The sequence below is a fragment of the Shewanella sp. ALD9 genome, assembly GCF_002836315.1.
Lineage (GTDB): Bacteria > Pseudomonadota > Gammaproteobacteria > Enterobacterales > Shewanellaceae > Shewanella.
Map to the genome: position 1 here is coordinate 1 of NZ_PJCD01000044.1, position 57,671 is coordinate 57,671.

The window sequence follows — 57,671 nt, forward strand, 5'->3', positions numbered from 1 at the left end:
GATGAGAATACAGAACAGGTTTATCCCCCTCTCTATAGGATTAATAGGTGCGATTATTATTACCTATTGCGCTTAATATTATGGAACTGACGAGGTCATTTTTGCTCGATTGTTCAATGATTCGATTCTAAATTTCAGATCAGATTATCAATTGAACGTAATTGTGTTCTTGTTGTCGACTTCCATATTTGGACTATCAGTTTCTACACTTAACCATGAAATCGTAGAAATTAACCAATGTCCGAGCCATTTTATAAATGCATAATCTACTCATTAATCGATTAGATTAGCTAACTTGTTTGAAAAAACTGCAATTGAGCGCTTTATTTAAAAAAGTACTTTACCTTTGGAGGGGCTTTTAGCATAATGCCCCTCGTCAACAGGGGTGTAGTTCCAATTGGTAGAACAGCGGTCTCCAAAACCGATGGTTGCGAGTTCGAGTCTTGCCACCCCTGCCAAATTTAGAAGGCCTAGCAGAAATGCTAGGCCTTTGTCTTTTGTACTATTCACAATGTCTCTCATTTACTTTCATACAGACAATCCATATTTGTTTCTCTTCGATCAAACTAGCTACATAGTCGATTTCGTTTCTTAATGTGAAACACTCATTTTGACATCTTGTGCTAGCTAGTATTTTGTCGTCATAAGTCATATTTTATAATCGAAAATGTTTGGTCTACTATTTTTCGACAATTCAAGCATTCATTAAATTCGCTATGACTGTGATTTTGTCGTTTTAAGCCTTGCGACAAATAAGGCTTAGTTTTTTTGGTTAAATTACCTTAAACCTTATTTAGTTAACTGCTATGCTGGTTGAAGTATCCTTGTTTTTGAGAGTTCGATGGATAAATCTGCTTTTTTAGATGCGATGAATATTACTCGCTGGCTCAGTGCTGATAAACCGTTAAAGCCTTACTTAGTGTTGCATGATCTCGATGCCGATTTATCTGATCAAACGTTTATCCATGATGTATTGCGTTTATTAAACGTTGATATTGAACAGTGCGAGTTTGATTGTGAAATGATTAAAGGACCACAGGTGATATGGGATATGCGTAAGACAAAAGTTCGTCCTCGTGTTGCTTGGGTTGTAAGTGCGCCGCTAACAGACCTTCATGCACTTGTGGATGAAAAACGTCATTTATGGCAGCAAATTTCTCAACATTTAGACAAAACCCAGCAATTAAGTAAAGGCCTGACCAATGAACAACACTGATGGTCACTTAATTGTCCCCCTTGGCGTTGAGCATGTTACTGCAATGGCTAGTATTGAAAATCAAGCTCATATTCATCCTTGGTCAGAAACTGGCTTAAAGGAGTGTTTTGGGCCTTTATATCGCGTTTTGGGCATTAAGCTGCAAGATGGTTTGTTGGGTTTTGCGATAGTACAGCAAATTATAGATGAGGCGACGTTACTCGATATTTGTGTCGCACCAGATAAACAAGGCTCAGGGTTTGGCTCGTTATTAATGCAGCAATTGATTGATGATGCGAAAGATGCGGGTGCAGTTGTGCTGATGTTAGAAGTTCGTCAGTCCAATGGGGCGGCAAAATACTTATATGAGAAAGTCGGTTTTATTGAATCAGGCAGGCGTAAAAACTATTACCCTACCGATGATGGTTATGAAGATGCCATTTTAATGGATTTGGCATTGAGTTAATTTTTTGCGTGATTCAATTGAATACAAAAAAACAGCGCTAATAGAGCGCTGTTTTTTATTCGGGCGAAGTAAGATTACTTAACTTCTTTACCTTGAGCTTGTAAGTCTGCGTGGTAGCTTGAACGAACAAGTGGGCCACAGGCTGCATGAGTGAAACCAAGTTCATCAGCTAAGGCTTTCAATTCATCAAATTCGGCAGGTGGAACATAGCGTTCAACAGGTAGGTGGAATTTAGATGGTTGTAAGTATTGACCAAGCGTGAGCATTTCCACGTTGTGGGCGCGTAAATCTCGTAATACTTCGGCTATTTCTTCGTTAGTTTCACCTAGACCCATCATTAAACCAGACTTAGTCGGGATCGTTGGGTGACGCTCTTTAAAGCGTTTAAGTAGATCTAATGACCACTGATAGTTAGCGCCTGGACGTGCTTTGCGGTAATGAGCTGGAGCCGTCTCAAGGTTGTGATTAAATACATCAGGAGGCTCGGTCGCTAAAATATCTAAAGCGGCATCGATACGACCTCGGAAATCAGGAACCAGAGTTTCAATCTTGATTTCAGGGTTTAATAAACGAATTTCGCGAATACAGTCAGCGAAATGCTGTGCACCACCATCACGTAAATCATCACGGTCAACAGAAGTAATCACCACATACTTTAACTTCATGTCTTTAATCGTTTGAGCCAGTTTTTTAGGCTCGTCAGAATCCGCTTTGAGTGGGCGACCATGGGCCACATCACAAAAAGGGCAACGACGGGTACAGATTGCACCTAAGATCATAAAGGTTGCTGTGCCGTGGTTAAAACATTCTGCTAAGTTTGGGCAAGAGGCTTCTTCACAAACTGAGTGTAATCCGTTTTTACGTAATGCCGCTTTTATCTCGAGAATACGTTGATTTGACGCGGGTAATTTTACTCGTAACCAATCCGGTTTACGCAGCATAGTTTCGCGCTCTGATGGCACGACTTTTACAGGAATTCGTGCGACTTTATCGGCATCACGTAATTTGACACCTGGTTGTAATCTTTCAGGCCTATTCATTATTCTGCTAATCCTTGATGATGTACAAGTTGTTGGTAGCCCATAATTTGGCTAAAGGTTTGGATTAATTTATCGCCAGCTTCAAGCACAGTTTGTGGACCACCTAATGCTTTACATTGCACCATTTCTAAACCCGCATATCCGCAAGGATTGATACGCTGAAACGGGGCTAAGTCCATATCGACATTTAATGCTAAGCCGTGAAAAGAGCAACCTTTACGGATGCGTAATCCTAAAGAGGCAATTTTTCGTTCTGTTACATAAACACCAGGAGCGTCAGCTTTTGCGTAAGCATTAATAGCGTAACAAGCGAGCATGTCAATAATACTTTGCTCAATATTGTTCACTAATTGACGAACGCCTAGTTTATTACGTTTGATGTCGATAAGTGGATAAACCACTAATTGTCCTGGGCCGTGATAAGTAACTTGGCCACCACGATCGACTTGAATAACCGGAATATTACCAGGGTTGAGTATATGCTCGCTTTTACCTGCTTGGCCTTGGGTAAATACTGGTTGATGCTCAACAATCCAAAGTTCATCTTGGCTGTCGCTATCGCGAGTGTCAGTATATTCCTGCATTGCATGCCATGTCGATTCATAGTCTTGCATGCCAAGATGGCGGATGTGCAGTGTTTGTGCTTGCAAGGGCAACGTCTCCCCCAGATAAATTGTGTGTGTCCATCGAGTCAATGGATGAATTCTTGAGTATTATACTCAAGTTTATGAGTAAAGATGACTCTTTTGACTCTTACAGTACGCGTTTTACACCTTCAATTGCGGCAAGATCAATATACGCTTTTTCAATATGTTCTTTGCTGGTAACAGTAATACGGATGGTTACTGAATAGTAACTGCCTTTACTTGATGCCTTCACGCTTGGAACATAATCACCGGGAGCAAGTTGTTGCGCTACAGCGACAACACGATCGGCTAAGGTATCGTCAGCATCACCAATCACTTTAAAAGGGCACGAATTAGGAAATTCCATCACTTGGTCAAACGTTGTATTTAACATTAACTTACTCGATTCTGTTTTGGTGTTACTAATATGGTGGCAATTATACCCGATTCAAGCCCGGTAGATCTTAAAAAGTTAAAGCCGCTGATTAGGCGGCTTTAATTAGTTGATTCACTAATAGTTTCATTAGTGAATCATGTCAATCTGAATAATTACTCAAACCAACTGGCAAACATTTGTTTAAAGTAATCCATTAACTTACTGAACATACCGCCTTCTTGAACTTCATTCAATGTCACTAGCGGGAATTGAGCAATGTCTTTTCCATCAAGCTGGAAAAAGACGCGACCGACGGTTTCGCCTTTAGCAAGTGGGGCTGTTAGTGGCTTAGTTAATTCAAAGTTAGCTTGTAAATCTTTTGCTTTACCACGGCTAATAGTAATAGGGGTATCGGTCATCACACCGAGATCAACTGTGTCTCTGTCGCCATACCAAATTTGTTGAGTTACGAAGGTATCGCCAGCTTTGTATGGTGTAATCGTTTCGAAAAAACGGAAACCATAGTTGAGTAGTTTCTTACTCTCAGCTTTACGTGCAGATTCACTCGATGTGCCCATCACAACACTGATAAGACGCATGCCTTCGCTGGTGCCTGAAGATACTAGGTTGTAGCCTGCACCTGATGTATGACCAGTTTTAATACCATCAACGTTTAAGCTTTTATCCCATAACAAGCCATTACGGTTATATTGCTTAATGCCGTTATAGGTAAAAGACTTCTCTGAATACACTTTATATTCTTCAGGTACATCACGGATCAGCGCGGCACCTAAAATGGCCATATCATAGGCTGTCGTTTTGTGATTTTCTGAATCTAAACCATGAGAGTTTTCAAAGTAGCTGTCTTTCATGCCTAATTGCTTAGCCCATGAATTCATTAAATCAACGAATGCACCTTCTGTCCCGGCAATATGCTCAGCCATAGCAACACAGGCATCATTACCCGATTGAATAATAATACCGCGGTTTAAGTCGTGTACTTTGACGGTTTTACCCACTTCAATGAACATTTTAGATGAATCAGGGAAATTCTTTGCCCACGCGTTCTTGGTAATGGCTACATCATCATCTAATGAAATATTACCAACGCGGATTTCATGGCCAATAACATAGCTGGTCATCATTTTTGTCAGACTTGCTGGGTTTAAACTTTCGTAGGCATTTTCTTCAGCAATAACTCTGCCAGAATTATAATCCATTAGCACGTAAGCTTTAGCAGCAACACTAGGCGCGTCTGGTGTCACCATAGGTGCGCGATTGGGTGTAGGACGTATATCTGGTTGTGGCGTTGCTGCGATTGAAGAAAAACAGACAACAGATGCAAAGAGCATCGTTGTTAATTGAGCAGTTTTGGAAGTCATCATGAAGTTAGCACGTCTCTAGTTAGTCGAAGAAAAGACAAAGATCAATTGGTATATTTTTTCGATTATACATTAGTAGGCAACCATTTCGCATTAAGGTTCATTCATCCAATGTAAATGAAGCTTAATGTTACTCTGTATCACCAGTATTATGGCTTACGGTACGATAAAGCTTTGTGGATAACCATCTGTTTGCACACGATCGAGCAATTTATTGGTTAGATGAATTTGTCTGATCGGGCCCAACTGTAATCTGTGCATGCCATTTATAGATGTCACGCGAGAATTAACGGCGTATTTGGTTTCTAACTGTTTGGCTAACATATTAATACGCAGTTTATCTTGCGACGCTGCAACTTGAATAAAATGATTGTCGTCATCTTTTAAATCGCTTATTACTCGCTCTTCTGGTGAGGGAATGTAAACGGTTTCAATAGCGACTTTTGCGGTTCCTCTGGCCAGCATGCCTAAGTGGTAAGCCGCAGCATAAGATAGATCAATCACTCGACCATGATGAAATGGTCCGCGGTCATTTACCCTAACAATAATTTGTTTATTGTTGTCTAAATTGGTCACTTTGACATAACTGGGTAAGGGCAGGTTTTTATGCGCTGCAGACATAGTGTACATATCATAAGTTTCGCCATTAGAGGTTAAATGACCATGAAACTTTGAGCCATACCATGATGCATGACCTTGCTCTTTAAATCCCTTTCCGCTGTCGAGCACTTGATAGCTTTTGCCTAATACGGTGTAGTTACGATTACCTTGTCTGCTATAAGGTTCGTATTTAGGTTGGGCGTTTTTAACCAAGCTCACGTCTGGTGCGTCATCAGGATAACGATCGTTAGCCATTTGATAGCGGCTTTTTTTTCCTGAAGAAGAGTTTTTAGCATCATTTGACGAGCAGCTAATGAGAAAGACACTGCTAAAAATGATTAATAAGATGAAACGGTAATTAATGACCATGTTGATTTACCGATTTATGATGAGCGTTAAGTTGTTGGCTAAACTGATAAACCGCCATGGCATATAATGGGCTGCGATTATAGCGAGTAATCACATAAAAGTTTTTAAGCCCGAGCCAGTATTCAGTGCTTTCAGCTTGATCTAGTTTAATTAACAATGCAGCTTGTGACGCATCAATATCTTGATTATCTGCCAAGCTTAATGATGGGCTAAGAATGTCTGATACCTTATAGTGAAGCTTTTCTTTGGTCCATACCTTCGCTTTAGGCGCCGTGCTTGAGGTGTGATTTAGCAATAACGCTACAGGTTGGCCTTTTTGCCAACCGTGTTGATGAAAATAGTTAGCTACACTGCCAATTGCATCAGCTTTGCTGGTTAATAAATCTCGTCGACCGTCACCATCAAAATCCACAGCGTAATGGCGGTAGCTAGATGGAATGAATTGACCGTAACCCATTGCGCCAGCATATGAGCCTTTTAAGGTGTCATTATCGAGTTTTTCTTCTTTAATCAACGACATTAAATTGGCATATTCACTGCGAAAGAACGTTGCCCGTGGTGGGTAATGAAAGCCCAGCGTGTACAGGGCATCTTGCACACGATAATTGCCTAAGTAACCACCATAGAATGTTTCAATGCCAATGATCGCCACAATAATTTGTGGGTCAACGTTAAACTTCTTAGCTGCTTTATCGATGGTCTGCAGATTTTCTTGCCAAAACTCTAGCCCTTTTTGCAACCGTTTATCGGTTAAAAAAATAGGATAATATTGGTACCAAGGTTTCGCTTCCCAAGGCTTTGATATCGCGTCAATAATGGTTTGGTCGAAGCTTGACGATGCTAAAAACTGCTCGACTTCTTGTTGCTTAAATCCTTGTTTTACTTGTTCGGCAATAAAGGTTTTCTGTAACGCTTGAGTATCAGTTTCGGTCACTGCATTTGCCTCAAAAACAGCACTCATAAGTAATGCTAAGCTGGCGATTTGAACGGTTATTTTTGTCATGGTTAACGTTAATCCTATCTATCGACAAATCGTCTGTGGGTGTGAATGCTCATTAAAATACCAAAACCTGTCATTAAGGTCAGCATCGAGGTTCCACCATAACTTATTAGCGGTAAAGGTACACCAACCACTGGTAGGATGCCTGATACCATACCTATGTTAACAAAAACATAGACAAAAAACGTTAGGGTGATACTCCCTGCTAATAAGCGTGCAAAACTAGTCTGCGCTCGTGAAGCGATAACCAGACCTCTGCCAATGACAAATAAATACATTGCCAGTAACACTAAACTGCCAATTAATCCGAACTCTTCGCCAATTACAGCAAAGATAAAGTCGGTATGTCGCTCTGGTAAAAACTCTAATTGTGATTGCGTCCCATCAAGCCAACCTTTGCCCCAAAGCCCACCAGAACCAATGGCAATTTTAGATTGGATAATATGATAACCCGCGCCGAGAGGATCTTGTTCTGGATTAAACAAGGTTAATACTCGAGTACGCTGATAATCGTGCATCAAGAAAAACCACAATACGGGTAAAAAGATCAAAATCGCAGTAACAAAGCCGCCGACAATTAGCCAGCTCATGCCAGATAAAAACAACACAAATACTCCAGAAGCTGCGACCAAAATAGAGGTGCCTAAGTCAGGTTGTTTAGCAATGAGTAATGTTGGAATAAGTAGAATAATAACGCCACCGGCCAGATATCGCTTTTTGGGTGGCAGCGGGAACTTACTGATATACCACGCCATGGTGATGGGGAAGGCTAGTTTGATGAGTTCCGATGGTTGGAATTCCATAAATCCTAAGTTTAGCCAGCGCTGGGCACCTTTATTAATGGTGCCGAACAGTTCAACACCGATGAGTAACGCTACCCCAGCAAGATAAATAGGCAAAGCCCAACGCCTGAGTATTTCAGGATTGATTTGTGCAAAGCAAAACATGACGCCTAACGACAACGCCATACGCACAAGTTGACGCTCCATCATCGCAGGGTCTTCGCCACTGGCAGAATAAATCACAAAAAGGCCAAAGCTCATTAAGATAACGATGCCGATGAGTAATGGCACATCTAAGTGTATTTTTTGCCAAAACGATTTTTGATATGCATGATTATTCACGGTTTTACCGCCCATTCGTCTCGTAAAATATACTCATCGAGCAAGGCTCGAGCTAGCGGGCCAGCATTGGCGCCACCCCAGCCGGCGTTTTCTAATACCACAGCCAAAACAATACGAGGGTTTTCGTAAGGAGCGTAAGCAACAACTAATGCATTATCGCGTAAGTGTTCTGCGATAGTGTTGGCATTATATTTTTGATCTTTAGCTACGCTAAATACCTGTGCAGTACCCGTTTTCATTGCTGCAGTATAGGTTGCATCGGTAAAGCGAGATTTATCAGCAGTTTGGCGCATAGCTTCATTGATGATGTCCCAATTACGAGGGTCTTTAAGCTCTATTGGTACTTGCTCATCAATCGGCGAATCAATTTTAACGGTACTATTTTTAAATGATTTTAATAGATGAGGCGTAAAGCGCTTGCCTTTATTTGCCATGATAGTCACCGCATTAGCAAGCTGTAGAGGAGTAGTGGTCCAATATCCTTGGCCAATACCGACCGAAATTGTATCGCCGTTATACCAAGGTTGGTTGTAACGCATTCTTTTCCAGTCTCGAGATGGCATTACGCCATCTGATTCTTCAAAAATATCAATGCCAGTACTTTTGCCAAAACCAAAGCGATCCATAAATATGGCCATTCTATCGATGCCAACTTTATAGACGAGGTCATAAAAGAAAATATCACAAGAGTCGACAATGGCATGATAGATATCTACCCAGCCATGGCCCCATTTTTTCCAGTCGCCCCATTTGCGATCGACGCCTGGCATTTGCCAATAGCCTGGATCCCAAATCCGCGTGCGTTCGCTTATGATTTTTTCTTCTAACCCAAGTAATGCAACATGCGGTTTGATGGTTGACGCAGGAGAGTATTGCCCTTGGGTTGAACGATTTATTAATGGCCGCGACTTATCGTTTAACAGCTCATTATAAGCTTTAGAACTAATGCCGTGAACAAAGGGGTTTGGGTCATATGATGGGCTTGAAATCATGGCTAAAACACCGCCATCTCTAGGATCTATAGCCACAACGGAGCCTTTGCGGCCATCTAAAAGCTCCATGGCCTTCTGCTGTAGTTTGAGATCTAACGTGAGATAGATATCTTGTCCTGGTGTTGGCGGAGTCACTTTAAGCGTGCGGATCACTCTGCCACGATTATTGACCTCTTCTTCGAGGTGACCAGGGGTACCATGAAGTAAACTTTCATAAAATTTTTCAATACCTTGCTTACCAATATCTTTGGTTGCAGCATAGTTTTTCCACTGACTGCTTTTTTCAAGTAAGGCTTTATCTCGGCTATTAATTTTGCCGACATAACCCAATACATGAGTCATTAGCGCATTAAAGGGATAATGACGCTTAAGACCTGCTTCAACATAAATACCAGGAAATTTATATTGATTAACACTAAAGATGGCGACTTGTTCGTCGGTTAATTTACTTTTAATGGTTAACGGCTTAAACCGGCGATGAAACTTTAAGGTTTCAGTGATGCTTTCGCGCTCATCTTCTGAGAGTTCAATGAAGGTGTTAAGCTCGTCCAAAGTCGCGGTAATATCATCGACTTTTTCTGGAATAAGTTCTAAAGAATAATAAGGTTGGTTTTCGGCTAATAGTACGCCATGACGGTCATAAATTAACCCTCTGCTAGGCGGAGTCGGAACCACACGGATACGGTTATCATTTGAACGAGTTTCATAGTCTTTGTAAGAGACAACTTGAAGATGATAAAGATTCGAAAATAAGATGCAGAGTAGAAAGAATACGCAAATAAAAGTGAATAATGCACGGCGTTTAAATAGCGCGGCCTCTGCGGCGTGATCATGCATGGTAATGCGCTTATTTGGCGACACTTATGCTATCCCCGTCTTTACCAAATGGAAGGTTGAATTATAAAAGGTCACAGTATCAGCTGATGAACATGAAAAAAAGAGTTGCATGATAATCATTATCGATAAGCTTAGTTATTCATGCGACTGAGTTTATTCTCTGTGATACGGATGATTGTTATTGACGCTCCAAGCTCGATATAGGCTTTCTGCCACAATAACCCTAACCAAAGGGTGAGGTAAGGTCAGGGCAGATAAACACCAGCTTTGGTTGGCCGCCTCTTTACAAGCAGGTGAAAGTCCTTCTGGGCCACCAATAAGTAAGCTGACATCTCTACCATCGAGTTGCCACTTTGTCATTTGCTCGGCAAGTTCTGGTGTTGTCCAGTTTTTACCGGGTAAATCTAGGCTGACAATGTGGTTACCTTTTGCTACTGCCGCTAGCATTAATTCGCCTTCCTTATGTAAAATTCGGGCGATATCAGCATTTTTCCCGCGTTTCCCTGCTGGGATTTCGATGAGTTCCAAAGCCATATCTCTAGGGAAACGGCGTTGGTATTCTTCGAAGCCTCGGGTTACCCAATCGGGCATTTTGGTGCCAACGGCAATAAGCTGTAACTTCATTAGACGCTGTGTTCAGACCAAAGTTTTTCAAGCTCGTAGTAATCACGAGTTTGTTCTTGCATCACATGCAAAATCACTGAGCCTAAATCAACTAATACCCATTCACTGCTGTCACGACCTTCGACCCCAAGAGGTTGCACGCCAGCATTTTTTGCTGACACGATTACGTGCTCACCAATAGATCGAACGTGTGTTTTTGATGTACCAGTACAAATGATCATAGTGTCGGTAATGGTTGACCGCTTAGATACATCTATAACAGTAATATTTTTTGCTTTTAAATCATCGACTTTGTCGATAACGAAATCTTTTAGTTCGGTGCCTTGCACTCGAAGTACCTCATAAGTAAAAATTAACGGAGTATTATACTCAAATTCACTGTTGATGCGCAATTAAGCAAGGCTAAACAACGATAGATTTAATTTTGTGTCCAATGCAGAGTTTACCCATAATCATAAAAATTGAGTTAATAACTGTGCGGTTTATTGTGTTAGCGATAGAGCTGATGTTGGCGAATATATTCGGTTGTTGTTTGAGATAAAACTGTGCTGATATCAATGTTTTGAGCTAACTGCTGACGTATTTCAGTTGAAGAAATATCGACTAACTGGCTGTTGATAGTGAATATTCTGCCATTTTTAGCATGGGAAGGCGAGTCAAGATAGTCTGCGGTTGCTTGTCTGAATAATAATTCTTTGGTCATTTCGCTGTGGGTGTCCATTGCCCAACCAGGGCGTTGACACAATGCAATATGGCACAGATTAAACAATGATTGCCATTGATACCACAATGGTAATTGAACAAATGAATCCATGCCCATAATGAAAAAGAATTCATCATCAGGATACTGTTGGGTGAGTAATGTGAGCGTAGTGACGCTGTAAGAGGGGGTGTCGCGATTGATTTCGATATCACATAGCTTAAATTCTGGGTACTGCTGGCAAACTAACTTCACCATTTCAAGCCGGTGATGAGTACTCACTACGGTAGTATTTTTATGTGGGGGTATATGATTGGGCATTAGCCAAATCTGGTCTAAATGAAGTTGCTGTTTTACATCTAGTGCAGGATTGATATGTCCTAGATGGATAGGGTCGAAGGTGCCACCCAAAATACCGATACGCATTCGCTGTCCTTACTTTTTGTCTCAGTCAGTTAATTCAATATGAGCTAAACGGTTATGTGCTCGTGGATCAAATAAAATGCATAAATGGCTGAGACCAATCCAATCTTCAAGCCCTTTTTGTTTGAGATTTAATTCTAATTTAGACGCAAATGCGAGCATATGTTCGATATGATCTAAATCTAATCGCGTTATTGCTGCTTGATAAAGCGGTTTACGCTTATCCCAAATTCGGTGTTGGCTCCAAAGTTTGCTCAGTTGCTCGCCATTATGGACGGCCAGTTTTAAGGTGAGCAGCAAATTTATCTCTTTGAATAAAGCCCACATTAAAATGGGCATTGCAGTGCCTTCGGCCTGCAATTGAGCCAGCATGTGCTGTGCATGTTTTTGATGGTTACCTAGAATGGCATCACAGAGTTGAAACACACTGAAACGAGATTGGTCTTCGAAATATTCACTGAGTTGTTCTGGGGTAATATTTTGCTTAGGACTGAGCAGTTGTAGCAATTGCATCGCTTGTTCAGCCGCCAATAAGTTACCTTCAAATAGCGTAAATAACATGGCTTTTGCATCATGGTGAACTGTGAGTTCATAATGAGTAATACGACTGTCTAACCAGCGTTCAAACTGTTTACCTTCAGGCGTGGTGCAGGGTAGGTATATACCTTTGGCATCGAGTGATTTAAACCATTTGCTATTGGTTTGCTCTGCACTGGCTTTGGGGCCTTGGATAATCAATAACATATCTGGATTAGGGTGTTGCAACAGCGTTTGAAATGCTGCGGCTCCCTCTATGCCAGGTTTACCTTGCGGCAGGGTTAACTCAATAATCCGTCGGCTGGCAAATAAGCTCATTGCTTGCCATTCTTGGACTAAATCTCCCCAGTTAAAACCGGTTTCTTGGCTTAACTGTACCCGCTCTTCAAAGCCTTGTTTTTTAGCGGCGTTGAGGATCAATTGTTTACTGTTTTCGATTAACCATGGGTCATCACCAAACAGTAAAAAACATTGCGGTAGCGGTTTGAGATGTTGTTTGAGTTGATCAGGATAAACCCGCATTACTCTGCCCCGATTGACGCCAGAGTCTGGATAATATAATCGGCTGCCTGTACGCGCATCTCTTTAACCAACAACTCCATTTCACGGCTTTTTGCTAATGCAGTACGAGGATCATCTTGATAATCTCGACGGATTTCAGTATCAAAATCTTGTGGCTCTTGTCCTGGTAAAGTAACCGAATAATGCACTAAGTAAATCAGCTCATATTCTGCAACATTTCCTGTGGGATAAAGTGACAGTGTGGCACGTTCGAGAGAGTCGTTAATTAACCGTAACGTAGGTGTTTTTTCTGCTGCATCGACAAGGCTAATACGGTTGATCCGTAATCTGTCACGAACTAAGCGAGTTAACTCACTGTATTCATCGCTGCTGCTTAAATGCAATTCGGCCAATTCGGCAGGGATGGAGTAACTGCGTTGGAGTTTGAAGCCGCATCCTGCAGTGGTCAGTAGCACCAATGTCATTATGGCTAAACAGATTTTTTTGGCTAGCATAGTGAGGGGAGGCATCCTTGTTTATTTGCATGGTTAAATAAATAACTTACCGCGGTGTACCCGCGGTAAGTTATAACACTGAAGCGTTAACGTTATCACCCTAATTTCGGAGGCTGACGAGCCTCCTCATTAAGACAACTTAGTTAGCAACAATACTTAATAGTTTGCCGGGCACGTAAATGACTTTACGAACCGTTAACCCTTCAGTGTGTTTTTGTACGTGCTCATCACTCATGCCTAATGCTTCTACATCTTCTTTTGATGCATCAGCAGCAACAGTAATTTTTGCGCGAACCTTTCCGTTTACTTGTACCACAATGAGCTTGCTGTCTTCGACTAACGCAGACTCATCGACTTCAGGCCAACGGCTATCTTCAATATCACCTTCGTTACCTAGCTCATTCCATAACGTAAACGTCATATGCGGAACAATAGGGTAAAGCAAACGCGTTACTGCAGACAAAGCTTCAGCAAGTAATGCTCGATCTTGAGCCGTTTCTTGTGAGGCTTTCAGTAAATGGTTCATTAGTTCCATTACTGAGGCTACAGCGGTGTTAAACATTTGACGACGTGCAATGTCATCGCTGACTTTGGCAATGGTCTTATGTAATTCACGACGCAATGCTTTTTGATCGGCATTTAATTTGCTGGTATCTAATGGGTCAGTTTTACCTGCTGCAACATGATCGCTAGCCAATTTCCAGAAACGTTTAATGAAGCGATGTGCTCCTTCAACGCCAGACTCTTGCCATTCCAGGGTTAATTCTGGTGGCGAGGCAAACATCATGAATAAACGTACGGTATCAGCACCGTACTTTTCAACCATAACTTGTGGATCGATACCGTTATTTTTCGATTTAGACATCTTACTCATACCAGTGTAAACCAGTTCATGACCTTGATTGTCTATCGCTTTAATAATGCGGCCTTTGTCGTCTTTTTCTACCACAGTCACTTCTAAAGGTGATACCCAAACTCGGGCACCTTTTTCGTTGGTGTAGTAATAAGCATCTGCTAATACCATGCCTTGAGTCAGTAATTGCTTTGCGGGCTCATCACTGTTGACTAAGCCAGCATCACGTAGCAACTTATGGAAAAAGCGGAAATACAATAAATGCATACAAGCGTGTTCGATACCGCCAATATACTGATCTACTGGTAACCAGTAGTTAGCTTTAGCAGGATCTAACATTTCGTCTGCGTGAGGGCTACAGTAACGGGCGTAATACCACGATGATTCCATAAAGGTATCAAAGGTATCTGTTTCGCGCATTGCAGGCTGACCATTGACTGTGGTTTCTGCCCAAGCTTTATCAGCTTTGATCGGACTTTGAATACCGTCCATCACCACATCTTCTGGCAAAATAACTGGCAGTTGATCTTCAGGCGTTGGCACAACAGTACCATCTGCGAGGGTCACCATTGGGATAGGAGCACCCCAGTAACGCTGACGAGATACACCCCAGTCACGTAAACGGTAGTTTACTTGACGCTTGCCTTTGCCTTCTGCAGTTAATCGAGCATCAATGGCTTCAAAAGCCGCTTGAAAGTCTAAACCGTCAAGCTCTGGGAAAGTGTCTCCAGAATTAAATACGATACCTTTTTCGGTGTAGGCTTCTTTGCTGACGTCTACTTCGCCATCTACTGGCTTAATGACCGCTTCAATCGCAAGCTTATATTTAAGCGCAAATTCATAATCGCGTTGATCATGAGCAGGTACCGACATTACCGCACCCGTGCCGTAATTCATCAATACAAAGTTAGCTACCCAAATAGGTACTAACTTGCCACTAATAGGATGAATAGCTTGTAAACCGGTTGCTACGCCTTTTTTCTCCATCGAAGCCATCGCAGCTTCAGTGGTATCAGCATTTTTACATTCTTCTAAAAATGCGGCTAACTCAGGGTTATTCAATGCAGACTGTTCAGCTAAAGGATGACCTGCTGCAATAGCTACATAAGTCACGCCCATTAACGTATCTGGGCGAGTGGTGTAGATGTCAAACGAGGCATCACTGTCAGCAACGGCAAAGGTCATTTCAATACCTTCACTGCGGCCAATCCAGTTGCGTTGCATGGATTTAACCTGCTCAGGCCAGCCATCTAACGTGTCGATGTCGTTAAGTAATTCTTCTGCGTAATCGGTGATTTTAATAAACCACTGAGGAATTTCTTTCTGAATCACTTCAGTATCACAGCGCCAGCAGCAACCATCTTGTACTTGCTCGTTTGCGAGTACAGTTTCATCGTTTGGACACCAGTTTACTGATGAGGTTTTTTTGTACACTAAACCTTTGGCATACAACTGAGTGAAAAACCATTGTTCCCAACGATAGTACTCAGGGGTACAGGTAGCGATTTCACGACTCCAGTCATAACCAAAGCCTAATAGCTTAAGTTGGTTCTTCATGTAGTCGATATTTTCGTATGTCCACGGTGCCGGCGAGGTCTTATTATTGATCGCGGCATTTTCTGCAGGCAGACCAAATGAGTCCCAACCAATCGGTTGCAAAACATTTTTACCTTGCAAACGTTGATATCGTGCCACTACATCGCCTATTGTGTAGTTACGGACGTGGCCCATGTGAAGACGACCTGAAGGATACGGAAACATTGAAAGACAATAGAATTTCTCTTTGCTTTCATCTTCAGTAACTTCAAAGGTTTTATGTTCGTGCCAGTGCTTTTGCACTAAGGCTTCAATTTCTGAGGGATTATATAGCTCTTGCATCAATCTATTTCCGGCCATGCCGCCCATTGTTTGATCTAACGCTCAGCAGCGAGATTTATAACTGCATAGAATAAACCAGAAGTGATCTATTAAAAAGGTGCGTATTAAGGAGTATTACTTATGAGTGGAAAAAGTTCAGCACTATTAGCCTTATATCAGTCACTATTCGAACAGGTGAAAACCTCGTTTGAGCAAGATAACTCATTGACTGCTAAAAGTTTGTTTAAGTCAGTGACCCAGGGTAAAGAGTATTTAAAACTAAAATCTCATGCAGATGAAGAAGAGCTCGCTTTAGTAGAAGAATTTTTAAAGCGTGACATTGCAGCCTTCTTAAATGAGGAAAATGCCGATAATTTGAGTTTTAGTCCGATGGTTATTGGGATTGAGAATACATTATGGCAGTGGTTGAGCGAAATAACTGATCGTAGCCAAGTGGAGTGGCATGAACTTTTACAAGATTTTAAACATCATGGTGTTTATAAGTCTGGGGAAATTATTAACCAAGGTAAACTGACCTGCGATAAATGTGGTCATCAAATGCAAATCGATTTTCCTGGGGTCATCCCCGACTGCCCAAAATGTGATTATAATGAGTTTTCAAGGGAGCCGTTAACACCATAACCAGCTAAGTGAATACTTAAAACTCTACTCGGTAATGGTAGTGACTCGTACTGCTGTTACCGATCATTTCATCATACGCTGTCTGAATTTCTAGCATGGCATAATGAATGCCTTGTTGTTTCAATAACACTTCAGCTTGTTTGATTGAGTTGAAACTCAGCTGTTTCCCTGCTTTATTGCGAACACTGTAAAAATTTCCCAGCAGATCTTTAACACCGAGCAAATAATGATTTGAGTCGGCATAACTAATAATCGTTGGATGTTTAGTTTGTTGGGATATGGCTAATTTTATTTCAAATAGTTGCATCGTAATCTTCACCAATAGTTGTTTACCCAAGACATTACGAAGCAAGCTGAAGCTTAGTTTATATTGATAGCTTATTTTTAACATCTAAATGCATTTAAAGATGGTTGTAGATTAGCAACCACTGACTACAGTTTGATATTGGGGTGCTGTATTTGCATCTGCGGCTTGAGTGTAAGAAAAGTAACAATTGTCATTGATGACCTGGCCATTATCATCTTTATCATATCCGATATAAGTAATAGCAATTCCTTGATATTGAATGGTAAAAGCGTCATCTACAACGATCCATTTTTCGATGTCCGTGTTGTCTAAATAGCCCCATTTCAACCGAGTTTCAAATACTCCGTCGTTGTCGATATCAATATCGATTAAGTCATCGCGGTTTGTGACGGCTTGCACTCGTAAACTCGTCATTTTTGAACGGGCATACACCAGAGTATTGGCTGTTTTAATGCTGCCCATGAGGCCCGATAGGGTGCGCTGTCTTGCTTCGGTACTCAAGCCAATAAATTTAGGTGCTGCAACCAGCGCTAGAATGCCTAAAATAATGATGACCACAATCAACTCTATTAAGGTAAATCCTTTTGAGAGAACCTGTGTTTGGAGTCGAATCGATTGTGACATCAAATTGTCCTGTTATTTACGTAAGACGTTTCTGACACCAAATAACACTAATAAACCGCACAGTATGAGTAAGGGGAATTGACCTATTTTTCTAAACCAAGTTTCACCTTGATAAAGTGCAATATTGGTTACTAACACCCCAGTTTCAAACTGCGGGATAGCATCGGTAATTCGTCCATGCGGATCAACGACTGCAGTAATGCCATTATTGGTACCACGCAGAAGAGGTTTACCCATTTCAATGGCACGCATTTGGGCTATTTCCATGTGTTGTAATGGCCCGTTAGATGCGCCAAACCAAGCGTCGTTTGATACTGTGAGTAGCATATCTGTTTCATTTGTAACGCTTGCTCTTACTTGCTCTGGAAAGGCAATTTCATAACAAATCGCCGGCGCTACATGATAACCCAGTGCAATTAAATTAGGTTGAGTGTAGTCACCACGTTGGAATGATGACATTGGTAAATTAAAAAACGGTGCAATAGGGCGTAATAAATCCCCTAATGGCACGAACTCACCAATTGGCAGTAAATGATGTTTCTTAAACTCGTTGGTGCCACCGGCAATATAGTCAGCACTTTGTTGCTGTTTCTGATGGTGATTACCTAATACGATTAATGAGTTATAAAAATCATTTTGCTGGTGGCTAATAATGCCTGTAATAATCGCAATGTTATTCATATTGGCGACTTGATTGGCATTCAATAAAAAGTCTTCCACCATGGCTTCTGGTGCAGGAATGGCAGCTTCTGGCCAAATAACGATATCGACACTAGAGGCATCATCAAATTGCTCACGGGTTAGATCCATGTATTTAAGCATGGTTGGCCACAATGCATCGGGCTCCCACTTCATACTTTGGGGAATATTACCCTGCACTAATGCCACTTTAACTGTTTTACCACTGGCTGATATTGGGTTGAGTTGCGGTGCCGCCCAAGCGCTTAATGCCAAGATAGGTAATATGATTAACACTGGGAATACTCGCTTTTGTGTTAACAGCATCAGTGAGCCTGCAACTAAAGCCACCACAAAGCTCAGTCCTAACGCACCAATAAAGCTGGCAAATTCACTAAGAGGCCCTAATGTTTGGCTGTAGCCAGCCCAAATCCAAGGGAAACCTGTCAGTACCCATCCTCTTAACCATTCAGTTAGCACCCATAATGCTGGGAATAATCCTAGATAGGTAAAGTAAGGATTTAAGGAGTGCTTAGCTGTGCGTGATAACTTGCTGAGCAAGTATCCTGTTATTGCGGGATAAATTGCCAGATACAGTGCCAGTAAAGCCATTAAGGTTATCGACACAACAATGGGCATGCCACCAAAGGTATCAATACTGACATGCACCCAACTAATGCCAATGGCAAAGCAGCCAAAACCGAAACTAAGCCAGTAATACAAACTTTGTTTGGCGGTTAATGTATGACTCTGCCATAGGGCAAAACTCAATGCTAAAGGAAATATGGCCCAAATTTCATAAGGCGCAAACGAAAGTGCCGTACTGGCGCCAGCAATAAATGCCGTCACCAGACGAACAATACTCAAAGAAGAGTGTAAAGGTTGAGTTTTTAGCACGATTTAGTCGTCGAATTCTTCACTAATATTAGGGTCAGGGAGTTTAACACGAAGTTGCACCAAGCGGCGGTTATCTGCGTTAATGACTTTGAACTCGATATTGTTGATGATAATGCTTTCATTACGTTCTGGTAAATGGCCAAATGCATGCGACACCATACCACCGACAGTATCGAACTCTTCATCACTGAAGTTGGTACCACAGGCATCGTTGAAATCTTCAATTTCAGTCAGCGCTTTTACCATGAACACCGTGTTACTGAGTTTTTTGATTTCGGTATCTTCAACTGAATTATGGTCAAATTCATCTTCAATTTCCCCGACAATTTCTTCGAGAATATCTTCAATAGTGACTAGGCCTGACACTCCACCATATTCATCGACAACAATCGCCATATGGTAGCGCTGCGAGCGGAATTCTTTGAGCAGTACATCGACTCTTTTACTTTCAGGAACGACCACGGCAGGTCGAATCACTTGGGCAAGAGTAAAAGATTCATCAGATTGTTTAAATCCGTATTTGATCAAATCTTTAGCCAGTAAAATGCCTTCAATATGATCTTTGTCTTCATTAACAACAGGGAAGCGAGAGTGACCTGAATCCATGACGATTTCTAAAAACTCATCGACGGTCGAGTCTATTTGAATGGTAACAATTTGCGATCTTGGGATCATGATGTCGCGCACACGAAGGTCGGAAACCTCTAATACACCTTTAATCATTTCGCGAGTATCTTCGGTGATGAGGTCACGCATTTCTGCACCGGCGATGACATCAACTAAATCTTCGCGATTTTGAGGTTCGCCCTGAAATAATTGGTTAATTTTATCGAACCAGCTCTTCTTGTGGGCGTTTGTACTCGGGGGGATATCGTCACTCATAATATTTACCTAAACAGGGTTATCTATAAGATATACCTTGTTTATTTATGCTTCCTTATAGGGATTGTCAAAACCTAAGCCTTCAACAAGTTGGGTCTCTAATGACTCCATCTCATCGGCTTCTTCGTCGATAATATGGTCATAACCCAGCAAATGCAAGCTACCGTGTATGACCATGTGTGCCCAGTGTGCGATTAGCGGTTTATTTTGCTCAATTGCTTCTTGTTCCACCACTGGTGCACAGATAACGAGGTCACCCAATAATGGCAATTCAACTTCAGGCGGCGCTTCAAACGGAAACGACAATACGTTAGTTGGTTTGTCTTTACCGCGATAAGTTGAATTGAGCTGCTGACTCTCGGCAATATCAACAATACGAATGGTTAACTCGACTACTGGCATTGTTTGGCCAATAGCCGTTCGAACCCAAGTTTCAAACTCAGCTTGTGTCGGTAAATGTGGATTATCGACTGCAATTTGCAGGTCGAGATCTAATGATATCCCTTGCTGGCTCATTGATCACTTTCCTCTTTATCTATTAGCTGACGTTTCTGCTCACGTTCACGATAAGCTTGTTCTTTGATGGTTTTTTGGATTTGCTCTTGTTGCTCGAATGCTTCATACGCTTCAACGATACGAGCAACAACAGGGTGGCGGACCACATCTTGGGCAATAAAGAAATTAAAGCTGATCTCAGATACTTCACTGAGAACCTCAATGGCGTGACGTAGGCCTGATTTTTGGCTACGAGGTAAATCAATTTGAGTAATGTCGCCAGTGATCACCGCACGAGAATTAAACCCAATACGGGTTAAGAACATTTTCATTTGTTCAACTGTGGTGTTTTGGGCTTCATCTAAAATAATGAAAGCATCATTGAGAGTCCGGCCGCGCATGTAAGCGAGCGGGGCGACTTCAATTACGCCGCGTTCAATCAGTTTTTCAACCTTCTCAAAACCCATCATCTCAAATAAGGCATCATAAAGTGGGCGTAGATATGGATCTACTTTTTGGCTTAAATCGCCCGGTAAAAAACCGAGTTTCTCGCCGGCTTCAACCGCAGGACGAGTTAATAGAATACGACGCACTTCTTGTCGCTCATACGCATCAACCGCCGCTGCAACAGCAAGGTAAGTTTTACCTGTACCAGCAGGGCCAATACCAAAGCTGATGTCGTGACGAGTGATATTATGCATGTACACACTTTGATTTGGTGTACGAGGCTTAATCACACCACGCTTAGTTTTTATATGGATGCTACTGTCGTCGGAGTCTTGCTGTGCTTCAAGGTTAATGGCTTCTTGAATGGCTAAATGCACTACATCAGGTTCTAAGTCTGGCGTGCTGCCTTTTACGGTTTGGGTTTCAATGTATAACTGACGCAGCAAGTTATTGGCATTGAGCGCATTACGTGGCAGTCCAACAATAGTGAAGTGGTTATCTTTATGAACAATCTCAACACCTAATCGGCGCTCTAGCTGTTTGATGTTGTCATCAAATGGGCCACATAATGACACGAGGCGGCGAGTATCTGAAGGTTCTAGATACAAATTCATGGTAGTGACTTTAGTGGTCAAATAAGGCTCCAGGTTTTGGTATTGGACAACAAAATATATGCCATTTAGTAATAATGACAGTTTACGAGTCTCTGTATCGAATTACCATAATATGACTAATTTTAGGCAAAATTAAAGGCGGACAAGCCGCCTTTAATATCATCTTAAGCAACAAACATGAATTACGGCTTAAAGTGGGTCACACCTAATGCGTCATCTTGCTTGTGTTTAGCCATAATATCAGCTGGTTGTAAACTGCGACGTAAATCCATTTCATCTTCACCACGGACAAATTCGCCGCGTAATGAGTTGGTATAAACATCAACAATTTTCACATCAACGAAACTGCCGATATGAGTGTGGGCGGCTTCAAAGTTAACAACTCGACTGTTTTCAGTACGACCGCGAAGTTCCATTGGATTCTTTACCGATGGACCTTCTACTAAAATACGTTGAACCGAGCCTAACATATGACGGCTATAACGCATTGCTTGTTGCGTAATGCGCTCTTGTAAAATCGCTAAACGCTGCTTCTTTTCTTCGTCGCTAACATCATCAGGCAAATCTGCCGCAGGCGTGCCTGGGCGAGCGCTGTAGATAAAGCTAAAGCTGTGGTCAAAACCAACATCTTCAATCAGTTTCATGGTATCAGCGAAATCTTGTTTAGATTCGCCAGGGAAACCAATAATAAAGTCTGAACTGATTTGAATATCAGGACGAGCTTTACGCAAGCGACGAATAATCGACTTGTATTCAATTGCCATGTGACCGCGTTTCATTTGGGTCAAAATACGATCAGAACCCGATTGCACCGGTAAATGCAGGAAGCTCACCAATTCAGGCGTGTCTTCATACACATCGATAATGTCTTGGGTGAATTCAATTGGGTGGCTAGTGGTAAAACGTAGACGGTCGATACCGTCAATTGAGGCCACTAGGCGCAACAATTCCGCAAAGGTACATATCTCATCATCATGAGTTGCACCGCGATATGCGTTAACGTTTTGACCTAATAAATTGACTTCACGTACACCTTGGGCGGCTAATTGAGCCACTTCAAGAATAACGTCATCTAACGGACGGCTGACTTCTTCACCACGAGTATAAGGTACCACGCAGAAAGAACAGTACTTACTGCAACCTTCCATAATTGACACGAACGCGGTTGGACCATCAGCGCGAGGCTCAGGAAGACGATCGAACTTCTCAATTTCTGGGAAACTGATATCAATCACGGCTTTTTCGCCACGTTGAATTTGTTCAATCATCTCAGGTAAACGATGCAATGTTTGTGGACCAAAGATAATATCAACGCATTGAGCGCGATCTTTAATTGCTTTACCTTCTTGCGAGGCAACACAACCACCGACCCCAATAATTAAATTAGGATTTTTATCTTTTAAAGATTTCCAACGCCCTAGCTGATGGAATACCTTCTCCTGTGCTTTTTCACGAATAGAGCAAGTATTAAGCAGCAGAACATCTGCTTCGCTTGCGTCCTCGGTCAAGGTATATCCTTGATAGTCGTCTAATAAATCGGCCATCTTTGATGAGTCATACTCATTCATTTGACAGCCCCAGGTTTTAATATGAAGTTTTTTACTCATCAGTGCTCGCCAGTAAATCACAGTAAAAATAGCGCGACATTTTACCTGTTGTCAGGCGGTCTGGCTAGCACTAGTGCAAGTTTCACTCATTTGAATCTAAACTTTGTAATAGCCTTGAAAATTGTAATGATTTATCGTTGGTGTTAAACGTGATGGATTGAGCGGAGTAAAAACCAAATTTCGCGGCCATTTGGCGACTTTGTTGCTGGACTTGAACGAGATTGCTTTGGCTTAAATCGCGATTAAAGCTGAGCAACATTTCCGTGGTTTGTTGATATAGGGCATAATCGAATGCATTACGATATGTCACGGTAATGGTTTCAATGGAACCTATATTTGTTGCGTCCGGAGTGATTAAATTATTTTTGGGGTTATTGGCACTGGCTTTAGTCGACAGTATTAATGCGCAACTTATGATTGTGGTGATCAAAACTGTGGCGATTAAACCATAGCGAATGTAATGGCGTACAAATTGATGGTGACGGTTCATGATGCCCTCTCTTGATTACGTAAAGTGGATCAATTAATCAGACAGTCACAGTATATAAAATCGTTTATTGATTGATTTTTGTTCATTGTAAGCAGATGTAGGTAAAAGCCGTTATAGCAACATTTGGTCATGCTTTAGCTCTTATTAGACATATTTATACATATATTGACCTCTATTCACTGTCATATTAAACAGAAACTCATCTCACTATTTATGGATGCCAACACAATGCAAGATGCTTCATTCACATCAACGAACACCACTGGTCACACTAATCATTATGATGTTGTCGTTGTTGGCGGAGGAATGGTCGGTGCAGCAGCAGCGATTGGATTAGGTCAGTTAGGGCTCAGTGTTGCAGTGATTGAATCTCGCCAACCGCAACCTTATGAACCTGAGCAGCCTCTAGATGTACGAGTTTCGGCAATTAGTGTGGCATCTGAGCAATTGTTAGCGCGACTTGGCGTTATGGATGAGCTGCTAACCATGCGTCATGTGCCATATACTGGTTTAGAAACATGGGAACTTGATGGCTGCCTTACTGCATTTAGCGCCGAACAAGTTGGCCAGCCGCACTTAGGCTATTTTTTTGAAAACCGTTTAATTCAATTAAGCCTATGGCAACAAATTCATCAAATGGACAACATCACCTTACTGTGTCCAGCTAAAGTGATGCAGTTTTCGCGTTTAAGAGATGGTCATCAAGTCGGTGTTTTGCTGGATAATGGCGATATGCTTACTACAACATTACTTGTTGGTGCCGATGGGGCTAACTCGCAAGTGCGCCAATGGGCTGGTATTGGGGTGACAGGTTGGGATTATGCCCAATCGGCAATGTTAATCAATATAAGTACTCAAACTCCTCAGCAATCAATTACCTGGCAGCAATTTACTCCAGCAGGGCCTAGAAGCTTACTGCCGCTTCCTGGAAATAATGCTTCGTTAGTGTGGTATGACGATGCCAATCGAATTAAACAGTTATCTCAACTGAATGATCGACAACTTGCTGAACAAATCAGGCTGCATTTTCCGTCGAGATTAGACCCTAATTTTACTGTTGAAAATCGCGGTAGTTTTCCATTAACTCGGCGCCATGCACAACAATATTATCAAGATAACCTGGTTATTATTGGCGATGCAGCTCACACGATTAATCCATTAGCTGGCCAAGGCGTTAATATTGGTTTTAAAGATGTCGATGTGCTGGTGGCTCAAATTGCTAATGCTATTGGTAATGGTAAAACATGGTGGCATGCGAGTGTATTAAAGCATTATCAGCAAGCGCGATATTATGATAATCAATTGATGATGACTGCAATGGATGCTTTTTACGCTGGTTTTAGTAACAATTTATTGCCATTAAAATTACTGCGTAATGGCGCGTTAAAACTGGCCAATATCGACTCACCGCTAAAACGTAAAGTATTGAAGTACGCGCTTGGGCTGAATTAAACTATCGGTTGGCGATATGTGCCATTTGTTAGCTAGGCTTACTACGCAATAAACATGACTTCTATAAAGAGTCGTCAACCGTAAAGCATGAGTGGCTTTGAATGATTACATTATGAGTGAAATTGGTATAAAATGCCGCGTTTTGCATCATGTGTATTTTGATGTACCCCATGAAGGCATTTAGCAGCATTGTTTGCTAATAAACTGACTAGGTTGTGATGAGTAACATTAAATTGATTGTTGGGTTGGCAAATCCGGGTGCTGAATACGCACAAACTCGCCATAATGCTGGTGCATGGTACGTGCAAGAATTAGCGCGTATATGTAATGTCCCTTTGGTTGCAGAGAGTAAATATTTTGGTGTCACAGCCCGTGCAACGTTGCATGGCAGGGATGTTCGTTTACTGATCCCGACAACGTATATGAACTTAAGTGGTAAGTCGGTTGCAGCGTTAGCCAATTTTTTCCGCATTTTGCCCGAGGAAATCTTAGTCGCCCATGATGAGCTGGATATGGATCCTGGTGTGGCTAAATTCAAGTTGGGCGGTGGCCATGGTGGTCATAATGGTTTAAAAGACATTATTGCCAGTTTAGGTAACGACAAAAACTTTCATCGTTTGCGCATTGGCATTGGCCATCCAGGCGATAAAAATAAAGTCAGCGGCTACGTACTTGGCAGGGCACCAACGATAGAGCAAGAGCGAATAAACGCCGCGATTGATGAAGCGGTTCGTTCAACCGAGATTTTATTTAACCAAGACATGGCGAAAGCCATGCATAGATTACATTCGTTCAAAGCAGAATAAGCCAAGCGAGTTTTGTTTTAACACCCTTTCGACATCATTATCCAATGGGATAACTCTACATATATAAAGGTAAGCATATGGGTTTTAAATGCGGCATTGTTGGTCTGCCAAACGTGGGTAAGTCAACGTTGTTTAATGCGTTAACACAAGCGGGTATTGAAGCGGCAAACTTTCCGTTTTGCACTATTGAGCCAAACACGGGTGTGGTACCGGTACCAGATGCACGTCTTGATGCGTTAGCTGCTATTGTTAAACCTCAACGTATTTTACCTACTTCTATGGAGTTCGTTGATATCGCTGGTCTAGTCGCTGGTGCATCGAAAGGTGAAGGCTTAGGTAACAAGTTTTTAGCTAACATTCGTGAAACTGATGCAATTGGTCATGTAGTACGCTGTTTTGAAGATCCGAACATTGTTCACGTAGCGAATAAAATTGACCCAGCTGGCGATATTGAAGTCATTAATACAGAGCTAGCTCTAGCAGACTTAGACGCATGTGAGCGCGCTATTTTTCGTCAAGCTAAACGTGCTAAAGGCGGCGACGGTGATGCAAAATTTGAAGTCGCTGTACTTGAAAAAATGCGTCCATTGTTAAATGAAGGCCAAATGTTGCGTTCGTTGGAATTAACTAAAGAAGAGTTAGCAGCCGTTGCTTACCTTAACTTCTTAACGATTAAACCAACAATGTACATTGCTAACGTTGCCGATGATGGTTTCGAAAACAACCCTCATTTAGATGTTGTTCGTGCTATTGCCGCTACAGAAAATGCTATCGTTGTGCCTGTATGTGCTGCTATTGAATCTGAATTAGCAGAAATGGAAGCAGATGACCGCGCAGAGTTTATGGCTGACCTTGGTTTAGAAGAGTCTGGCTTAGACCGCGTAATTCGTGCAGGTTACGAATTACTGAATCTGCAAACGTACTTTACTGCAGGTGTAAAAGAAGTTCGCGCATGGACAGTACCTGTTGGTGCTTCTGCCCCACAAGCTGCTGGCGTAATCCATACCGACTTTGAACGTGGCTTTATTCGTGCACAGGTTATGGCATATCAAGATTTTATTACCTACAAAGGTGAAGCTGGCGCCAAAGATGCGGGTAAATTACGTGTTGAAGGTAAAACATACATCGTTAAAGATGGCGATGTAATGCATTTCTTATTTAACGTATAAGTGTCACTTACGTTAATTAGAAATTAAAATGGGCCGTAAAGGTGTTTAAGGTGTGTTAATTGGGTTTATTTTGTCGATTCGGCATTCAGTTTGGTGAAGTTATAGCCGAACAAGTCGAATTGATGAAAATAGCGAAAAAAACCAGTTGACCTAGATAACCTGAATAAGCATAATACGCCCCGTTCCTCACCAAGAGGGATAGCAAGAAATAGTGGCAATATAGCTCAGCTGGTTAGAGCACAGCACTCATAATGCTGGGGTCGCAGGTTCAAGTCCCGCTATTGCTACCATCTATTTCTTACCCATCTGCTCAAGATGTTAAACTAGAGTGTTGTGCGGGAGTGGTGGAATTGGTAGACACGCCAGATTTAGGTTCTGGTGCCGCAAGGTGTGAGAGTTCAAGTCTCTCCTTCCGTACCATTTATTAGAAATATTGGCTTAAGCGAATGTTTCAAAAAGTTTGATTGGGATATCGCCAAGCGGTAAGGCACTGGGTTTTGATCTCAGCATTCCAAGGTTCGAATCCTTGTATCCCAGCCATTTATAAAGTTAGACAAGATTATTGGGATATCGCCAAGCGGTAAGGCACTGGGTTTTGATCTCAGCATTCCAAGGTTCGAATCCTTGTATCCCAGCCATCTTTGGCAATGTAGCTCAGCTGGTTAGAGCACAGCACTCATAATGCTGGGGTCGCAGGTTCAAGTCCCGCCATTGCTACCATATTTACTGGGTAGAGTGAGTTGTACTTACGTTAGCTGGTAAAGCAAAGTTTACTCTGAAATAAAAAGAGTATACTCTAAGTTAAAATTTGATGCGGGAATGGTGGAATTGGTAGACACGCCAGATTTAGGTTCTGGTGCCGCGAGGTGTGAGAGTTCAAGTCTCTCTTTCCGTACCATCAAATTTTAGTCACAATTGTTTTTCATATCTGTTTAAAAAATACTATTGGGATATCGCCAAGCGGTAAGGCACTGGGTTTTGATCTCAGCATTCCAAGGTTCGAATCCTTGTATCCCAGCCAAATTCTAAAAAGCCCGTCTTATAGACGGGCTTTTTGCTATTCTTTTTCAGCAAAATATTTTCAGCAAAATGTTTTGAGCATATTGAAGCCTGTTGATGTTAATACTGCTCAAAGAAAATCACCCCTTAGCCTTATCCCATCTGCTATCAAGTTACTCTGAATAAGCAGATAATTAATACAATCGGTATTGTTTACCAATAGTATTTTCCTATCAACGCGATTGATTCTATCGGTTATCTATTTTACTTACTGTTGTTTAGACTTGTCTTATGCAGTGAATATTTTTAGAAAGGCTTATCATGAACGTCCTAACACCAACACCATTAACGAACCCTTATGAAGCATCACAACCCAAGATGGCACTGATTGCTGAAGGTGGTGGCCAGCGAGGGATATTCACTGCTGGTGTTTTAGATGCGTGGTTAGATAATGATTTTGATCCCTTTGATTTATTCATAGGCACATCTGCTGGTTCACAAAATCTCACGAGTTTTTTATCTCGCCAAAAAGGCTATGCCAAGCGATTAATCCGTGGGTTATCACGACATAAGCGATTTTACCAACTGGGCCGAGGGTTAGTTGGCGGAAATGTTGTCGATTTGGACTGGTACTTTGATAAAACGACTCAAGGTAGTTTTGCCTTAGACTTTACCGCAGCAGCAAAATCTTTGGGACAACGCGAGTTATTGATCACCGCAACTAATTCACGCGACCGACAAGGTTATTTCTTACGCCCAAATGGTGATAATGACCACTGGCGCGAATTGCTTAAAGCCTCAAGTGCATTACCCTTTCTATATAAACAGGGGGTTAAACTTGCGCCCTGGTTAACCGCCAGTGCAGCTAATCAAGTTCAGACCGACGATGATTACCCTCAAGCGGACTTTTATCTTGATGGTGGACTGGCTGCGCCGTTACCGGTTCGTGAAGCATATCGCCGTGGTGCGAGAAAAATAGTGGTAATTCGTACTGTTAATGCAGATTTTCATGCACAGTCTGCTTGGGTGCATAAATTAAAATCATGGATTTGTGTGTCAGGTTATTGTCCCAAAACCATAGATTACTTGGTTCAGCATGAACATGCTTACGAACAAGAGCTCGCGTTTATCGCCAATCCACCAGATGATGTCGAGATCATTCAAATTTTTGCTGATGATGATCTGCAAAGCAAATTGTTGGGTAGCACAGATATGGGCTTACGCCATGATTATCAAACCGGTATCACTGCGGGCAATACTTTTTTACACACTCAAAAGGCATTCTATTCTGCACATTCTCAGCATCCGCTAGAGTCGAATGCAGTCATGCAAAGCATGACTGCTTAGATGAGTCTGGTTTTTGGGTTTGGAAGCCGACGATGAGATGATGCTATTGATTCAATCAATAAATGCACTTATGAGTTGAATGCTTGAAGGTTGTAGAATGATTTGACGGTTAATGTTAGACATCAGCCATTCAATAATGACGAACATCTGGTAATGGTGGTTCGGCTTATTTCTCAAGTAACTTATATAAAGTATTTTTGCGAGGTTTAACCAAACAAAAACGCACTCGTAAGAGTGCGTTTAGTTGTTTCACTCACTAAAGATGATTAGTGGCGAAACATCGCAGAGATTGACTCTTCGTTGCTAACGCGACGAATCGCTTCAGCTAATACTGCAGACATCGTTAGCTGGGTCACTTTAGCCACTTTCAGCATTTCAGGGCTTAATGGCACCGTGTCTGTCACGATAACTTCATCGATAACAGAATTAGCAATATTTTCAGCAGCATTGCCTGAGAATACCGGATGAGTAGCATAAGCGAACACGCGGTTAGCGCCATGTTCTTTTAATGCTTCAGCAGCTTTACATAAGGTGCCACCCGTGTCGATCATGTCATCAACGATGATGCAATCACGGCCTTGAACATCACCAATAATATGCATTACTTGGGCAACGTTAGCTTGTGGACGACGCTTATCGATAATCGCAAGGTCAGAATCATCTAATAGCTTGGCAACTGCACGAGCACGAACTACACCGCCAATATCAGGAGACACAACAACAGGATTTTCTAATTTCTTTGCCAACATGTCTTCAAGTAACACAGGGCTACCGAACACGTTATCAACAGGGACATCAAAGAAACCTTGAATTTGCTCAGCATGTAAGTCACAAGTCAATACGCGGTCAACACCCACGCTTGACAAGAAATCTGCAACAACTTTTGCGGTAATGGGTACACGTGCACTGCGTACACGGCGGTCTTGACGAGCATAACCAAAGTACGGAATAACGGCAGTAATACGACCCGCTGATGCACGACGTAGCGCGTCAACCATTACAATAAGCTCCATGAGATTATCGTTAGTTGGTGCGCAAGTAGATTGGATGATGAACACATCCGCACCACGTACATTCTCGTTTATTTGAACACTGATTTCACCGTCGCTGAAACGGCCTACAACTGCGTCGCCAAGTTTGCAAAATAAACGGTCGGCTATCTTGGCGGCTAGATTTGGGGTAGCGTTACCAGCAAAGAGCTTGATGTCGGGCACTTTATGAACCTCAGGTGTTTGCTTTACGATTAAAGGCTAGATCAATTTTACGTGTTGTCACTCAAAACTGACCCAGAAGAAATAATGTTGTTAGAGCTGCTCAAGTCGTATTTGTAATGGCGACTTGTTCATCCCTTTTGCGACAAAACCTCGCATATCAGCCGGTAATTTGGCTAAAGCGTCAAGGGCTTGTTGCGAATGTGTAAATTCCCCGAACACGCATGCACCTGTTCCGGTCATTCTCGACGGCGCATATTCTACCAGCCAGCTTAAGGCATTGGCAACTTGAGGGTGCTTAGTTGTGACCAGTTTCTGACAATCATTGCTCCATTGTTGAGTCATTAAACTACTCATATCCAATTTTGGTGTGTTACGTGGCAAATCAGGATGTTGAAAAACATCCTGGGTTGACACATGTACATCAGGGACAATAACTAAATACCATGACTCGGGTGGTTGTACTGTGATTAACTTCTCACCTACACCTTCGGCAAACGCAGATAAACCATTAATAAAAACAGGGACATCCGCACCAAGCGTTAAGCCAATTTCAGCCAGTTTACTGGGTGAAACATTGGTTTTCCATAAGGCATTTAGCGCCACTAATGTAGTTGCCGCATCAGATGAACCGCCGCCTAAACCACCACCCATAGGTAATAATTTTTCTAACCAAATATGCGCACCGCCTTGATATTGGGCGTAACGCTTAAGTGATTTTGCGGCCTTAAGAATTAAGTTATCGCTGTTAGCGACAGAATCGGACATCGTAGAATGGAGAATTAAATCTGGTGTGTCTGTGATATGAAAATCAAGGTAGTCACAATGGTCAATAAATTGAAATAGTGTTTGTAATTCGTGATAGCCATCGGCTCGTTGGCCAGTTACATGTAAAAATAAATTCAGTTTTGCAGGAGCAGGCCAACTTTTGGATACCGCTGATTTGCGTGATTTCGTCGATGTCATGTTTTTGTTCACTACCTTGTTGATTAGCCAGCACTGAATATTTAACGTTATTTAGTTTTGGCTGCTACCGCTGTCCATTGATTAGTTTGAATTTTTATTTGTACATTTTCACGCTCAACCTTCAACAACCTAGGCACAAGCGCGCCGCTTTGTTGTTGCCAACCGAGAAAACTGACTACCCAATTGGCTTCAGAGTCGTGACTGATTAATTGGTTAATTGTGCCATCAGGATTATAGCTGACAATTTTATCATTGCTGCCAATTTGGCCGGTAATCCATAAAGGAAGGCTATCAAGCGGGATTGACCATCCGCTAATACCTGTCAGTAAATCTTGTGCATTACTGTCACGATAGGTTTTGCCGTCAACTTCAAGTGTCGCCATACCTTGATTTGTCTTAAGGGTTAATACTGTAGTGCCTAATACCGTTGTTAGGCGTAAATCATTTGCTTTAGGTTGATGTAGCCAATACAAATTGGTGCTGAATTTGTCTTGCGATGTCTTGACGGCAATTTTGCCTTGAAGTTCCCATGCTTTGGCTTGAGCTGCGTTGGTCACATCGATAGGGGTGAAATCATCAGATGGAGTGACACTACAACCGGCTAAGACAAGCAACACGGTAATGAGAGCTGTATGAAATAAAGATGCAGATAAACGCAATGGATTGCCTAGCGGTTGCTTAAGATGATCTTATGATACTGGGCTTAAGCCATTATGTAAAAATGCTTTTGCCAAAATTAATGTGATATTAATGTAATGGTTTGCACAATAGATATGTGATCAATAAATAAAAATTTAGACATTTATTCGGTTTTGTTAAGCCAATTGTGTTTTTAGTTGGTCCAATTCAGTAGAATAGCCTAATTAACGTCACCGAAAAGAACTTGATACCGTCTAATGAGCCTAGTAATAATCGGGATAAACCATAAAACCGCCACGGTAGATTTGCGTGAAAAAGTCGCTTTCTCTCCAGACCGCATTCATGATGCCATGAAAAGCTTGGCCAGTCGCACCCGCACGGGTGAGGCTGTTATTGTGTCTACCTGTAACCGAACTGAGCTATATTGCAATAATGCTGAAAAGGAAGACATTATTGAATGGTTAGAAGATTATCATGGTTTAGAACATAGCGATTTAATGCCGTGTATCTACGCCTATGAAGAACAAGTTGCTGTCAAACATTTAATGCGGGTAGCGTCAGGTTTAGATTCTCTGGTGTTAGGCGAACCGCAAATTTTGGGACAGGTCAAACAAGCGTTTGTGAAAGCCAAAGAAGCAGGCACTATTGCATTAACCATCGATCGTTTATTTCAAAATACTTTCTCAGTGGCTAAAAAAGTGCGTACTGACACTGAAATCGGTGCCGCCGCGGTTTCTGTTGCCTTTGCCGCTGTCAGCATGGCCAAACATATTTTCTCATCATTGAGCACCACTAAGGTGTTACTCATTGGTGCTGGAGAAACCATTGAATTAGTCGCTAAGCACCTTAAAGATAATGGTGTTGCTTCTATGGTGGTGGCAAATCGCACGATTGAACGTGCTCAAGCCATGTGTGAAGAGTTTAATGCGACCGCAATTACCTTAGAACAAATACCAGACTTTCTCGCTAAAGCCGATATCGTGATATCCTCTACCGCCAGCCCTTTGCCTATTTTAGGCAAAGGTATGGTCGAAAAAGCGCTAAAACAGCGTCGTCACCAACCTATGTTGTTGGTGGATATTGCAGTTCCAAGAGATATTGAAGCAGAAGTCGGTGAGTTAGACGACGCATTCCTTTATACTGTAGACGATCTGCATAGCATAATTGAACAGAACATGGCTTCACGTAAAGAAGCCGCCGAGCAAGCAGAATTAATTACTGAAGATCAATCACACTTATTTATGGAGTGGATTAGGTCTTTAGAGTCAGTCGACAGTATTCGCGAATATCGCAGCCAGAGCTTGGCTATTAAAGATGAATTAGTTGAACGTGCCTTGAATAAATTATCTCAAGGCAGTGATAGTGAACAAGTGATACTTGAGTTAGCTAACAGGCTGACCAATCGTTTGATACATTCACCTACACAAGCGCTCACTTCAGCAAGCCGCCAAGGTGATTTGAATACGTTAGGCCAATTAAGAACTGCGCTTGGTTTAGATAAAAACTAAGGTTAGCGAGCTAAATGAAAGAATCCGTTATCCGCAAGCTTGAAGGCTTGCTCGAACGTAATGAAGAAGTATTAGCGTTACTCAGTGATGCTACCGTGATTTCGGATCAAGACCGTTTTCGTGGATTATCAAAAGAATATTCTCAACTTGAAGATGTTGTGAGTAGCTTTAAGGCATTTCAACAAGCTCAAAAAGATTTCGACTACGCCAAAGAGATGCTTGAAGAAGACGATCTTGAAATGCGCGAAATGGCGCAAGATGAGTATAAGCAGTCAAAGCAAGTGCTAGAAAAGCTTGAAGATGAATTACAAGTTTTACTATTGCCAACAGACCCTAACGATGACACCAACGCGTTTCTTGAAATTCGCGCCGGTGCTGGTGGTGATGAAGCGGCTATTTTTGCTGGCGACTTATACCGTATGTATTCACGTTACTGTGAAGCCAACCGTTGGCAAATGGAAGTGATGAATGTCAACGAAGGCGAGCATGGCGGCTTTAAAGAAATCATTGTTAAAATCAGTGGTGACGGTGCTTACGGCAAATTAAAGTTTGAGTCAGGCGGACATCGCGTTCAACGTGTGCCTGAAACCGAATCTCAAGGCCGTGTGCATACTTCTGCTTGTACTGTTGTGGTATTGCATGAAGTACCAGAGGCTGAAGCGATTTCGATTAATGCAGCAGACTTAAAAGTGGATACATTCCGCGCCTCTGGTGCGGGTGGTCAGCACGTTAACAAAACCGATTCTGCTATTCGTATTACCCATATTCCATCTGGCATTATTGTTGAGTGTCAGGATCAGCGTTCACAACATAAAAACCGTGCCCAAGCGATGAGTGTATTGGCAGCGCGTATTCAAGCGGTTGAAGATGAAAAAAGACGTAGCGCTGAAGAAACAACCCGCCGTAGTTTAGTGGCCAGTGGTGATCGTTCTGAACGTATTAGAACGTACAATTACCCACAAGGTCGCGTAAGTGATCATCGTATCAACTTAACGCTATATCGCTTGAATGAAGTCATGGAAGGCGATTTAAATGTCTTGCTTGAACCTATCATGCTAGAACATCAAGCAGACATGCTTGCAGCGTTAGCTGACGATTAAGGAGTGCTCTTGACTCAGTCTTCGTATTCAACAATTGCTGAAGCCCTGCAATGGGCTTATTCACAATTAGCTGCAACCTCTGAATCTGCACATGTGGATGCAGAGGCATTGCTATTGCATTGTATGAATAAAAATCGCAGTTTTTTATACACTTGGCCTGAGCGGCAGCTGACCAGTGAGCAATTTAAAGCTTATAGTCAGATGATTACTAAGCGTCAAAGTGGCACTCCGGTTGCGCATATTATTGGTGAGCGAGAGTTTTGGTCATTACCCTTCATTGTCAACGACTCCACCCTTATTCCACGGCCTGATACTGAAATTTTAGTAGAGACTGCACTGAACTTATCTGTGCGTCACAATGCCAAAGTATTGGATTTAGGTACCGGAACGGGGGCCATTGCATTGGCTCTAGCGTCTGAGCGCCCAAAATGGCGAATTACTGCCATTGATAATGTGCCTGAGGCTGTCGAGCTTGCTAAAGCTAATCGCGGTAATCTTAATTTAACCGAAGTAGAAATTATCCAGTCGGACTGGTTTTCAGCGGTAGAGCAGCGCGATTTTGATTTAATTGTGTCTAATCCTCCTTACATTGATGAAGCCGATGAGCATCTTCATTTAGGCGATGTTCGCTTTGAACCGCAAAGTGCACTCACCGCAGGCAATGAAGGTTATGCTGATTTGTATTACATTGCAGAGCAAGCACGGGCTCATTTACTTCCCGGTGGTTACTTATTGCTTGAGCATGGCTATGAGCAGGCAATCAAAGTTCGTGAAAAACTGATTGAGCTGGGTTATCAAAATGTCGCCACAGTGCGAGACTTTGGCAGCAATGATCGATGTACGCTAGGACAATGGGCTGATTGATAATCCTGTCTTACTCGGCGTTTCCCTTCTAAGTAAATAACACTCATCGTGATATTGGTATGTGGCTGGTTGATAGAGTAGACTAGCCACCTTTTATTTTGACCTTTTTAATGAGACTTAATTAATGGAAACATTTTACAGTTTATATCCAGCGGTAAAGCATACTCACATGATGCTAGTTGCCATGAGTGTGATCTTTTTTATCGTGCGTTTTGTTTTGCATTTACGTCAGTCTCCTATTATGGAAAAAAAGTTTGTTAAAGTGGCGCCACATGTTATTGATACCTTTTTATTACTATCAGGCTTCACTCTTTGCTTTATGATCAAACAATATCCTTTTGTTGATCCATGGATGACAGAAAAAATCATCTGTGTTGCGGCATACATTGCTTTAGGCATCATGGCACTTAAATCTAACCGTAATAAACTGTTTAAGTTTTTTGCTTTTATCGGTGCAATAGGTTGGGTAGTGTTAGCGGCCAAACTGGCTCATTTTAAACAAGTCGTATTCATGGGTTAATTGGTTTTTAATGGCAAAATATCATCTTGATGATGCAGTTTCGATACCTGAAACTGCATTTGAACTCTCTGAACATCTTGGCTTTTCAACCTCTAAACCTGCTATGTGGGCATGGTATGAAATGGCTGGTTCGGTATTGAGTCACTATGTTGTTGACCAACAAGCACGGCTTGAAGGTCTGTTTAAGTGGTTTTACAATGATTTAGGCTTTTGTGCTCGCGACGACTATTTTAGTGTTGAGGCGGCAGATTTAAGCTATTGCGTGTTAAAGCGTCAAGGTAACAGCACCACGTTATCAATATTACTCATTTTATTGGCTAAGCAACTCGACTTAACACTCGAGGCGGTTTTGTTACCCGGTAATACGGTATTAAAAAGCCAAGTGAATGATGTTATTAGATATCATGATCCGCTTACAGGTGAAGAGCTTAGCCGTCATCAGTTGCATGCATTTGTACGCGGTGAATTGGGTAATGCGGCTAAATTAAAGCCGAGTCATCTAAAAACAGCTACGCTAAAACGATTAATTAGCCGCATGTTACATGAGCTAAAAGCGGGTTGTATTGTCAGTCATAAATTTGAACAGGCAATGGAATGCTGTAATTTATTATTACAATGGCATCCAGATGATGTACATCTTAATCGCGAGCGAGCGTTTATTGCGCAGCAATTAGGTTGCATTAAAGTGGCCATGTCTGATTTACAACACTTCATTGATTTGAGTCCGCATGATCCGGTGATTGAACTGGTTAAGATTCAATTAAAGGAACTCAGTCAACATATGCAGGTTTATCATTAATGATGTGATATTACCTGCCGAACAGGCTGCTTTGGGTTAACTCAAAGTGGCTTTAGTTCGCAAGTCGGGCGCCAGCAAGCTCAGTTTTAAAAGCTCTGCTGCGAAATCATGCGATTTGAATCACCATTGATTTTCGCAATAACAATCACAATAACAACAAAAAATATAATGTATTTGTAAGGGAGAACACTGCATGACAACGTCAGCAATGGTGAGCAATGATGCCACCGCACTGGGTATACTCGCCGTTATTTTAGGTTTTGTTTTTTACACTAGTTCATCTACCCATCCGTTTTGGCAAAAATTCTATAAATACATCCCAGCATTACTACTGTGCTATTTCTTACCTTCATTATTAAACACTTTTGGCGTGATCGATGGTCATGCGTCACAACTGTATTTTGTTGCTTCGCGGTATTTATTGCCTGCGTGTTTAGTGTTATTGATTTTAAGTGTCGATTTAAAAGCCATCCTTAGTTTAGGCCCTAAAGCGGTGATAATGTTTTTAACCGGCACGCTGGGTATTGTTATTGGCGGACCGATTGCGCTATTAAGCGTATCAATGATAGATCCATCACTACTAGGTGGTAATGGTCCTGACGCAGTATGGCGCGGCATGACAACCTTAGCGGGAAGTTGGATTGGTGGTGGTGCAAACCAAGCCGCGATGAAAGAGATTTATTCGGTCGGTGGTGAGATATTCTCGGTAATGGTTACGGTAGATGTCATCGTGGCCAATATCTGGATGGCAGTACTGCTGTTTATGGCATCAAAAGCTAAAGAGATTGATGCCAGAACGGGTGCAGACACCACCGCAATTGAAGCACTAAAAGAGAAAGTAGAAAAGTACCACGCCGAGAATTCACGTATTCCATCACTTCGCGACATCATGTTAATTGTGGCTGTTGGGTTTGGGGTGACAGGTTTTGCCCATTTTGCGGCAGATTTCTTGGGGCCATTCTTTGAAGCCAACTATCCGTGGACCGAAGATTACAGTTTAACCTCTAAATTCTTCTGGTTAGTGGTAATTGTGACTACTATTGGCTTAGGACTTTCATTTAGCCCTGTGCGTCATCTTGAAGCCTCTGGCGCATCTAAAATCGCCTCGGCATTTTTATACATTCTCGTTGCAACCATAGGTTTGCATATGGATGTGTCTAAAGTCATGGATACGCCGATTTATTTCTTAATCGGTATCGTGTGGATGTTAGTGCATGCAGGATTAATGTTATTGGTTGCTAAACTCATTAAAGCGCCATTGTTTTATATGGCAGTGGGCAGCCAGGCAAACGTGGGCGGAGCAGCATCGGCGCCTGTGGTGGCTGCTGCATTCCATCCAGCATTAGCACCTGTAGGGGTGTTGTTGGCAGTATTCGGTTATGCATTAGGTACTTACATGGCATGGCTATGTGGTCAGTTATTACAAATTGTTGCAGCGTAATGCGCTAAGAGGATCAAATGGATCAAAAAATTATTCAGTTATCTAATAACGTTCAAGTCGCTAACGATAAGCCGTTCGTGTTATTTGGTGGTATGAATGTGCTTGAGTCGCGCGATTTAGCAATGTCGATTGCCGAGCATTATGTGGAAGTGACCCAAAAGCTTGGCATTCCATATGTGTTTAAAGCGTCTTTTGATAAAGCCAATCGTTCATCGGTTAACTCATACCGTGGCCCTGGTATGGAAGAAGGTTTACGTATTTTTGAAGAAATAAAATCAACCTTTAACGTACCGATGATAACCGATGTGCATGAAATTCATCAGTGTGCGCCAGTTGCAGAAGTTGTCGATATTATTCAGTTGCCTGCATTTTTAGCACGCCAAACTGATCTTGTAGTGGCAATGGCGAAAACCGGTGCAGTGATCAATGTGAAAAAACCGCAGTTTCTAGCGCCACACGAAATGCGTCACATCATTACCAAGTTTAACGAAGCCGGTAATGACAATATTATTTTATGTGAACGTGGCAGTAGTTTTGGTTACAACAACCTCGTTGTAGACATGCTAGGCATGGACGAAATGAAACAAACCGGTTATCCGGTAATATTTGATGCCACTCATGCACTACAACGCCCTGGTGGACGAGCAGATTCTGCTGGTGGACGTCGTGCACAAGCAACCGAGCTTGCTCGTAGTGGTATGGCATTAGGTTTAGCGGGTCTATTTATCGAAGCCCATCCCGATCCTGATAATGCAAAATGCGATGGCCCATGTGCGCTACCACTGCATTTATTAGAGAAATACCTAACCCAGATGAAAGCGGTTGATGAATTGGTTAAATCTTTTGAGTTTATTGATACCAGCAAGTAAGCCATCAATGACATTGAATGACTGAAACAGCGGTAAGTTGATTTTTAATCAATTAGGCATTTAATCAGTGTCTTTTAATGGTCGTAAACAGTAATCTAATTGCCCTTGTATAAGCCCTGACTTTTTACCAAGTTTCAGGGCTTTTTTATGTAATGAGCAATAGTTAATTATGTGGATCATGTTTACCTTCCTCGCTGCGTTTATGCAGGCGTGGCGCAATGCATTTCAAAGCAAACTCAGTAAAGAAGTCAGTGTTGCAGGTGTTACCTTGGCTCGATTCATTTGGGCCGGCCCCATTGCTGCGTGTTATCTGTATGGTTTACATCAATATCAACCTAGTGCATTACCTGAATTTACGAGGACCTTTTGGGGCTTTGTGATTGGTGCATCATCGATGCAAATTCTAGCAACAGGCTTGATGGTTAAACTGTTTAAAATGCAAAACTTTGCCATTGGTGCCGGGCTGGCTAAAAGTGAAGCATTAGTCGCTGCAATACTTGGGGTGCTATTTTTCGGCACACAATTATCCCTATTAGGCTGGATAGGCGTTGTTATTGGCGGCTTAGCAATAATGTTGTTAAGCAGCAAACAGGGTTTTAAACAACTTTCAGTTAAAACAGTCTTATTAGGGCTTGCATGTGGCAGTGCTTTTGCGTTGACTTCCCTATGGGTGCGCGAAGCAAGTTTAACCCTACAAGGGCCGTTTACGCATCGTGCTGCATGGGTATTACTGTGGGTTATTGGCTTACAAACCATCGTGCTAATAGGCTATTTGCTGGCAAAAGATAAATCGACTTTAGCGGCGTTGTGGCAACGACCCACATTAACCTTATCAATTAGTATCACCAGTTGTATCGGTTCAATTGGTTGGTTCAGTGCAATGTCGTTGCAGGCTGTGCCTTATGTTAAAACACTCGGCCAGATTGAGGTGTTTTTTACCTTGATGATCGCTGTTTTTTGGCTTAAAGATAAAGTTAAAATTAACGATGTAGCGGGTTTGATTTTAATCGCGATAGCAGCTGTTTTGGTCATGTGGAGCTAAATCCAGTAGCGAATAGTTATCAGTCCAAATATTTTGATTTGGGCTGACTTACCCGATGATTTAAATTGAGTTGAGGCGAGTGATAGCATCGCATTCAAGATTTACTCAATTGCAAAACCTTGTCGACGAGATATTGATTATTGGGCACATTAAGATGAAGCGCCTTGGCTTGCTGGCAAATGTAGCCATTTATCTCATTAATTTCAGTCGGTCTGCTGTGGGCGACATCTTGATACATAGATGAGAAGTTTGCCGAGGTTAACTCAATCACCTGATAAACCCGCACTTTGACTGCTGCCTTATCTAATATGATGCCATCATATTTAGCCACTTCTACTAGCTCATCGATAATGGCACTGATCTGTGATTGATATTCTGTTGCTGCCAATTGGCCATTCGCACACTGATTTAACGCGGTTAACGGGTTTATTACTGCATTAATGGCCAGCTTTTGCCACAAGACTGGTAATACAGGTTGATGCCACTCAATCGGTTGGTTGTCACTATGTAGACGAGTTAAGCATGTCTTTAATGCTGCCGACATAACAGAGCCACAATAATGACCTAGCTGAGTCACACCCAAACCACTGTACTTCACCTGCCACGGGCTTAACTTCAACGCCGCTTGTGAAGTGGTGCCTAAGGTTAAGCCCATATCCTTATAACGCATAAGGGCTGCAGCAACAGGTAAGTGCGGCCCTAAACCATTATGGAGTAATACAATATGGCATTGAGGCGACAGTTTCGGTAATAAAGGTAAAAGCGCTTGCTCGACTTGATAGGCTTTAACACACACAAACAGTAAGTCAACTCGCGCTAAGCGGTTATCATCTGTTCCCAATATAGTCGCTAAGGCTTCATGGGTGTGCTGGGTGTGGTCAATAAAACGCAATTGTTGATGGCGAGTCTGCTTATCTCTGCCAATCAACATCACCTCGTTTACTTGAGTTTCTTGGGTATTAACACTCAATTTATGATACATCAATTGCCCAATCGCACCTGCACCTAAAACGGCAATAAGAGCATTATTGTCGTGTGTGGATGACGCTGGCAACGCTGATGTTCTTACCATGAGGTATTAACGATTCGCTTTTAATTTACGGTACTTATTGATAGAAAAGTGCAATAAGTAAAATAATGCAATCCCGACAAAATCGGCAATGACATCGGCAGCTGATGCACTGCGATAAGGTAAGCGAGATTGAATCAATTCAATTAACACTGCATAGGCAGCCAAAGAGGTACACAAAAAATACCAACGCGGTTTAAAAGCGTAATGTGCTAGATATGAAAGGGCTAAAAAACTGCCTAAATGGCCCACTTTATCCATATGGGCGAACGTTTGCGGGTAACTTGGTTTTGAAAAAACAAGATAGCTAGTCACTATCACAGCAACAACTAACGCAAGTTTAAAAATGTTTTTATAAGTGATCACGAGCGTAACATCAGCCTTGTGAAATGAGAATATCGCTAATAATAAGAAACCTGTTTAAAATTGTCACTAATTAACCTCTATAGAAAGTAACAATTGTTCAAAAAGGGCCGTTTTTACTATCGATAATGACAAACCCATAGTCGTAAAACTCAATAGAATAGGCGTTTTAACTACATTATCATTTAAAATAGCTGGTTAATGATATTTTGTTAATCAATGGGATATTAGCGCACGATAATCGGTTTAATAGAGCCTAAGTTGTACTCCACTATCCTGTTAATGACTCCTAGTGTAAAATAGCCGTATATAAATGTGATGAATCAAAGAGGAAAGCAACATGCCATCTATGGATATTGTGTCGGAAGTTGATGAAGAAGAATTACGTAACGCGGTAGAAAACTCTCGCCGTGAAGTGGCTAGCCGATTTGATTTACGTGGTAAAGAAATTGAAATTGAATACAAAGACAACGTTGTCACGCTAAAAGCGGAAGATGATTTTATTTGTAAGCAGCTCGTTGATATTTTACGTATTCAGTTGAGTAAACGCAACGTCGATCCGTCGTCAATGGAAGTCGATGACAAAGCGGTTCACAGTGGCAAAACCTTCAGTTTAAAAGTTAATTTTAAGCAAGGTATCGATTCACTGATTGCTAAAAAGCTAGTTAAAGCCATCAAAGACAGCAAGCTTAAAGTGCAAGCCGCTATTCAAGGCGACTCAGTACGCATCACTGGCAAAAAGCGCGATGACCTACAAGCGGTCATGCGTCTAGCCAAAGAATCAGAACTCGGACAACCATTCCAGTTCGACAACTTCAGAGACTAATCCTGAAGTGATAAATTCTGCACAGGCAAGTGCGCAGAGATAAAAAAGCCGATAAGGGAAACCCTATCGGCTTTTTTGGGAAGTAATGTTTGCGTTAGTTTGTTTTGCTTATATTCAATTTTTATTAGCGTACATTGTATGGGGGGACAACATCATGAATGACAATGTGTCCGACTCTGTAACAGATTCTGTATAGCTTCTTAGCATTGATAGTAGTCCATGACTAAATAGATACATAATAAATATTATCAATCGTTTCTTGCTCCAGCACGCTAGGTCATCAGTGCTTCTGATTCCGATAGATTTAACACTCTAATTGTATTCTTTCCTTGATTTTTGGCGATATAGAGGGCTTCATCTGCTTTAGATAATAGTTGTTTTGATAGATTTTTACTTACTAAGTTTTCAGCCCCTGAGCTCACCATCCCAAAAGAACATGAAGCACTAAATTGCAGTGTGCTTAGCCCAAATGTGGTTTCAAATATACTCTTTTTGATCCGTGCAACGATCTCATAAGCGTGCTGATCATCTAAGTCAATAAGTAGAAGAACGAATTCATCCCCGCCCAAACGAGCAAAGCAATCAATGGGGCGAATGTTCTCTTTGACAATAGTTGCGATTGCTTTGAGTAATTCATCTCCGTTTATATGTCCATAACTATCATTAATGGTTTTAAAATTGTCTATATCAAATATACATAGGTGTAATTTAATTGAATGGTTTCTCGACATTTTATTAATGGCTTCGGTCAAACGGAATTCAAAGTAGCTGCGTGAGAAAGCCTGAGTAAGATGATCATACATAAGACGATTATTTAACTGTCGCCTTTGCTCATAAAGATCGTCAATATGAAGGACTAGAATCCAAGCATTGCAGCATGTTACTAAAAAAGAACCAACCCATGTTAAGGGCGGCAGATCAATAACTTGTATTCCTGTTAAGGTATCAGCTACGCCAGTTACCATCCATATGCTCGTAGCCCCTAAAAGTAATTGCACTGTGCCAAGAGAATTATTTTTCTTTTTGTATTGACGCACATAGATCCGAGTAAGAATAACGATACAGTATCCTGCTAATAACAGTATCCAGATCCCCCACAGCTGGAATAAAGGACCAAATACCAGGCCGGTGTAATATGTTGAGGTGGCATAATACTCTTTGGCTAGAAAATATTGATTTGGTACCAAGGCTAGTAAAGAAAAGACGCCACATATGGCATAGCATAATTTGAGTAGCACAGGGGCTTTATATTCAAAGAATGCGACAAAGAAATGCAGGCCAATCACAATGGTGAACATTGCAGTAATGATGGTCACTCGGTTGGATATATTGAGATAATCGAGATTTTCAGAAGAATTAATGAGGATCGCAAAGGCTGCTAAAAAGACACTACTTAACAATGCTGATAGCGAAAAAATCAAGTAATAGTACACTTGTTCTTCGTGACGTGATTTCAGACGATGATATAGCAGCATGAAAAACAAGCTTAGAATAAAGCTGATGCTAGAGCAGACAATTAAAGGTAAGGAGTAAAGTTGAATCATTATTTATCCGTTCAAACACTATGATGCAGCGCTTTGTTGTTTTATCGTCTGAACCAAGCTGGTGTCCTAGTAGAACGCCCTCCACAAGTCAGTCAAAAATCTCTTAACCCTACACATATTTATCTGCTGAATATTACCATACAACAAATAGTCTTAAGGTAAACATATTTTTCATTTCAGCTAGTTGGGCGAGGCTTAGTGATAAGACCGATTTGAAGAGAGTACTGTCAAGTCTGTTTATCATTTCGGCTTTGTGATGAAACACTTTTTGATTAATAAAAACTGTGATTTAAAAATGCCATCAGATAAAGTATTACAAGGTTGTGTTGGTGTCGCTATGCTAATTTTAATCAAGTTAGGTTAGTTCAAAAGATGATTTTGCCACATCAGTAATTTTTCTATTACCTCACTTTTATTTTAAATTTTGGTTTTGCGATCGATTCACCAACACCACTAATAGCAACACCGGAAAGCCAATCAAACTCGCTGCAATAAAGAAATTGATGTAACCAAAAGCATCAACATACAAGCCCGAAAATCCTGCGATAAACTTAGGGAACAACAACATAATCGAAGATAATAACGCATATTGTGTCGCGCTATATCCACTGCTGGTTAAGCTGGACAAATAAGCGATAAACGCTGCGGTTGCGATACCAGCACTAAAATTATCTACCGATATGGCTAAGGTTAAAAATGGCACGTTGTAGCCAATATACGCTTGCCAAGCAAACAACAGGTTAGTGACCGCGACTAACAAGGCACCTAAGAATAGAATTTTCATGGTGCCATAACGCATAAGCAACACACCACCAAAAGCGGCGCCGACTAAGGTCATGATCAAACCATAGACTTTACTGATAAAAGCGATTTCTTCTTTGCTAAACCCGATATCAACATAAAACACATTTGCCATAATACCCATGACAATATCGGAAATGCGATAGCACGAGATTAACAACAAAATCAGAATCGCACTTTTGCCATAACGCTTAAAAAAGTCAATAAAAGGCAATACGCTTGCGCTGTATAACCAGGCTAATGCCCCAGCGACTTTAGCAGGGTATTTGGCAGCAAACTCGGCTCTTAATAGGCGTTCTTTATCGTCAGCCTGTTTGGTATCGACCTGCGGTTCTTTGGCACATAACGTGGTAATGATACCAATGCCCATTAACATCGCCATGGCAAAGTAAGCTGTTTGCCAAGCTTCTAAGTTGTAAGCATCATCGCCAGGAGACACCCAAGCTGCAATGGTTAATGCGCCTGCTGTGGCAATGATCATCGCACTGCGATAACCGACTTGGTACGCTGCAGCAAGCGCTGCTTGCATTTTTTCAGGGGCGGATTCAATCCGAAAAGCATCAATGACAATGTCTTGGGTGGCGGAGGCAAATGCCAAAAGTAGGGCGCATAAGGCCAAACGTTCAAGATTGACCACTGGATCGCTAACAGACATACCGAGTATGGCGCCGACTAAGCACAGTTGTGCGAACAGCATCCATCCGCGTCGTCGTCCTAAAAAACGGGTAAAAAAGGGCAATGACATACGATCGACTAATGGCGACCACGCCCATTTAAATGCATACGTTAGTGCTATCCAGCTAAAATAACCAATCGCCGCTCGGTCGATACCAGCTTCACGTAACCAAAAACTTAAGGTCGAAAAGACTAACATTAATGGTAAGCCGGCAGAAAACCCCAGCAAGAGTAAAATAAATACTCGTTTGTGGTAGTAAACCGATAACGCTTCACGGGTACGAGACAAGAAAACCGACATAAGACAACTGGATAAAGGAGAATGGCTCTAGCTTATGTTGCAAGGGGTTTAGGTTCAAGCCATTCTAAAAGATTATTCAGTCAGTTTGAGGTTAAATTAGCATTCAGAGCAGATTTAAGATAATCGCCTTAAGGTCTGATACCAATACAACTTTGTGGCACATTGCCGCCAATATTAATGTAGTCGCAACATTCATGAACTTGCTGGCGCAAGTATTGATTGCCTTTAATTGCCCAACCAGACCAATGATCGAAGCAATACAATAAGTGCCAAAACACTTTCTCGGTATCGCTAGGTTGTTCGGCTAATTGGATGGGATTATTTGATATAAATTGCCACTCTTCCAGCACATCCCACATATAGATCTGTATCTCTTTGTAATCTAATTGATTATTTAAAAAGGCTTTACCAAAATAGGCAAGTTGTGGTGCTTTGGTTTCAATAAAATCATTAGCCGTCATCATAATTGCGTCCTTGAATATTCGAAATGCGGTTGCGAAGAATTGCGCAGCTAACTTGGTGAATGGGTCAAATAGAGTATAGACGTTAATTTAGCTGTCGATAGTCAAAAGCTCAAAAAAGTGTCGATTCAGTCATTCAATAGTGCTATTTAGTTGATTTATCAGCTAGTAAAAATGTATAGGGTAACAATTTATGGCGTCACAATATTGAGCAAGTTTGGACCAATTAATCGAGCTAAAACTGGTTGAGATAAGACTGACTGAGATAAGACTGGCCAATATGACATTGTTGGAGACAACATAAATGCCGATGGCATGCATTAACATGACCATCGGTAGGTATAGGCGATTAGTGGGATATTAGCGAGGCAGTAGAGTCGCTTTTTTCAACATGACAGTATTAACCGGAAAATCGGGCCAATTTAGGGTGGTGTTATGTTCAGTTGGTACCAATGAAATGGCTTCTAATATATCCATCCCCTGAGTCACTTCACCAAAAACGGTATAGCCCCAACGACGTTTAGAAGGGTCTAATTTTTTATTGTCACCTAGGTTGAAGTAAAACTGACGTGTTGCTGAATGAGGATCGTTATCTCGAGCCATGGCAATTGTGCCAAGGGAGTTTGATAAACCATTACCTGACTCATTTACAACAGGCTCTAGCGAAGGGCGTTCTTCTAATTTAGTGGTTAACCCGCCACCTTGCACCACAAATTCGGCAATCACACGATGAAAAATAGTATTGTCATATTCGCCTTTAACCACATAGGTTAAAAAGTTATCTACGGTAAGCGGTGCACGAGTGCGATCTAACTCAACCACTATTTTCCCCATAGAGGTGTCCAACTCTACTTGCGGATATAAAGTGTCTTTTTGAATGTCGACCGCAGCGTTGGAACTTAAGCTGGTCAATAACAGTAGGCAAGTGGATAACCATTTCAACATAGTGTGACGTCCTTTTTTATTGGCATCTCTCGATGCCAATACCTGATAAAGCGGGTTGGATTAACGTTGAATAAATTGGTGTAACTCTTCATCGTTAAGAATTTCAGTGGTGAGCTTATCAACGAGTTTGGTGATATCTAATTCAAGAGTGGCAAAATCTGGGCTTAACGGGCCTTTTAAATAGCCATTAGCGTTATAGGATTTGGTGAACTCTTGTTGTGAATTTTTAGCCAATACATTGATAACTAAACGTGTTTTTGATTCGTAACTGAACGTGGTATCCGTGACGTCAGCTAACAAGTAATTTAGCTGAAACTGCACTGAATTGCGTGCGGCAGGGTCAATAACATAACCGGCTTTGTTCATGCCATTACGGAACAGTGTATCCAACTGTTGACGGATGGGCTCACTGGCGCTGACTAATCTTGGTGATTTGCCTTCTTCATTAAAGCGCACCACAAAGCTTGCTTCGCGAGTATCGATGGTGTCGACCAGTACAGGGAAATCGACTTCAGTTTGTAACTGAATCGGACCCAGCGTGGGATTAAGACCAACATGAGTCGGTTCATAACTTGCGCAAGCCGACAACAATAATGTAGACAGTAAAATAGGGATCAATAACTTCATGAGACAACAATAACCAGTAAAAGGTAGATAAATGATACCAGAATTTGTCTGGGTTTCCAGTATCGCTAAGGTTATGTTGTTATAAAGAGAACTAGAGTGATGCCCATTACAAGTTATGCAGGCGTCATCACTTATTAATATCTGGTTTTAACGTCATTTTAACGTCATTTTAATGGGGTTATACGGCAACCATATACTTGGTTATTGACATTAATGACTGATCAATTCAGGTTAGTGATATGTAACTTAAGTTTGATAAACAACATGATGTAGGTAATGTAATGCAACATAAACAGCCGCAATTGGCTCCTGATAAATTGATTAATGTCAACGGCCAGCCTGTGTTTGGCATATTTGATGGGATTGTTGATTCACTCAATGTTAATCAGTTTGCTTATTTGACGGTAATGGACAAGCCTGCATCGGCAATGGCTAAGTACTTTGATTTTAAACAATTCCAATTCGTTAGTATTATCACTCCTCATTATATTATCGCCCTGGCGATTGCCGATATTCGTTATGTCGCCAATGGTTTTTGCTACCTTTATGACATTAAAACTAACAAGCTGACCCAAACGCAATGGCTAACGCCATTCGGGTTTGGCTGCCAGCTAAGTGACTCTCCTAAGCGTGGACGCGCCGAAATTGGCCGTAAACACAAAGGTATTGTTATCAATATTGTCGACGGACAATGGCAAGTCGAGATTAACCTTGCAGACATACAAGCCAATTTACGTATTCAACCTGCGCCGTTGAGTTTACCCATCAGTTTGTGTACCCCAACGGGTTATAACGGTTGGACCTATACACAAAAGCACAATGGCTTAGCCGTAACAGGGCAATTAACTATTCATCATGAACCGCAGCCTTTACAATATGCGCTTGCAGGTTATGATTTTTCGGCTGGGTTTATGCGCCGCGAAACCAGTTGGCGCTGGGCTTCAATGAATGCCAAAACTGACGCCGGGGTTATTGGGTTGAATTTAGCCGCTGGCGTTAATGAAACGGGTCAAACAGAAAATGTGATGTGGATAAATGGCCAACGCCATATACTGGGCGGCGCACAGTTTGATTTTAATCGACAATCACAACAAGATGTGTGGCATATCACCACTAATGATGGCAATGTCGATTTGCATTTTAGGCCGTTAAATCAACGCAGCGAAAAGCTCAATTTAATCTGGTTAAAAAACAACTTTAGACAATACATTGGCTACTTTAGCGGAGTGATTTGCGACAACAATGGTAATCAATATAAGTTAACTAACCAGCTAGGATTAACAGAAGATCATTTTGCCAAATGGTGATGACGATTAACGGTGTCGACTAGATGAGTGACCTTTTTAGTCTATGGCTTATTAAAAACGGCCTATTAAAAACGGCCTATTAAAAACGGATTATTAAAGCGGTTTACTAAAATGGGTTGTGCCGGAAGAGCGATTTGATTAGGAATGCGAAGTAGCGAAGCGTTATTACAAACGTTGTTAACATAATAATAAATAGAAATGGATAACATATGGACATGGATTTACTGATAGCTCACCCAGAGTGGTTATTACTGGTGTTAGCGCCGATTTTTTTTGGCTGCATTTTATTGGAGTGGTGGTTTGGTGTTCGTGCCCAGCGATTGCCGAGTAATGCCCAATATCGCCCTGCCGAAGTGTTGTGTAATTTTGTATTGGCTGGCATGCATCAAGTGGCGGATATTATCGCGGGCTTATTGATTGCAACGATCTACTTACACTTTTTTGGCTGGCGCTTATTTGATATCGAAATGACATTATTCACTTTTGGTTTATTGCTCATTGCGCAAGATTTTTGTTATTACTGGTTTCATCGCGCTAGCCATCGTATCCGTTGGATGTGGGCTGCACATGTGGTGCATCACAGCTCAGAAAACATGAACTTCAGCACCGCCTTTAGACAAAGCTTAATGTACCCGTTGGCAGGCATGTGGTTGTTTTGGTTACCGCTGGTGGTGATTGGCTTTGATCCTAACTGGGTGGTGTTTGCGGTGTTGCTCAACCTTGGATTGCAGTTCTTTGTTCACACTCAAGCGATTAAATCGTTAGGACCGTTAGAATTGATTTTCAATACACCGTCCCATCATCGTGTTCATCATGGGCGCAACCCACAATATATCGACAAAAATTATGCCGGTGTGCTGATTATATGGGACAAAATGTTTGGTACGTTTGAGCCTGAAAATGAAACTGTGGTGTACGGTATTACCAAACCGGTAAACAGTTTTAATCCGTTAGTGGTAACGTTTAGTGAATGGCGCGACATGTGGGGTGATGTTACCCAAGCGCAATTATCGCTAACACAACGTTTACGGATATTATTTGCACCGCCTTCAACACATCAACAGTCATCCACTAAATCCGATATTTGAGCCCGCTGTAAACAGGCTTCAGGCTAGTACTTATCCCACTTTGCTTGCTTTAATAGAGTAAATAAGTGGGATGAGGTGGTCTTGATGTTTCAGCTGGTAACCTTTGCCTACCACAAACTCCAAACCTTCAACGCAGTTGTAGGGACAGTAAGGGTGTTCGTTAAACGCTTCGATACAGAGTCCTGCGCTAATGAGTGCGCTAATGACTTCGCTTATCGGATGTGGCCAAGTGACTACTGTTTCAATTTGGTCATTGTGGTTTTCGGTGTAAGTGACTTCATCTTCGATATCCGGTTGCGACTGTGGAAAGTAGCCATAACCACACAACACATCATTAAAAGGGTGGAACTCAACCAAATGAAATTCACCGCCTGGACGTAATGCGCCAGCAATGGTTTGCGCCCAGCGAGTTAAATCTGGTAACCAAGCTAACACCCCATAAGAGGTGAATACGATGTCATATTGCTCTGTATTGTGATCACCAAATTGATAGATGTCATTGTTGATGAATGTTGCTGGTAAGTGTAATTGAGCAGCCAGCTTTTTTGCAGTTGCAATCGATTCGCTTGATAAATCTACGCCAGTGACATTGGCGCCTAGCCTTGCCCACGATAAGCTATCTTGTCCAAAGTGACATTGTAGGTGCAACAGGCTTTTGTGGTGTACATCACCGACTTGTTTAAGTTCAATGGGGTTTAATGATGACTTACCTTGGATAAATGCCTCTAAGTCGTAAAATGTTGAGTCGAGGTGGATTTGGGTTCGCTGGTTCCATGCGTGTTTATTGATGGCTAAATAGTCCATGTTCAATGTCTTCTTATTGCTTTAATGGGGTAAATTATCGAAATGATTCAGTAATATTACTTGGTTTGAAGCTAAAACACGAATGGCTCAAAAGGCGATGTGTTACTTTTTGCTTAACAAATAAAAAGGCTTGATAACTCAGTGTTATCAAGCCTTTTTAAAAGCGACAAAAGATGACTCTTTAGCTGTTATTGCATGATTAATTTTTGACGTTCAATAAATTGATGAAACTCAATTTTAGGTGCAATGGCGCCTTTATGTTGGATCACAAATCCTGCTGCTTGGGAGGCTAATTTTATCGCTGTGCTGATATCTGCGCCAGTTAAGCGTGCGCCTAAATACACCCCGTTAAATGAGTCACCCGCTGATGTGGTGTCGACAACATTCGTTACTGGTGTGATTGAGAAATGCTGTTGCTGGCCATTAATCACATAGTTAATGCCGTTTTCACCATTTTTTATCACCAGCTCGTTAATGTCGTAAGGCTGGCAGAACGCAATAATGTCTTCAACGGAGTTAATACCGTAAAGTTGATTAAAGTCATCAACACCTGGCAGTACGACATCGGCCACACTAAACGCAATATCAAACTGCGCCTTTGCTTGGTCTGGACTGTGCCACATTCTTGCGCGGTAGTTAGGGTCAAATACAATACTGACACCTGCTTGCTTACATTGTTTAATCAGTAACCAAAATGCGTCGCGATCTTCTTCATTAATAACCGCTAAAGAAATGCCCGAAAAAAACACCATATCTGCCTGAGATATTTTACTGATGGCTGCATCATCAATAAATTGCATGATTTGCTTGGCGGCTGAATCGTTGCGCCAGTATGTAAAGCTGCGCTCGCCTTTACTGTCGGTTTGTATTGCATACAGGCCGGCAATTTTGTCGGTGCTTTGAAAGACCATATCAGTATTAATTTTTTCATCGTCAAAGCGTTGCAACATGGCCTGGCTAAAATTATCTTGGCCAATGGCTGTGACTAGGTGGGTATTAATATCACTAAAGGTGCGTTTAAGGTAAACCCCAGTGTTATACACGTCACCAGCAAAAGATTGCTGTAAACTGGTGGCCGTTACACGCTGTAATTCGACCATACACTCACCAAATAAATACAGACTCTTCACGGTTATGCCTTCCTTTTTACCGGTTCAATTTTTCCGCCTAACCACAACGAAATTAATGCTAATGGAACTAACGCCGCACCTAAAATAAAGAATGGCGTATAGTCACCGCCTTTGGTCATCATTGGCACTAATTGGATGGTGATAATTACACTTAATACTGCCGAAGTACCACTAATACCAGCTAAGGTTCCGACAGTTTTACCGGAGAAGTAATCACTTGGTAATGTTTGAACGTTGCCAATAGCTGTTTGAAAACCAAATAAGATAAGCGCGATAAGGCCCATTGCCATCCAAGGCGTTGCAGCAAGAGATGTCAGTAACAGTGCTGGCAGCATAACCATACAACCTAAGACAATTGCACTACGACGGGCTTTATTCACCGACCAGCCTCGGCTCATCAAGTGGCCACTAAACCAGCCACCAAATAATGCTCCGATGGCAGCTCCGACATAAGGTAACCAAGCAAATGCGCCAATTTGTTTAACATCAAAGCCAAATTTTTCGTTTAAATACAATGGTAGCCAAGCAACAAATAACCACCAGATAGGGTCGATAAAGAAACGTGCTGCAATCACTCCCCAAGTTTGACGGTGGCGTAATAACTGTCCCATAGTGGGCACGTATTCTTTGTCCTGTTGTTTTTCTGAAGTGCATCGTTGTCCGGTTAAGATATGTTGGCGTTCTTCTTCAGTGATCCACGGGTGTGAGTCTGGTGATGATTTATAAACAATCAACCAAGGTAAAATCCAAAGAATACCCAAACTACCAATGACGATAAAGGTTGCCTGCCATCCTAAAAAGGCATACAAAAAAGCAATTAATGGTGGGGCGATAATCGAACCTAAAGACGCACCAGCATTGAAGATGCCTTGTGCTAGGGCGCGTTCTTTAATCGGAAACCATTCTGCATTCGCTTTGGTTGCGCCAGGCCAGTTACCCGCTTCACCTAGCCCGAGCATAGCTCTAAAAATAGCAAATGAGGTAACGCTTGCTGCAACAGCATGGAGGGCGATTGAGACCGACCACACTACAATGGATAATAAAAAACCTAGGCGCGTGCCAATAGCATCAAATATCTTACCAAATAGAGACTGACCAATTGCGTATGAGATCATGAACACGGTAATAATGTTGGCATAATCACTTTTATCTAAACCTAAATCTTCTGCAATGCCTGGCCACATAATGGCAAGGGCAGATCGGTCGATGTAGTTAATGACAGTAGCGAGTGCCACTAAGCTGACAACAAGCCAACGTAGGTGCTTCAATTTAAGGGGGACTTTTTTCATGATAAACCCTCAACAAAGTCTTCTCTAGCCGGGCTAAAGGTATCAATTAAAATGCCACCAGTTGGGCAAACTGCACCATGGTCTACATGAGGTGGCACAAAGAAGCTGTCTCCAGCCGTTAGCACCTTAATCACGCCATCGACATTGACATGAAACTCACCTTCTACCACATAAGATACTTGTGAATGGCGATGAGCATGCACATAGCCTTCTGCTCCCTTATCAAACCAAATCTTTACTGCCATGAGTTCATGATTAAATCCAAGCATTTGGCGCTTTAACCCTCCGCCAATATCTTCGATTTCTGTTTGTTCCCCAAATGAAAAATGTTCACTTTGCTGCATGGTGTTTATTCCTTTTTATTTTAATTTTGTGTTACTTGAATTCTTTAATGTCTAATAATTCGGCGCGTCCGCTAAATGGGTATTGCACCCCATTGACGCTAATGACACTTTGAGTTTCTTGAGTCACAACGATATCTGCGTGGTTGATTGCTAATAGATATTGTTGTCCATCGGTAAAGCGTATTTGCACCGCTTCTAGATCAGCTTGTTGATGATGAATCAGCTCAGCAATACTGCTGGTGGCTTCTAAGGTGTATTCTTTTGATGGGTTGTACTCGCCGTGTGGCTCCATCACGCTGACATAAGTATGATTAGTAGCATTCACTCGGTGAATGAACGACTGCTGTTGGCGTAAGTTCATATCCGGATCGTTGGCACCCAATTGGGTGAATAACATTTGCTCGTCAGTGGCGTTGTTAAAGTTAGTATTAACTAACGTGCTAAGGGTATAAAAATGGCCGTTATCATTTAACCAAGTGACTTTAGCCAGTTTATTAGCGGCTTTGTCTTTGGCTAGGTTAGCAGTTGCTAACAACCATAGATGTTGATAACCATTTTCGGTACCCAAAGCAGACAATTGAGTCAAGGATGCCTGTCTGTCAAAGTTGGTATCGATTAATTGCCCTTGATAATGCACGGGTAAGTCGTATTGATGTGGCTTGTTAGCTGTAACACGCATTATATCGATGCCAATTACCGCATCACGTTGCTTGATTTTGACTAAGGCGAGAGTGCGCTTAAATGCGACATCATCATAAGCGGTATCGATAGAAGCCGACGCGATGGTGAGGTCTTGCTTTGCTGAGTAGAAGTGTAATGTAGGGTTATTTTTGTTAGCCGCTTTAAGCTTGCCATTAAAATGACTTTTCTCGTCAACAATTAAAGTGTTATGGGCAATGGTTTGTTTAGCCCATGATTCATTTTCAGGTAAATAACGGCCACCAAATTTTGCCTCAACATTTAGAAAACGTGCAGCGCCATAATCGGATACGATTTCATTACCCGCATCGTAAAACTGCCAGGTTAACTTATCAAAATGGCCATGACCTAAACCTTGCGCAGTCGCTTTAAATACAATGGCTTGGTCGGTTGCTTTGCCTTGACGCATAACCACTAATGCACCGTCATAACCTTGTTGGCCATCACGGAATAATGTCGAAACGAATGGAAAGGGCTGTTGTAGTTTATTGTCTAATCCTTGTGCAACTTTGAGCCCATCACCCGTTAATAAAATATTGTGTTGTTGCTGTGCAATATCTAATAAACGTGGATCAGCGTTTAGACCATAAGCAATGGCGACGCCGTTGACGAGTTCAATAGTGTCGATGCCTTTGCTTTTAATCGCATCGTTAAGGGGAAAAAACAGCTGGTTATAACTGAGTTCAACTGTGCTGGTAATGGCTTTAAGTAAAATACCGTCACGGTATTGAAAAATCTTACGCTGCGGTTCGTTTTGCTCAATAGCTTTAGCAAACGTCACAAATGGCATTAATGCATAACGTTGATAATATGGCCCTTCATTGTAATAACCGTCTGGTGAAAACAATTCGTCCAACTGACGCATAAAACCGCCTTTTTTGGCGAGATTTAAGTCGTATAAAGCACGTTCAACCCAAAGTGGCTTATCGAGTACATATCCGCTCATGCCAACCGCAGCAGTGGCCCAAGTGCCGTGGTTATGAACTTTATTAAAGGTGTGCGGCGATTGTTCTGACAAAAAGAGTGCAGCAGGTATTATTGCACCCGTTTCGATGGTATTACGTTCTGCAGGTGTTAACGCATCATAGATAAAGTCGTACGCCTGAATGGTGTGTACCAACCAAACTGCTTCATTGAGTCCTTGCCAGAAAAGTTTACCTTCATTGTTACTTTTACGCATAGGGTGCAAAGGTAGCGTTGGGTAAAGTGTGGCATATTGCAACAGCATGTCTTTAACGTATGTGGCATATTTTTTATCACCAGTCAGCTGATAAATAATGCCCGTGTCATACATTTGTTGGTAATTACTTTTGTGTTTTTCGTGGGTATAACCACCACCGGCATCTTTGGGTACTGGTACTTCAATTGGTTGAGTAATACCTAATTCAACGGCGCTAAGTTTGGTATCAAATGCATTTTTAAATGCCCCAGGATGAATGATGGCCAGTTTCATTGCGGCCACATCTTGCTGGTTTATGACCAAGTTTGGATGTTGCGCAGCCATAACGGGTAATGAAATAGCGCACGTCATTGACGCCAATAGCGCTATTTTTCCTACTTGCTTAATGACACGCGTCATCGGGCTTACGCCTGCGGCTATATTGAAGTTATTCATAATTTTTGCACTTTATTATTGTTGATATCTGCAGTGTGTTTACCTATTGCAACTAACTCCGTTACTTGTGGGCTAGATGTATTAGTAAACTGATTATGCGTAATGCGGGTTTGTGGTTCACCGACGGTGTGAACAACAATAATAGCGGCACTGTCGTTAAATTTATTGTGCTCTATTTGGCTCATTTGAACCCCATGTAACTTCAGTGACGCGCCTGTTTTATTGCGCTTACCTTGACCGACTTTAGTGAACACATTGTTGGTTACCGATACATGGGGACCAAAGGTACTCTCATCCGTTCCACCGCGGTATACCGAGGCAATAGCACCTTCAATATCGTCAAACTGGTTATTGTCCAATATGAGGTATTCGGTGTTATAAATTCCTAGGTCGTCGGTTTCTTTGTCGAGGCGAAATAAATCCCCGCTAATATGGCGGAACTGGCTATTGCTGACATTAATACTATCTGCAAAGGCGCGACTGCCCGAATCGAAAAAGTGAAATGAATGATTCACATTGAGTTGCTCAACAATGCTGTTTGTCATTTCAAAACGATAATTCGTTAACATGCCCCATTTGCGGGTTCTTACCACGCTATTACCGGCAGCGTCAGGGCTATTTAAACCCGTAATGACTAAACCATCGAGTTGCAAACTACCATTGTCTTGAATTTCAAATAGACTAGGGCGTTCAAAGCTGATTATTGCTTGGTGAGCATTAGCGGCTTTAAAGCTTAACGTTTTGTTGATCGCCAGTATTCTGCTGATGTTATATTTGCCATCACTGAGTAATAAAATATCGCCTGGTTGAGCTCGTTCAACTGCGCTTGCTAATTCATCGTCACTGGCGCTAACCTTGATGGTGTTGCCAGATTGAAATGCGACAGTAGGCTCTGCTTTTGGATACCAAGATGTGCCGGTATCTTGCTTTAATGTAGGGGTCAGTTTTTTACTGGCACCATATGCTGCAAAATTTTCATCACTTGGGTATAACAAGCCATTAGCAGCGCGTTTCATGGTGATATCTTGTGAACGAATACCTTTAGCCATGAATGGGCTTAACGTTTTGGTCGCAAAATTACTCAGGTTGTCGTTAAAGCTAAGTCCGCTAATATCATCGTATAAAGTAAATGGCGCGGTTGGGCTAATAAACAGATTGTGGTTTAATTTACTGTCTAGTGGCACTGCTGAACGTTCGCTGTCACTGCCCGCGGCCAGCTCAATATGGTCAAGATTAATAAAGCTGTTGTTATTAACATTGGCGTTAACCACCTGATGATAGCGATTAATTGATGAATTTGGCACGCCATTCATAATAGTAAAACCACTGCCAAATCGATTGCCGGTTAAGC

General features: G+C 41.8%; 56 protein-coding genes and 8 tRNA genes (1 of these 64 running past the window's edge). 26 read left to right on the top strand and 38 right to left on the bottom strand.

The genetic code is table 11. From position 1 onward, the window contains the following. Positions 1-381 precede the first annotated feature (381 nt). The 3 genes from CXF88_RS20830 (at position 382) to rimI (ending at position 1,661) form a co-directional block, all read left to right on the top strand. Positions 382-458: transfer RNA gene (locus CXF88_RS20830), tRNA-Trp, on the top strand. Positions 459-841: 383 nt separating this feature from the next. Continuing rightward, positions 842-1,216, top strand: coding sequence for a hypothetical protein (locus CXF88_RS20835; protein WP_101088692.1), 375 nt, complete (start codon positions 842-844; stop codon positions 1,214-1,216). Continuing rightward, positions 1,203-1,661: a ribosomal protein S18-alanine N-acetyltransferase gene (gene rimI / locus CXF88_RS20840; RefSeq protein WP_101088693.1), complete on the top strand. Its 459-nt coding sequence runs from the start codon at positions 1,203-1,205 to the stop codon at positions 1,659-1,661. Before CXF88_RS20835 ends, rimI begins: the two co-directional genes overlap by 14 nt. 74 nt (positions 1,662-1,735) lie before the next feature. Here rimI and lipA read toward each other — a convergent pair whose 3' ends face one another. The 14 genes from lipA to leuS all read right to left on the bottom strand — a co-directional run bounded on the left by lipA (position 1,736) and on the right by leuS (position 16,038). Next, the gene (gene lipA, locus CXF88_RS20845) at positions 1,736-2,701 is read right to left on the bottom strand and encodes a lipoyl synthase (protein WP_101088694.1); all 966 of its coding nucleotides are present in this window, start codon (positions 2,699-2,701) and stop codon (positions 1,736-1,738) included. Beyond that, positions 2,701-3,351, bottom strand: a complete 651-nt coding sequence (gene lipB, locus CXF88_RS20850) for a lipoyl(octanoyl) transferase LipB (RefSeq protein WP_101088695.1) — start codon at positions 3,349-3,351, stop codon at positions 2,701-2,703. Before lipB ends, lipA begins: the two co-directional genes overlap by 1 nt. Before the next feature lie 103 nt (positions 3,352-3,454). Further along, on the bottom strand, positions 3,455-3,721 hold the full coding sequence (gene ybeD, locus CXF88_RS20855; RefSeq protein WP_011636177.1) for a DUF493 family protein YbeD: 267 nt from the start codon (positions 3,719-3,721) through the stop codon (positions 3,455-3,457). Between the two features lie 155 nt (positions 3,722-3,876). Continuing rightward, a complete protein-coding gene (locus CXF88_RS20860) occupies positions 3,877-5,088 on the bottom strand; it encodes a serine hydrolase (RefSeq protein WP_174839651.1) in 1,212 nt (403 codons plus the stop codon). 153 nt (positions 5,089-5,241) lie between these two features. Further along, a complete protein-coding gene (locus CXF88_RS20865) occupies positions 5,242-6,054 on the bottom strand; it encodes a septal ring lytic transglycosylase RlpA family protein (RefSeq protein WP_101088696.1) in 813 nt (270 codons plus the stop codon). Beyond that, the gene (gene mltB / locus CXF88_RS20870) at positions 6,044-7,015 is read right to left on the bottom strand and encodes a lytic murein transglycosylase B (RefSeq protein WP_242445224.1); all 972 of its coding nucleotides are present in this window, start codon (positions 7,013-7,015) and stop codon (positions 6,044-6,046) included. The genes CXF88_RS20865 and mltB overlap by 11 nt, the downstream gene beginning before the upstream one ends. 56 nt (positions 7,016-7,071) lie before the next feature. After that, entirely contained in the window at positions 7,072-8,178 is a 1,107-nt protein-coding gene (gene rodA, locus CXF88_RS20875; RefSeq protein WP_041413366.1) for a rod shape-determining protein RodA, read from the bottom strand. After that, on the bottom strand, positions 8,175-10,031 hold the full coding sequence (mrdA, locus tag CXF88_RS20880; protein WP_101088698.1) for a penicillin-binding protein 2: 1,857 nt from the start codon (positions 10,029-10,031) through the stop codon (positions 8,175-8,177). Before mrdA ends, rodA begins: the two co-directional genes overlap by 4 nt. A 129-nt stretch (positions 10,032-10,160) precedes the next feature. Next, a complete protein-coding gene (gene rlmH, locus CXF88_RS20885) occupies positions 10,161-10,631 on the bottom strand; it encodes a 23S rRNA (pseudouridine(1915)-N(3))-methyltransferase RlmH (RefSeq protein ID WP_101088699.1) in 471 nt (156 codons plus the stop codon). After that, complete coding sequence (gene rsfS, locus CXF88_RS20890) at positions 10,631-10,960, bottom strand: ribosome silencing factor (RefSeq protein WP_011636184.1); 330 nt, start codon at positions 10,958-10,960, stop codon at positions 10,631-10,633. Before rsfS ends, rlmH begins: the two co-directional genes overlap by 1 nt. A gap of 161 nt (positions 10,961-11,121) precedes the next feature. Next, positions 11,122-11,757, bottom strand: a complete 636-nt coding sequence (gene nadD / locus CXF88_RS20895; RefSeq protein ID WP_101088700.1) for a nicotinate-nucleotide adenylyltransferase — start codon at positions 11,755-11,757, stop codon at positions 11,122-11,124. A 21-nt stretch (positions 11,758-11,778) separates the two neighbouring features. After that, on the bottom strand, positions 11,779-12,813 hold the full coding sequence (holA, locus tag CXF88_RS20900) for a DNA polymerase III subunit delta (RefSeq protein ID WP_101088701.1): 1,035 nt from the start codon (positions 12,811-12,813) through the stop codon (positions 11,779-11,781). Further along, positions 12,813-13,307 carry an LPS assembly lipoprotein LptE gene (lptE, locus tag CXF88_RS20905; RefSeq protein ID WP_059744816.1) on the bottom strand — a complete coding sequence of 165 codons (495 nt, stop codon included), beginning with the start codon at positions 13,305-13,307 and terminating at the stop codon, positions 12,813-12,815. Before lptE ends, holA begins: the two co-directional genes overlap by 1 nt. Before the next feature lie 139 nt (positions 13,308-13,446). Further along, positions 13,447-16,038 (bottom strand): leucine--tRNA ligase, encoded by a 2,592-nt coding sequence (gene leuS, locus CXF88_RS20910; RefSeq protein WP_101088859.1) that lies wholly within the window; start codon positions 16,036-16,038, stop codon positions 13,447-13,449. A gap of 120 nt (positions 16,039-16,158) precedes the next feature. Between leuS and CXF88_RS20915 the strand changes: the two genes are divergently transcribed. Beyond that, entirely contained in the window at positions 16,159-16,659 is a 501-nt protein-coding gene (locus tag CXF88_RS20915) for a zinc ribbon-containing protein (protein WP_101088702.1), read from the top strand. 16 nt (positions 16,660-16,675) lie between these two features. On the opposite strand, the gene CXF88_RS20920 is transcribed toward CXF88_RS20915, so the two are convergent. From CXF88_RS20920 to CXF88_RS20955, 8 genes are all read right to left on the bottom strand, one after another. Beyond that, on the bottom strand, positions 16,676-16,966 hold the full coding sequence (locus CXF88_RS20920; protein WP_174839650.1) for a DUF6482 family protein: 291 nt from the start codon (positions 16,964-16,966) through the stop codon (positions 16,676-16,678). Between the two features lie 111 nt (positions 16,967-17,077). After that, entirely contained in the window at positions 17,078-17,590 is a 513-nt protein-coding gene (locus CXF88_RS20925; protein ID WP_101088703.1) for a prepilin-type N-terminal cleavage/methylation domain-containing protein, read from the bottom strand. 12 nt (positions 17,591-17,602) lie between these two features. Continuing rightward, positions 17,603-19,165, bottom strand: coding sequence for an apolipoprotein N-acyltransferase (lnt, locus tag CXF88_RS20930; RefSeq protein ID WP_101088704.1), 1,563 nt, complete (start codon positions 19,163-19,165; stop codon positions 17,603-17,605). Positions 19,166-19,168: 3 nt separating this feature from the next. Continuing rightward, entirely contained in the window at positions 19,169-20,047 is an 879-nt protein-coding gene (gene corC, locus CXF88_RS20935; RefSeq protein WP_101088705.1) for a CNNM family magnesium/cobalt transport protein CorC, read from the bottom strand. Positions 20,048-20,092: 45 nt separating this feature from the next. Continuing rightward, positions 20,093-20,563 carry an rRNA maturation RNase YbeY gene (ybeY, locus tag CXF88_RS20940; RefSeq protein ID WP_101088706.1) on the bottom strand — a complete coding sequence of 157 codons (471 nt, stop codon included), beginning with the start codon at positions 20,561-20,563 and terminating at the stop codon, positions 20,093-20,095. After that, positions 20,560-21,624 carry a PhoH family protein gene (locus CXF88_RS20945; RefSeq protein ID WP_101088707.1) on the bottom strand — a complete coding sequence of 355 codons (1,065 nt, stop codon included), beginning with the start codon at positions 21,622-21,624 and terminating at the stop codon, positions 20,560-20,562. Before CXF88_RS20945 ends, ybeY begins: the two co-directional genes overlap by 4 nt. Before the next feature lie 161 nt (positions 21,625-21,785). Next, positions 21,786-23,210, bottom strand: a complete 1,425-nt coding sequence (miaB, locus tag CXF88_RS20950) for a tRNA (N6-isopentenyl adenosine(37)-C2)-methylthiotransferase MiaB (RefSeq protein ID WP_101088708.1) — start codon at positions 23,208-23,210, stop codon at positions 21,786-21,788. An 82-nt stretch (positions 23,211-23,292) separates the two neighbouring features. Continuing rightward, positions 23,293-23,700, bottom strand: a complete 408-nt coding sequence (locus CXF88_RS20955) for a hypothetical protein (RefSeq protein ID WP_101088709.1) — start codon at positions 23,698-23,700, stop codon at positions 23,293-23,295. A 228-nt stretch (positions 23,701-23,928) separates the two neighbouring features. On the opposite strand from CXF88_RS20955, the gene CXF88_RS20960 reads away from it, so the two are divergent. The 11 genes from CXF88_RS20960 to CXF88_RS21010 all read left to right on the top strand — a co-directional run bounded on the left by CXF88_RS20960 (position 23,929) and on the right by CXF88_RS21010 (position 29,473). Further along, on the top strand, positions 23,929-25,152 hold the full coding sequence (locus tag CXF88_RS20960) for an FAD-dependent monooxygenase (RefSeq protein ID WP_197708485.1): 1,224 nt from the start codon (positions 23,929-23,931) through the stop codon (positions 25,150-25,152). A 218-nt stretch (positions 25,153-25,370) separates the two neighbouring features. Continuing rightward, complete coding sequence (pth, locus tag CXF88_RS20965) at positions 25,371-25,958, top strand: aminoacyl-tRNA hydrolase (protein WP_101088711.1); 588 nt, start codon at positions 25,371-25,373, stop codon at positions 25,956-25,958. 77 nt (positions 25,959-26,035) lie between these two features. Beyond that, complete coding sequence (gene ychF / locus CXF88_RS20970) at positions 26,036-27,127, top strand: redox-regulated ATPase YchF (RefSeq protein ID WP_101088712.1); 1,092 nt, start codon at positions 26,036-26,038, stop codon at positions 27,125-27,127. 213 nt (positions 27,128-27,340) lie between these two features. Beyond that, a tRNA-Met gene (locus CXF88_RS20975) sits at positions 27,341-27,417 on the top strand. A gap of 45 nt (positions 27,418-27,462) precedes the next feature. Next, positions 27,463-27,547: transfer RNA gene (locus tag CXF88_RS20980), tRNA-Leu, on the top strand. Positions 27,548-27,592: 45 nt separating this feature from the next. Further along, a tRNA-Gln gene (locus CXF88_RS20985) sits at positions 27,593-27,667 on the top strand. A 23-nt stretch (positions 27,668-27,690) separates the two neighbouring features. Next, a tRNA-Gln gene (locus CXF88_RS20990) sits at positions 27,691-27,765 on the top strand. 5 nt (positions 27,766-27,770) lie between these two features. Then, positions 27,771-27,847 (top strand) — tRNA-Met (locus CXF88_RS20995). A 93-nt stretch (positions 27,848-27,940) separates the two neighbouring features. Beyond that, positions 27,941-28,025: transfer RNA gene (locus tag CXF88_RS21000), tRNA-Leu, on the top strand. Between the two features lie 48 nt (positions 28,026-28,073). Further along, positions 28,074-28,148 (top strand) — tRNA-Gln (locus CXF88_RS21005). A 299-nt stretch (positions 28,149-28,447) separates the two neighbouring features. Beyond that, entirely contained in the window at positions 28,448-29,473 is a 1,026-nt protein-coding gene (locus CXF88_RS21010) for a patatin family protein (RefSeq protein ID WP_101088713.1), read from the top strand. A 266-nt stretch (positions 29,474-29,739) separates the two neighbouring features. Here CXF88_RS21010 and CXF88_RS21015 read toward each other — a convergent pair whose 3' ends face one another. From CXF88_RS21015 to lolB, 3 genes are all read right to left on the bottom strand, one after another. Continuing rightward, complete coding sequence (locus CXF88_RS21015; protein WP_011636202.1) at positions 29,740-30,687, bottom strand: ribose-phosphate pyrophosphokinase; 948 nt, start codon at positions 30,685-30,687, stop codon at positions 29,740-29,742. Between the two features lie 90 nt (positions 30,688-30,777). After that, positions 30,778-31,650 (bottom strand): 4-(cytidine 5'-diphospho)-2-C-methyl-D-erythritol kinase, encoded by an 873-nt coding sequence (ispE, locus tag CXF88_RS21020; protein ID WP_101088714.1) that lies wholly within the window; start codon positions 31,648-31,650, stop codon positions 30,778-30,780. A 47-nt stretch (positions 31,651-31,697) separates the two neighbouring features. Continuing rightward, entirely contained in the window at positions 31,698-32,309 is a 612-nt protein-coding gene (gene lolB / locus CXF88_RS21025; RefSeq protein WP_101088715.1) for a lipoprotein insertase outer membrane protein LolB, read from the bottom strand. A 237-nt stretch (positions 32,310-32,546) separates the two neighbouring features. Between lolB and hemA the strand changes: the two genes are divergently transcribed. From hemA to CXF88_RS21065, 8 genes are all read left to right on the top strand, one after another. Continuing rightward, the gene (hemA, locus tag CXF88_RS21030) at positions 32,547-33,797 is read left to right on the top strand and encodes a glutamyl-tRNA reductase (protein ID WP_101088716.1); all 1,251 of its coding nucleotides are present in this window, start codon (positions 32,547-32,549) and stop codon (positions 33,795-33,797) included. Between the two features lie 14 nt (positions 33,798-33,811). Then, the gene (gene prfA / locus CXF88_RS21035) at positions 33,812-34,897 is read left to right on the top strand and encodes a peptide chain release factor 1 (protein WP_101088717.1); all 1,086 of its coding nucleotides are present in this window, start codon (positions 33,812-33,814) and stop codon (positions 34,895-34,897) included. Positions 34,898-34,906: 9 nt separating this feature from the next. Then, positions 34,907-35,761, top strand: coding sequence for a peptide chain release factor N(5)-glutamine methyltransferase (prmC, locus tag CXF88_RS21040; RefSeq protein WP_059744790.1), 855 nt, complete (start codon positions 34,907-34,909; stop codon positions 35,759-35,761). Positions 35,762-35,885: 124 nt separating this feature from the next. Next, a complete protein-coding gene (locus CXF88_RS21045) occupies positions 35,886-36,281 on the top strand; it encodes a SirB2 family protein (RefSeq protein WP_011636208.1) in 396 nt (131 codons plus the stop codon). 10 nt (positions 36,282-36,291) lie between these two features. After that, the gene (locus tag CXF88_RS21050) at positions 36,292-37,080 is read left to right on the top strand and encodes a tetratricopeptide repeat protein (RefSeq protein WP_101088718.1); all 789 of its coding nucleotides are present in this window, start codon (positions 36,292-36,294) and stop codon (positions 37,078-37,080) included. Positions 37,081-37,273: 193 nt separating this feature from the next. Then, positions 37,274-38,521, top strand: a complete 1,248-nt coding sequence (locus tag CXF88_RS21055) for a DUF819 family protein (protein WP_101088719.1) — start codon at positions 37,274-37,276, stop codon at positions 38,519-38,521. Between the two features lie 17 nt (positions 38,522-38,538). After that, a complete protein-coding gene (gene kdsA / locus CXF88_RS21060; protein ID WP_011636211.1) occupies positions 38,539-39,390 on the top strand; it encodes a 3-deoxy-8-phosphooctulonate synthase in 852 nt (283 codons plus the stop codon). Positions 39,391-39,559: 169 nt separating this feature from the next. Continuing rightward, the gene (locus CXF88_RS21065; protein WP_101088720.1) at positions 39,560-40,432 is read left to right on the top strand and encodes a DMT family transporter; all 873 of its coding nucleotides are present in this window, start codon (positions 39,560-39,562) and stop codon (positions 40,430-40,432) included. A 94-nt stretch (positions 40,433-40,526) separates the two neighbouring features. Here the strand turns inward: CXF88_RS21065 and CXF88_RS21070 are convergent, their stop codons facing one another. Together CXF88_RS21070 and CXF88_RS21075 are read right to left on the bottom strand one after the other, a co-directional pair. Further along, positions 40,527-41,504 (bottom strand): 2-dehydropantoate 2-reductase, encoded by a 978-nt coding sequence (locus tag CXF88_RS21070; RefSeq protein ID WP_101088721.1) that lies wholly within the window; start codon positions 41,502-41,504, stop codon positions 40,527-40,529. 6 nt (positions 41,505-41,510) lie between these two features. Next, positions 41,511-41,867, bottom strand: a complete 357-nt coding sequence (locus tag CXF88_RS21075) for a VanZ family protein (protein WP_101088722.1) — start codon at positions 41,865-41,867, stop codon at positions 41,511-41,513. Positions 41,868-42,204: 337 nt separating this feature from the next. Between CXF88_RS21075 and CXF88_RS21080 the strand changes: the two genes are divergently transcribed. Beyond that, entirely contained in the window at positions 42,205-42,690 is a 486-nt protein-coding gene (locus tag CXF88_RS21080; protein WP_101088723.1) for a YajQ family cyclic di-GMP-binding protein, read from the top strand. A gap of 272 nt (positions 42,691-42,962) precedes the next feature. Here the strand turns inward: CXF88_RS21080 and CXF88_RS21085 are convergent, their stop codons facing one another. From CXF88_RS21085 to CXF88_RS21105, 5 genes are all read right to left on the bottom strand, one after another. Continuing rightward, positions 42,963-44,234: a GGDEF domain-containing protein gene (locus CXF88_RS21085; protein WP_101088724.1), complete on the bottom strand. Its 1,272-nt coding sequence runs from the start codon at positions 44,232-44,234 to the stop codon at positions 42,963-42,965. Between the two features lie 412 nt (positions 44,235-44,646). Further along, positions 44,647-46,011 carry an MFS transporter gene (locus tag CXF88_RS21090; protein ID WP_101088725.1) on the bottom strand — a complete coding sequence of 455 codons (1,365 nt, stop codon included), beginning with the start codon at positions 46,009-46,011 and terminating at the stop codon, positions 44,647-44,649. Between the two features lie 128 nt (positions 46,012-46,139). Then, positions 46,140-46,472, bottom strand: coding sequence for a hypothetical protein (locus CXF88_RS21095; RefSeq protein ID WP_162024390.1), 333 nt, complete (start codon positions 46,470-46,472; stop codon positions 46,140-46,142). Positions 46,473-46,832: 360 nt separating this feature from the next. After that, the gene (locus CXF88_RS21100) at positions 46,833-47,417 is read right to left on the bottom strand and encodes a peptidylprolyl isomerase (protein ID WP_101088727.1); all 585 of its coding nucleotides are present in this window, start codon (positions 47,415-47,417) and stop codon (positions 46,833-46,835) included. 60 nt (positions 47,418-47,477) lie between these two features. After that, positions 47,478-48,044 carry a YajG family lipoprotein gene (locus tag CXF88_RS21105; protein ID WP_011638554.1) on the bottom strand — a complete coding sequence of 189 codons (567 nt, stop codon included), beginning with the start codon at positions 48,042-48,044 and terminating at the stop codon, positions 47,478-47,480. A gap of 281 nt (positions 48,045-48,325) precedes the next feature. Between CXF88_RS21105 and CXF88_RS21110 the strand changes: the two genes are divergently transcribed. Both CXF88_RS21110 and CXF88_RS21115 read left to right on the top strand, forming a co-directional pair. Then, positions 48,326-49,351, top strand: coding sequence for a DUF2804 domain-containing protein (locus CXF88_RS21110; protein WP_101088728.1), 1,026 nt, complete (start codon positions 48,326-48,328; stop codon positions 49,349-49,351). 209 nt (positions 49,352-49,560) lie between these two features. Continuing rightward, entirely contained in the window at positions 49,561-50,439 is an 879-nt protein-coding gene (locus tag CXF88_RS21115; protein ID WP_101088729.1) for a sterol desaturase family protein, read from the top strand. Between the two features lie 30 nt (positions 50,440-50,469). Here the strand turns inward: CXF88_RS21115 and CXF88_RS21120 are convergent, their stop codons facing one another. From CXF88_RS21120 to CXF88_RS21145, 6 genes are all read right to left on the bottom strand, one after another. Further along, complete coding sequence (locus tag CXF88_RS21120) at positions 50,470-51,243, bottom strand: class I SAM-dependent methyltransferase (RefSeq protein WP_101088730.1); 774 nt, start codon at positions 51,241-51,243, stop codon at positions 50,470-50,472. 188 nt (positions 51,244-51,431) lie between these two features. Beyond that, on the bottom strand, positions 51,432-52,373 hold the full coding sequence (locus tag CXF88_RS21125; RefSeq protein WP_101088731.1) for a sugar kinase: 942 nt from the start codon (positions 52,371-52,373) through the stop codon (positions 51,432-51,434). A gap of 2 nt (positions 52,374-52,375) precedes the next feature. Continuing rightward, positions 52,376-53,662, bottom strand: a complete 1,287-nt coding sequence (locus CXF88_RS21130) for an MFS transporter (protein WP_101088732.1) — start codon at positions 53,660-53,662, stop codon at positions 52,376-52,378. Next, positions 53,659-54,006 carry a cupin domain-containing protein gene (locus CXF88_RS21135; RefSeq protein WP_011638548.1) on the bottom strand — a complete coding sequence of 116 codons (348 nt, stop codon included), beginning with the start codon at positions 54,004-54,006 and terminating at the stop codon, positions 53,659-53,661. The genes CXF88_RS21130 and CXF88_RS21135 overlap by 4 nt, the downstream gene beginning before the upstream one ends. Positions 54,007-54,037: 31 nt before the next feature. Then, the gene (locus CXF88_RS21140) at positions 54,038-56,284 is read right to left on the bottom strand and encodes a heparinase II/III family protein (protein ID WP_242445225.1); all 2,247 of its coding nucleotides are present in this window, start codon (positions 56,282-56,284) and stop codon (positions 54,038-54,040) included. A gap of 32 nt (positions 56,285-56,316) precedes the next feature. Then, a protein-coding gene (locus CXF88_RS21145; protein ID WP_101088734.1) for a polysaccharide lyase 6 family protein crosses the window boundary here: on the bottom strand, positions 56,317-57,671 show its 3' portion. 937 nt of this gene lie beyond the right edge of the window; 1,355 of the gene's 2,292 nt are visible here — the last part of the coding sequence; the start codon falls outside the window, past its right edge; it ends in the stop codon at positions 56,317-56,319.

Excerpts from the sequence above, each read along its gene's own strand:
- CXF88_RS20835 (WP_101088692.1), top strand. The coding sequence starts at position 842 with ATGGATAAATCTGCTTTTTTAGATGCGATGAATATTACTCGCTGGCTC.
- rimI (WP_101088693.1), top strand. The coding sequence starts at position 1,203 with ATGAACAACACTGATGGTCACTTAATTGTCCCCCTTGGCGTTGAGCAT.
- lipA (WP_101088694.1), bottom strand. The coding sequence starts at position 2,701 with ATGAATAGGCCTGAAAGATTACAACCAGGTGTCAAATTACGTGATGCC.
- ybeD (WP_011636177.1), bottom strand. The coding sequence starts at position 3,721 with ATGTTAAATACAACGTTTGACCAAGTGATGGAATTTCCTAATTCGTGC.
- CXF88_RS20860 (WP_174839651.1), bottom strand. The coding sequence starts at position 5,088 with ATGATGACTTCCAAAACTGCTCAATTAACAACGATGCTCTTTGCATCT.
- CXF88_RS20865 (WP_101088696.1), bottom strand. The coding sequence starts at position 6,054 with ATGGTCATTAATTACCGTTTCATCTTATTAATCATTTTTAGCAGTGTC.
- mltB (WP_242445224.1), bottom strand. The coding sequence starts at position 7,015 with ATGAGTGCTGTTTTTGAGGCAAATGCAGTGACCGAAACTGATACTCAA.
- rlmH (WP_101088699.1), bottom strand. The coding sequence starts at position 10,631 with ATGAAGTTACAGCTTATTGCCGTTGGCACCAAAATGCCCGATTGGGTA.
- nadD (WP_101088700.1), bottom strand. The coding sequence starts at position 11,757 with ATGCGTATCGGTATTTTGGGTGGCACCTTCGACCCTATCCATCTAGGA.
- holA (WP_101088701.1), bottom strand. The coding sequence starts at position 12,813 with ATGCGGGTTTATCCTGATCAACTCAAACAACATCTCAAACCGCTACCG.
- lptE (WP_059744816.1), bottom strand. The coding sequence starts at position 13,307 with ATGCTAGCCAAAAAAATCTGTTTAGCCATAATGACATTGGTGCTACTG.
- leuS (WP_101088859.1), bottom strand. The coding sequence starts at position 16,038 with ATGCAAGAGCTATATAATCCCTCAGAAATTGAAGCCTTAGTGCAAAAG.
- CXF88_RS20915 (WP_101088702.1), top strand. The coding sequence starts at position 16,159 with ATGAGTGGAAAAAGTTCAGCACTATTAGCCTTATATCAGTCACTATTC.
- CXF88_RS20920 (WP_174839650.1), bottom strand. The coding sequence starts at position 16,966 with ATGCAACTATTTGAAATAAAATTAGCCATATCCCAACAAACTAAACAT.
- CXF88_RS20925 (WP_101088703.1), bottom strand. The coding sequence starts at position 17,590 with ATGTCACAATCGATTCGACTCCAAACACAGGTTCTCTCAAAAGGATTT.
- corC (WP_101088705.1), bottom strand. The coding sequence starts at position 20,047 with ATGAGTGACGATATCCCCCCGAGTACAAACGCCCACAAGAAGAGCTGG.
- ybeY (WP_101088706.1), bottom strand. The coding sequence starts at position 20,563 with ATGAGCCAGCAAGGGATATCATTAGATCTCGACCTGCAAATTGCAGTC.
- miaB (WP_101088708.1), bottom strand. The coding sequence starts at position 23,210 with ATGAGTAAAAAACTTCATATTAAAACCTGGGGCTGTCAAATGAATGAG.
- CXF88_RS20955 (WP_101088709.1), bottom strand. The coding sequence starts at position 23,700 with ATGAACCGTCACCATCAATTTGTACGCCATTACATTCGCTATGGTTTA.
- CXF88_RS20960 (WP_197708485.1), top strand. The coding sequence starts at position 23,929 with ATGCAAGATGCTTCATTCACATCAACGAACACCACTGGTCACACTAAT.
- pth (WP_101088711.1), top strand. The coding sequence starts at position 25,371 with ATGAGTAACATTAAATTGATTGTTGGGTTGGCAAATCCGGGTGCTGAA.
- ychF (WP_101088712.1), top strand. The coding sequence starts at position 26,036 with ATGGGTTTTAAATGCGGCATTGTTGGTCTGCCAAACGTGGGTAAGTCA.
- CXF88_RS21010 (WP_101088713.1), top strand. The coding sequence starts at position 28,448 with ATGAACGTCCTAACACCAACACCATTAACGAACCCTTATGAAGCATCA.
- ispE (WP_101088714.1), bottom strand. The coding sequence starts at position 31,650 with ATGACATCGACGAAATCACGCAAATCAGCGGTATCCAAAAGTTGGCCT.
- hemA (WP_101088716.1), top strand. The coding sequence starts at position 32,547 with ATGAGCCTAGTAATAATCGGGATAAACCATAAAACCGCCACGGTAGAT.
- prfA (WP_101088717.1), top strand. The coding sequence starts at position 33,812 with ATGAAAGAATCCGTTATCCGCAAGCTTGAAGGCTTGCTCGAACGTAAT.
- CXF88_RS21045 (WP_011636208.1), top strand. The coding sequence starts at position 35,886 with ATGGAAACATTTTACAGTTTATATCCAGCGGTAAAGCATACTCACATG.
- CXF88_RS21050 (WP_101088718.1), top strand. The coding sequence starts at position 36,292 with ATGGCAAAATATCATCTTGATGATGCAGTTTCGATACCTGAAACTGCA.
- CXF88_RS21055 (WP_101088719.1), top strand. The coding sequence starts at position 37,274 with ATGACAACGTCAGCAATGGTGAGCAATGATGCCACCGCACTGGGTATA.
- kdsA (WP_011636211.1), top strand. The coding sequence starts at position 38,539 with ATGGATCAAAAAATTATTCAGTTATCTAATAACGTTCAAGTCGCTAAC.
- CXF88_RS21065 (WP_101088720.1), top strand. The coding sequence starts at position 39,560 with ATGTGGATCATGTTTACCTTCCTCGCTGCGTTTATGCAGGCGTGGCGC.
- CXF88_RS21070 (WP_101088721.1), bottom strand. The coding sequence starts at position 41,504 with ATGGTAAGAACATCAGCGTTGCCAGCGTCATCCACACACGACAATAAT.
- CXF88_RS21080 (WP_101088723.1), top strand. The coding sequence starts at position 42,205 with ATGCCATCTATGGATATTGTGTCGGAAGTTGATGAAGAAGAATTACGT.
- CXF88_RS21085 (WP_101088724.1), bottom strand. The coding sequence starts at position 44,234 with ATGATTCAACTTTACTCCTTACCTTTAATTGTCTGCTCTAGCATCAGC.
- CXF88_RS21090 (WP_101088725.1), bottom strand. The coding sequence starts at position 46,011 with ATGTCGGTTTTCTTGTCTCGTACCCGTGAAGCGTTATCGGTTTACTAC.
- CXF88_RS21095 (WP_162024390.1), bottom strand. The coding sequence starts at position 46,472 with ATGACGGCTAATGATTTTATTGAAACCAAAGCACCACAACTTGCCTAT.
- CXF88_RS21100 (WP_101088727.1), bottom strand. The coding sequence starts at position 47,417 with ATGTTGAAATGGTTATCCACTTGCCTACTGTTATTGACCAGCTTAAGT.
- CXF88_RS21105 (WP_011638554.1), bottom strand. The coding sequence starts at position 48,044 with ATGAAGTTATTGATCCCTATTTTACTGTCTACATTATTGTTGTCGGCT.
- CXF88_RS21110 (WP_101088728.1), top strand. The coding sequence starts at position 48,326 with ATGCAACATAAACAGCCGCAATTGGCTCCTGATAAATTGATTAATGTC.
- CXF88_RS21115 (WP_101088729.1), top strand. The coding sequence starts at position 49,561 with ATGGACATGGATTTACTGATAGCTCACCCAGAGTGGTTATTACTGGTG.
- CXF88_RS21120 (WP_101088730.1), bottom strand. The coding sequence starts at position 51,243 with ATGGACTATTTAGCCATCAATAAACACGCATGGAACCAGCGAACCCAA.
- CXF88_RS21130 (WP_101088732.1), bottom strand. The coding sequence starts at position 53,662 with ATGAAAAAAGTCCCCCTTAAATTGAAGCACCTACGTTGGCTTGTTGTC.
- CXF88_RS21135 (WP_011638548.1), bottom strand. The coding sequence starts at position 54,006 with ATGCAGCAAAGTGAACATTTTTCATTTGGGGAACAAACAGAAATCGAA.
- CXF88_RS21140 (WP_242445225.1), bottom strand. The coding sequence starts at position 56,284 with ATGACGCGTGTCATTAAGCAAGTAGGAAAAATAGCGCTATTGGCGTCA.